Origin of the sequence: Brevundimonas sp. (assembly GCF_024711105.1) — a bacterium.
Taxonomy (GTDB): Bacteria; Pseudomonadota; Alphaproteobacteria; order Caulobacterales; family Caulobacteraceae; genus Brevundimonas.
The window spans coordinates 1-49,093 of the sequence record NZ_JANJTL010000123.1 but is presented as its reverse complement, the minus strand read 5'-3'; the positions used below and the strand labels follow the sequence as shown (position 1 = coordinate 49,093).

The 49,093-nt window shown below is 70.4% G+C and carries 54 protein-coding genes, 1 pseudogene and 1 riboswitch; of the genes and pseudogenes, 31 read left to right on the top strand and 24 right to left on the bottom strand.

What is annotated here, in order from left to right; all coding sequences use genetic code 11:
* Nucleotides 1–106 precede the first annotated feature (106 nt).
* Nucleotides 107–805, top strand: coding sequence for a TIGR02186 family protein (locus Q0M60_RS09230; protein WP_296818523.1), 699 nt, complete (start codon nucleotides 107–109; stop codon nucleotides 803–805).
* Here the strand turns inward: Q0M60_RS09230 and pdeM are convergent.
* Together pdeM and Q0M60_RS09220 are read right to left on the bottom strand one after the other, a co-directional pair.
* Nucleotides 802–1,539 carry a ligase-associated DNA damage response endonuclease PdeM gene (gene pdeM / locus Q0M60_RS09225; RefSeq protein WP_296818519.1) on the bottom strand — a complete coding sequence of 246 codons (738 nt, stop codon included), beginning with the start codon at nucleotides 1,537–1,539 and terminating at the stop codon, nucleotides 802–804. The two genes, Q0M60_RS09230 and pdeM, sit on opposite strands and share 4 nt — an antisense overlap.
* Nucleotides 1,536–3,983 carry a ligase-associated DNA damage response DEXH box helicase gene (locus Q0M60_RS09220; RefSeq protein ID WP_296818517.1) on the bottom strand — a complete coding sequence of 816 codons (2,448 nt, stop codon included), beginning with the start codon at nucleotides 3,981–3,983 and terminating at the stop codon, nucleotides 1,536–1,538. Before Q0M60_RS09220 ends, pdeM begins: the two co-directional genes overlap by 4 nt.
* Before the next feature lie 85 nt (nucleotides 3,984–4,068).
* On the opposite strand from Q0M60_RS09220, the gene Q0M60_RS09215 reads away from it, so the two are divergent.
* The 6 genes from Q0M60_RS09215 to Q0M60_RS09190 all read left to right on the top strand — a co-directional run bounded on the left by Q0M60_RS09215 (nucleotide 4,069) and on the right by Q0M60_RS09190 (nucleotide 9,435).
* Entirely contained in the window at nucleotides 4,069–5,739 is a 1,671-nt protein-coding gene (locus tag Q0M60_RS09215) for a glycosyltransferase family 39 protein (RefSeq protein ID WP_296818514.1), read from the top strand.
* A complete protein-coding gene (locus Q0M60_RS09210; RefSeq protein ID WP_296818511.1) occupies nucleotides 5,736–6,653 on the top strand; it encodes a hydroxymethylglutaryl-CoA lyase in 918 nt (305 codons plus the stop codon). The genes Q0M60_RS09215 and Q0M60_RS09210 overlap by 4 nt, the downstream gene beginning before the upstream one ends.
* Before the next feature lie 63 nt (nucleotides 6,654–6,716).
* Nucleotides 6,717–7,502, top strand: coding sequence for a succinate dehydrogenase iron-sulfur subunit (locus tag Q0M60_RS09205; protein ID WP_296818508.1), 786 nt, complete (start codon nucleotides 6,717–6,719; stop codon nucleotides 7,500–7,502).
* A gap of 53 nt (nucleotides 7,503–7,555) precedes the next feature.
* Nucleotides 7,556–8,086, top strand: coding sequence for a DUF1579 family protein (locus Q0M60_RS09200; protein WP_296818506.1), 531 nt, complete (start codon nucleotides 7,556–7,558; stop codon nucleotides 8,084–8,086).
* Between the two features lie 79 nt (nucleotides 8,087–8,165).
* A complete protein-coding gene (locus tag Q0M60_RS09195; RefSeq protein WP_296818504.1) occupies nucleotides 8,166–9,065 on the top strand; it encodes a hypothetical protein in 900 nt (299 codons plus the stop codon).
* A 49-nt stretch (nucleotides 9,066–9,114) separates the two neighbouring features.
* Nucleotides 9,115–9,435, top strand: coding sequence for a 2Fe-2S iron-sulfur cluster-binding protein (locus Q0M60_RS09190; protein WP_296818502.1), 321 nt, complete (start codon nucleotides 9,115–9,117; stop codon nucleotides 9,433–9,435).
* A 10-nt stretch (nucleotides 9,436–9,445) separates the two neighbouring features.
* On the opposite strand, the gene Q0M60_RS09185 is transcribed toward Q0M60_RS09190, so the two are convergent.
* The 5 genes from Q0M60_RS09185 to ffh all read right to left on the bottom strand — a co-directional run bounded on the left by Q0M60_RS09185 (nucleotide 9,446) and on the right by ffh (nucleotide 15,709).
* Nucleotides 9,446–12,220: a hypothetical protein gene (locus tag Q0M60_RS09185; RefSeq protein WP_296818500.1), complete on the bottom strand. Its 2,775-nt coding sequence runs from the start codon at nucleotides 12,218–12,220 to the stop codon at nucleotides 9,446–9,448.
* 95 nt (nucleotides 12,221–12,315) lie between these two features.
* The gene (locus Q0M60_RS09180; RefSeq protein ID WP_296818498.1) at nucleotides 12,316–12,849 is read right to left on the bottom strand and encodes a hypothetical protein; all 534 of its coding nucleotides are present in this window, start codon (nucleotides 12,847–12,849) and stop codon (nucleotides 12,316–12,318) included.
* Between the two features lie 96 nt (nucleotides 12,850–12,945).
* A complete protein-coding gene (gene rimM, locus Q0M60_RS09175; protein WP_296818496.1) occupies nucleotides 12,946–13,470 on the bottom strand; it encodes a ribosome maturation factor RimM in 525 nt (174 codons plus the stop codon).
* Between the two features lie 72 nt (nucleotides 13,471–13,542).
* The gene (gene rpsP / locus Q0M60_RS09170) at nucleotides 13,543–14,148 is read right to left on the bottom strand and encodes a 30S ribosomal protein S16 (RefSeq protein WP_296818494.1); all 606 of its coding nucleotides are present in this window, start codon (nucleotides 14,146–14,148) and stop codon (nucleotides 13,543–13,545) included.
* Between the two features lie 22 nt (nucleotides 14,149–14,170).
* On the bottom strand, nucleotides 14,171–15,709 hold the full coding sequence (gene ffh / locus Q0M60_RS09165; RefSeq protein ID WP_296818490.1) for a signal recognition particle protein: 1,539 nt from the start codon (nucleotides 15,707–15,709) through the stop codon (nucleotides 14,171–14,173).
* Nucleotides 15,710–15,928: 219 nt separating this feature from the next.
* On the opposite strand from ffh, the gene Q0M60_RS09160 reads away from it, so the two are divergent.
* The 4 genes from Q0M60_RS09160 (at nucleotide 15,929) to Q0M60_RS09145 (ending at nucleotide 18,378) form a co-directional block, all read left to right on the top strand.
* Nucleotides 15,929–16,405, top strand: a complete 477-nt coding sequence (locus Q0M60_RS09160; RefSeq protein WP_296818488.1) for a hypothetical protein — start codon at nucleotides 15,929–15,931, stop codon at nucleotides 16,403–16,405.
* 71 nt (nucleotides 16,406–16,476) lie between these two features.
* Nucleotides 16,477–17,337 (top strand): alpha/beta hydrolase, encoded by an 861-nt coding sequence (locus Q0M60_RS09155; protein ID WP_296818485.1) that lies wholly within the window; start codon nucleotides 16,477–16,479, stop codon nucleotides 17,335–17,337.
* Nucleotides 17,338–17,404: 67 nt separating this feature from the next.
* Nucleotides 17,405–18,148, top strand: coding sequence for a hypothetical protein (locus Q0M60_RS09150; RefSeq protein WP_296818483.1), 744 nt, complete (start codon nucleotides 17,405–17,407; stop codon nucleotides 18,146–18,148).
* A complete protein-coding gene (locus Q0M60_RS09145; protein ID WP_296818482.1) occupies nucleotides 18,073–18,378 on the top strand; it encodes a hypothetical protein in 306 nt (101 codons plus the stop codon). Before Q0M60_RS09150 ends, Q0M60_RS09145 begins: the two co-directional genes overlap by 76 nt.
* Here the strand turns inward: Q0M60_RS09145 and Q0M60_RS09140 are convergent.
* The gene (locus tag Q0M60_RS09140) at nucleotides 18,375–18,881 is read right to left on the bottom strand and encodes a hypothetical protein (RefSeq protein WP_296818480.1); all 507 of its coding nucleotides are present in this window, start codon (nucleotides 18,879–18,881) and stop codon (nucleotides 18,375–18,377) included. The genes Q0M60_RS09145 and Q0M60_RS09140 overlap by 4 nt on opposite strands.
* A gap of 131 nt (nucleotides 18,882–19,012) precedes the next feature.
* Between Q0M60_RS09140 and Q0M60_RS09135 the strand changes: the two genes are divergently transcribed.
* A complete protein-coding gene (locus Q0M60_RS09135) occupies nucleotides 19,013–20,215 on the top strand; it encodes a threonine ammonia-lyase (protein WP_296818479.1) in 1,203 nt (400 codons plus the stop codon).
* Complete coding sequence (locus Q0M60_RS09130) at nucleotides 20,196–20,720, top strand: FKBP-type peptidyl-prolyl cis-trans isomerase (RefSeq protein ID WP_296818477.1); 525 nt, start codon at nucleotides 20,196–20,198, stop codon at nucleotides 20,718–20,720. Before Q0M60_RS09135 ends, Q0M60_RS09130 begins: the two co-directional genes overlap by 20 nt.
* Here Q0M60_RS09130 and Q0M60_RS09125 read toward each other — a convergent pair.
* From Q0M60_RS09125 to Q0M60_RS09110, 4 genes are read right to left on the bottom strand one after another with little or no spacing between them, the layout of a single operon-like run.
* Nucleotides 20,717–21,691: a glycosyltransferase family 2 protein gene (locus Q0M60_RS09125; protein ID WP_296818475.1), complete on the bottom strand. Its 975-nt coding sequence runs from the start codon at nucleotides 21,689–21,691 to the stop codon at nucleotides 20,717–20,719. The two genes, Q0M60_RS09130 and Q0M60_RS09125, sit on opposite strands and share 4 nt — an antisense overlap.
* Nucleotides 21,688–22,752, bottom strand: coding sequence for a tRNA epoxyqueuosine(34) reductase QueG (gene queG / locus Q0M60_RS09120; RefSeq protein ID WP_296818473.1), 1,065 nt, complete (start codon nucleotides 22,750–22,752; stop codon nucleotides 21,688–21,690). Before queG ends, Q0M60_RS09125 begins: the two co-directional genes overlap by 4 nt.
* 28 nt (nucleotides 22,753–22,780) lie before the next feature.
* Nucleotides 22,781–23,467, bottom strand: coding sequence for a glutathione S-transferase family protein (locus tag Q0M60_RS09115; protein ID WP_296818471.1), 687 nt, complete (start codon nucleotides 23,465–23,467; stop codon nucleotides 22,781–22,783).
* A gap of 45 nt (nucleotides 23,468–23,512) precedes the next feature.
* On the bottom strand, nucleotides 23,513–24,487 hold the full coding sequence (locus tag Q0M60_RS09110; protein ID WP_296818469.1) for a cation diffusion facilitator family transporter: 975 nt from the start codon (nucleotides 24,485–24,487) through the stop codon (nucleotides 23,513–23,515).
* Nucleotides 24,488–24,564: 77 nt separating this feature from the next.
* Here Q0M60_RS09110 and Q0M60_RS09105 point away from each other — a divergent pair, with 77 nt between their 5' ends.
* From Q0M60_RS09105 to Q0M60_RS09095, 3 genes are all read left to right on the top strand, one after another.
* Nucleotides 24,565–25,728, top strand: coding sequence for a citrate/2-methylcitrate synthase (locus Q0M60_RS09105; RefSeq protein ID WP_296818468.1), 1,164 nt, complete (start codon nucleotides 24,565–24,567; stop codon nucleotides 25,726–25,728).
* 24 nt (nucleotides 25,729–25,752) lie between these two features.
* A complete protein-coding gene (locus Q0M60_RS09100; RefSeq protein WP_296818467.1) occupies nucleotides 25,753–26,559 on the top strand; it encodes an undecaprenyl-diphosphate phosphatase in 807 nt (268 codons plus the stop codon).
* A 23-nt stretch (nucleotides 26,560–26,582) separates the two neighbouring features.
* A riboswitch (cobalamin riboswitch) is annotated at nucleotides 26,583–26,704 on the top strand.
* Between the two features lie 135 nt (nucleotides 26,705–26,839).
* Nucleotides 26,840–28,669 (top strand): TonB-dependent receptor, encoded by a 1,830-nt coding sequence (locus Q0M60_RS09095; RefSeq protein ID WP_296818465.1) that lies wholly within the window; start codon nucleotides 26,840–26,842, stop codon nucleotides 28,667–28,669.
* Here the strand turns inward: Q0M60_RS09095 and Q0M60_RS09090 are convergent.
* Complete coding sequence (locus tag Q0M60_RS09090; RefSeq protein ID WP_296818463.1) at nucleotides 28,653–29,552, bottom strand: aldo/keto reductase; 900 nt, start codon at nucleotides 29,550–29,552, stop codon at nucleotides 28,653–28,655. The genes Q0M60_RS09095 and Q0M60_RS09090 overlap by 17 nt on opposite strands.
* Nucleotides 29,549–30,637 carry an aminotransferase class III-fold pyridoxal phosphate-dependent enzyme gene (locus tag Q0M60_RS09085; protein WP_296818462.1) on the bottom strand — a complete coding sequence of 363 codons (1,089 nt, stop codon included), beginning with the start codon at nucleotides 30,635–30,637 and terminating at the stop codon, nucleotides 29,549–29,551. Before Q0M60_RS09085 ends, Q0M60_RS09090 begins: the two co-directional genes overlap by 4 nt.
* A 199-nt stretch (nucleotides 30,638–30,836) precedes the next feature.
* Here Q0M60_RS09085 and Q0M60_RS09080 point away from each other — a divergent pair, with 199 nt between their 5' ends.
* A complete protein-coding gene (locus Q0M60_RS09080) occupies nucleotides 30,837–32,957 on the top strand; it encodes a TonB-dependent siderophore receptor (RefSeq protein ID WP_296818461.1) in 2,121 nt (706 codons plus the stop codon).
* A gap of 46 nt (nucleotides 32,958–33,003) precedes the next feature.
* Here Q0M60_RS09080 and maiA read toward each other — a convergent pair whose 3' ends face one another.
* Together maiA and Q0M60_RS09070 are read right to left on the bottom strand one after the other, a co-directional pair.
* Nucleotides 33,004–33,633, bottom strand: a complete 630-nt coding sequence (maiA, locus tag Q0M60_RS09075) for a maleylacetoacetate isomerase (protein ID WP_296818460.1) — start codon at nucleotides 33,631–33,633, stop codon at nucleotides 33,004–33,006.
* 9 nt (nucleotides 33,634–33,642) lie between these two features.
* Complete coding sequence (locus tag Q0M60_RS09070) at nucleotides 33,643–34,329, bottom strand: fumarylacetoacetate hydrolase family protein (RefSeq protein ID WP_296818459.1); 687 nt, start codon at nucleotides 34,327–34,329, stop codon at nucleotides 33,643–33,645.
* A 134-nt stretch (nucleotides 34,330–34,463) separates the two neighbouring features.
* Between Q0M60_RS09070 and Q0M60_RS09065 the strand changes: the two genes are divergently transcribed.
* The 4 genes from Q0M60_RS09065 (at nucleotide 34,464) to Q0M60_RS09050 (ending at nucleotide 36,160) form a co-directional block, all read left to right on the top strand.
* Nucleotides 34,464–34,850 carry a DUF883 domain-containing protein gene (locus Q0M60_RS09065; RefSeq protein WP_296818458.1) on the top strand — a complete coding sequence of 129 codons (387 nt, stop codon included), beginning with the start codon at nucleotides 34,464–34,466 and terminating at the stop codon, nucleotides 34,848–34,850.
* Nucleotides 34,850–35,248, top strand: a complete 399-nt coding sequence (locus Q0M60_RS09060) for a hypothetical protein (RefSeq protein WP_296818457.1) — start codon at nucleotides 34,850–34,852, stop codon at nucleotides 35,246–35,248. Before Q0M60_RS09065 ends, Q0M60_RS09060 begins: the two co-directional genes overlap by 1 nt.
* A gap of 30 nt (nucleotides 35,249–35,278) precedes the next feature.
* Nucleotides 35,279–35,899: a superoxide dismutase gene (locus Q0M60_RS09055; protein ID WP_296818456.1), complete on the top strand. Its 621-nt coding sequence runs from the start codon at nucleotides 35,279–35,281 to the stop codon at nucleotides 35,897–35,899.
* Nucleotides 35,900–35,989: 90 nt separating this feature from the next.
* Nucleotides 35,990–36,160 (top strand): DUF1328 domain-containing protein, encoded by a 171-nt coding sequence (locus Q0M60_RS09050; RefSeq protein ID WP_296818455.1) that lies wholly within the window; start codon nucleotides 35,990–35,992, stop codon nucleotides 36,158–36,160.
* Nucleotides 36,161–36,225: 65 nt separating this feature from the next.
* On the opposite strand, the gene Q0M60_RS09045 is transcribed toward Q0M60_RS09050, so the two are convergent.
* The 3 genes from Q0M60_RS09045 to Q0M60_RS09035 are packed head-to-tail and all read right to left on the bottom strand — an operon-like array spanning nucleotide 36,226 to nucleotide 38,241.
* Nucleotides 36,226–37,017 (bottom strand): metallophosphoesterase, encoded by a 792-nt coding sequence (locus tag Q0M60_RS09045; protein WP_296818454.1) that lies wholly within the window; start codon nucleotides 37,015–37,017, stop codon nucleotides 36,226–36,228.
* Nucleotides 37,014–37,925 (bottom strand): diacylglycerol kinase family protein, encoded by a 912-nt coding sequence (locus Q0M60_RS09040; protein ID WP_296818453.1) that lies wholly within the window; start codon nucleotides 37,923–37,925, stop codon nucleotides 37,014–37,016. The genes Q0M60_RS09045 and Q0M60_RS09040 overlap by 4 nt, the downstream gene beginning before the upstream one ends.
* A gap of 55 nt (nucleotides 37,926–37,980) precedes the next feature.
* A complete protein-coding gene (locus Q0M60_RS09035) occupies nucleotides 37,981–38,241 on the bottom strand; it encodes a hypothetical protein (RefSeq protein WP_296818452.1) in 261 nt (86 codons plus the stop codon).
* A gap of 232 nt (nucleotides 38,242–38,473) precedes the next feature.
* Here Q0M60_RS09035 and Q0M60_RS09030 point away from each other — a divergent pair, with 232 nt between their 5' ends.
* The 3 genes from Q0M60_RS09030 to Q0M60_RS09020 all read left to right on the top strand — a co-directional run bounded on the left by Q0M60_RS09030 (nucleotide 38,474) and on the right by Q0M60_RS09020 (nucleotide 39,864).
* Nucleotides 38,474–38,803, top strand: a complete 330-nt coding sequence (locus Q0M60_RS09030; RefSeq protein ID WP_296818451.1) for a YMGG-like glycine zipper-containing protein — start codon at nucleotides 38,474–38,476, stop codon at nucleotides 38,801–38,803.
* Nucleotides 38,804–38,884: 81 nt separating this feature from the next.
* A complete protein-coding gene (locus tag Q0M60_RS09025) occupies nucleotides 38,885–39,328 on the top strand; it encodes an OmpA family protein (RefSeq protein WP_296818521.1) in 444 nt (147 codons plus the stop codon).
* A gap of 251 nt (nucleotides 39,329–39,579) precedes the next feature.
* Nucleotides 39,580–39,864: a hypothetical protein gene (locus Q0M60_RS09020; protein WP_296818450.1), complete on the top strand. Its 285-nt coding sequence runs from the start codon at nucleotides 39,580–39,582 to the stop codon at nucleotides 39,862–39,864.
* A 68-nt stretch (nucleotides 39,865–39,932) separates the two neighbouring features.
* On the opposite strand, the gene Q0M60_RS09015 is transcribed toward Q0M60_RS09020, so the two are convergent.
* Entirely contained in the window at nucleotides 39,933–40,724 is a 792-nt protein-coding gene (locus Q0M60_RS09015; protein WP_296818449.1) for a response regulator, read from the bottom strand.
* A gap of 254 nt (nucleotides 40,725–40,978) precedes the next feature.
* On the opposite strand from Q0M60_RS09015, the gene Q0M60_RS09010 reads away from it, so the two are divergent.
* The 4 genes from Q0M60_RS09010 to Q0M60_RS08995 are packed head-to-tail and all read left to right on the top strand — an operon-like array spanning nucleotide 40,979 to nucleotide 43,629.
* On the top strand, nucleotides 40,979–41,119 hold the full coding sequence (locus Q0M60_RS09010) for a NepR family anti-sigma factor (RefSeq protein ID WP_296818448.1): 141 nt from the start codon (nucleotides 40,979–40,981) through the stop codon (nucleotides 41,117–41,119).
* Nucleotides 41,116–41,718 carry a sigma-70 family RNA polymerase sigma factor gene (locus tag Q0M60_RS09005; RefSeq protein ID WP_296818447.1) on the top strand — a complete coding sequence of 201 codons (603 nt, stop codon included), beginning with the start codon at nucleotides 41,116–41,118 and terminating at the stop codon, nucleotides 41,716–41,718. Before Q0M60_RS09010 ends, Q0M60_RS09005 begins: the two co-directional genes overlap by 4 nt.
* Before the next feature lie 2 nt (nucleotides 41,719–41,720).
* Entirely contained in the window at nucleotides 41,721–43,445 is a 1,725-nt protein-coding gene (locus Q0M60_RS09000; protein WP_296818446.1) for a sensor histidine kinase, read from the top strand.
* Between the two features lie 46 nt (nucleotides 43,446–43,491).
* Entirely contained in the window at nucleotides 43,492–43,629 is a 138-nt protein-coding gene (locus tag Q0M60_RS08995) for an entericidin A/B family lipoprotein (protein WP_296818445.1), read from the top strand.
* A 171-nt stretch (nucleotides 43,630–43,800) separates the two neighbouring features.
* Here Q0M60_RS08995 and Q0M60_RS14440 read toward each other — a convergent pair whose 3' ends face one another.
* The gene (locus Q0M60_RS14440) at nucleotides 43,801–44,148 is read right to left on the bottom strand and encodes a DUF559 domain-containing protein (RefSeq protein ID WP_366855753.1); all 348 of its coding nucleotides are present in this window, start codon (nucleotides 44,146–44,148) and stop codon (nucleotides 43,801–43,803) included.
* Between the two features lie 208 nt (nucleotides 44,149–44,356).
* On the opposite strand from Q0M60_RS14440, the gene Q0M60_RS08985 reads away from it, so the two are divergent.
* Together Q0M60_RS08985 and Q0M60_RS08980 are read left to right on the top strand one after the other, a co-directional pair.
* Entirely contained in the window at nucleotides 44,357–44,890 is a 534-nt protein-coding gene (locus Q0M60_RS08985; RefSeq protein WP_296818442.1) for a hypothetical protein, read from the top strand.
* 65 nt (nucleotides 44,891–44,955) lie between these two features.
* Nucleotides 44,956–45,093 (top strand): entericidin A/B family lipoprotein, encoded by a 138-nt coding sequence (locus tag Q0M60_RS08980; RefSeq protein ID WP_296818440.1) that lies wholly within the window; start codon nucleotides 44,956–44,958, stop codon nucleotides 45,091–45,093.
* Nucleotides 45,094–45,161: 68 nt separating this feature from the next.
* On the opposite strand, the gene Q0M60_RS08975 is transcribed toward Q0M60_RS08980, so the two are convergent.
* Genes Q0M60_RS08975 through Q0M60_RS08965 form a run of 3 tightly spaced genes read right to left on the bottom strand, consistent with a single transcriptional unit; the run spans nucleotide 45,162 to nucleotide 48,558 of the window.
* Entirely contained in the window at nucleotides 45,162–46,598 is a 1,437-nt protein-coding gene (locus Q0M60_RS08975) for an aldehyde dehydrogenase family protein (RefSeq protein WP_296818438.1), read from the bottom strand.
* Nucleotides 46,595–47,773 carry a class V aminotransferase gene (locus Q0M60_RS08970; protein ID WP_296818436.1) on the bottom strand — a complete coding sequence of 393 codons (1,179 nt, stop codon included), beginning with the start codon at nucleotides 47,771–47,773 and terminating at the stop codon, nucleotides 46,595–46,597. Before Q0M60_RS08970 ends, Q0M60_RS08975 begins: the two co-directional genes overlap by 4 nt.
* The gene (locus tag Q0M60_RS08965) at nucleotides 47,770–48,558 is read right to left on the bottom strand and encodes a tryptophan 2,3-dioxygenase (protein ID WP_296818434.1); all 789 of its coding nucleotides are present in this window, start codon (nucleotides 48,556–48,558) and stop codon (nucleotides 47,770–47,772) included. The genes Q0M60_RS08970 and Q0M60_RS08965 overlap by 4 nt, the downstream gene beginning before the upstream one ends.
* 142 nt (nucleotides 48,559–48,700) lie before the next feature.
* Between Q0M60_RS08965 and Q0M60_RS08960 the strand changes: the two are divergent.
* A pseudogene (locus Q0M60_RS08960) lies at nucleotides 48,701–49,093 on the top strand (hypothetical protein); the annotation flags it as partial.

Here is a 49,093-nt window from a genome sequence, read left to right as displayed (position 1 = left end):
GCCGCCGCCTCCCGAACCGCCGGCCATCGTCGAGCAGGCGCCGGCACGACCGACCGCTGTCGCGCCCGCGGGCCCGTCCGTCTCCGCCGCCCTGACCGAGACCGAGGTGGAGGTGGACGCCGGCTACGCCGGGACTTCGATCGTGCTCTATGGAGCGGTTTTCAATCCCGGCGACAGCCCCGCCGACGTGGTCGTCGTGGTGCGCGGCCCCGAGCAGCCGGTCCGCCTGGTCCGCAAGACCCGCGTCGCCGGCCTGTGGCTGAACAGCCGGCCCGTGCTGTTCGAGGGCGCGCCGGGTTTCTACATGACCGCCTCCACGCGGCCCCTGTCGGACATAGCGGGCTTCGGCGTCTTGCGACGGCTCGGCGTCGGGCTCGACCACCTGCGCATCGACGCGCCGGAGGAGCAGCGGACGGTCAATCTCTACGGCGTGCGCGACGTGGTCATCAGCCGGCTGGGCGAGGACTATCTCGACTGGCGCCGCGCCGTGATCCGCCTGAAGGAAGCTAATGGCCTCTACGCGGTCGATCCCCAGGGCGTCCGCTTCGTCGACCAGGGCCTGTTCCGCGCCGAGATCGTCCTCCCCGCCGAGGCGCCCACGGGCCAGTATCAGACCGAGGTCTGGCTGTTCCAGAACGGCCGCGCCATCTCGGTGCGGCGCGGCTCCATCGAGGTGCGCAAGGTCGGCGTCGAGCGCTTCGTCCACGACTTCGCCCACCAGCAGCCGTGGCTCTACGGCCTGTTGTCGGTGATGGTGGCGCTGGTCACCGGCTGGGCCGCCTCGACCTATTTCCGCCGGAACTAGCGGCCCGGGCTGAGCCGCGCCCAACTGACCGCGTGGACCCGTCCCTCGCCGAGCAGCAGCGCCGTCGGCGGCCGGCCGAACAGGCCCGCGAACGCGCGGTCCACGGCGTTCAGCCCGCCCGCATAGGCCCCGAAGGCCGGCAGGATCATCCGCTCGCCGTCCGTCAGGAAGCAGCGCCGCCGCACCCGCTGGCCATAGCGGGCGACCGTCGCGACCGGATGCAGGTGCCCCGAGATCTCGCCCGGCGCGCGGTCCTCGGCCGGTTCATGCGTGAGGATCAGCCGGCCCAGCCGCACCTCGGCCGCCGCCTCGCCGGGCAGGGACACCGGCGCGTCCTCGTCGTGGTTGCCCGCGATCCAGACCAGCGTCCGACCGGCGGCCAGCGCCTCGATGCGCGCGACGACCTCGGCCGACAGGCGGCTCTCGCCGCCCGCGTCGTGGAAGCTGTCGCCCATCAGGATCACGGTGCGGGCGCCCGTCGCCGCCACCTCGGTCTCGAGTCGCTCTAGCGTCGCCAGGGTGTCGTAAGGCGGCAGCAGCTGGCCGCGCACGCCATAGGCCGAGCCCTTCTCGAAGGGCAGGTCGCCGGCGGCGAGCACGCCATGGGCCGCGATCCACACGGCGCCCGAGGCGCGGGCGGTCACCGCCGCGCCATTGACCTCGACCACGCAGCCGCCACAGGGCGAGCGCCGCATCGCGGGTCCCGGCTCGGGCTGGATCGGTTCGGCGCTCACGTTGTCAACTCCATGGCCTCGGCGATCAGTTCCTCGGCGGCTTCTTCCATGACGGCGTCGGCCCAGGCGCCGCCGGCGACCGGCTCGCGGCCGATCTCCAGCATGACCGGCACGGCGAAGGGCGACACCTTGGCCAGCGGCGCATGGGTGATCCGTCCCCGGATGCGCGCCAGAAGCCCGGCCAGCCGCGCCACGTCCAGCTGACCAGACGCCGCATCCGCCCGCGCGCAGCGCAGCAGCAGGTGGTCCGGCTGGTGCCGCCTCAGCACGTCATAGATGAGATCGGTCGAGAAGGTGACCTGCCGCCCGCTCTTCTCGTGGCCCGGCATGCGGCGCTCGATCAGGCCCGACAGCACCGCGCACTGACGGAAGCCGCGCTTCATCATCACGCTCTCGTCCAGCCAGGATTCCAGGTCGTCGCCGAGCATGTCCTCTTGGAACAGCTCATCGAGGTCGAGGTCGCCTAGCGGCTTCATCGCCCAGATGGCGAGCGCATAGTCGTTGGCCACGAACCCCAGCGGGTTCTTCCCCGCCCGCTCCAGCCGCCGCGCCAAGAGGTGGCACAGGGTCCCGTGGCTGATCCGCCCGTCGAAGGGGTAGCAGACCAGATAGTGCCGCGAGCCGCGCCGGAAGGTCTCGACCAGCATCTCGTCCGGCGACGGGATGACCGAGCGGATCTTCTGGATGTGCAGCCACTCCTGCACGTCGTCGGGCAGGCGGCCCCAGCCGGCCTCGTCGGCGATCATGCGGCGCACGCGTCGGGCCAGGTAGGTCGAGAGCGCGAACTTGGACCCGCCCCAGCTCGGCACCATGGGCTCGGAGCCCGGCGGCGCGGGCGTCACCCAGGCGTCCATCCCCTCGACCGTGTGGAACTGCCAGACCTGGCCCGCAAACAGGAAGGTGTCTCCGGCGGTGAGCTGCTCGATGTAGCTCTCCTCCATCTGGCCGACCTTGCGCCCGCCGCGCTTGCCCGTGCCGATCCGGATGTTGAGCATCGGGATTTCGACGATGGCCCCAACGTTCATCCGGTGGCGCTGGGCCGTCTGTTCGTTGCGCACCTTCCAGCGCCCGTCGCGGCCCTTCACGATCCGCTTGAACCGGTCATAGGTGCGCAGCGCATAGCCGCCGGTCGAGACGAACTCGACGACCTGGTCGAAGTCCTCGCGCGGCAGGTCGGCGTAGGGCGCCGCCGTCCGAACCTCCGCATACAGATCATCGGCCAGGAAGGGCTCAGCGCAGGCGCAGCCCATGACGTGCTGCGCCAGAATGTCCTGCGTGCCCGCGCGCGCCGGATCGGCGTCGAGGTCGTTCTCGGCCACCGCCGCCTTGGCCGCCTCGCACTCCAGCACCTCGAAGCGGTGGGCGGGCACGAGCAGCGCGCGGCTCGGCTCGTCCAGCCGGTGGTTGGCTCGCCCGATGCGCTGGATCAGCCGCGCCGAGCCCTTGGGCGCCGCCAGCTGGATGACCAGGTCCACGTCGCCCCAGTCGATGCCGAGATCGAGCGTCGAGGTGCAGACCACCGCGCGCAGCTGGCCGCGCGCCATGGCCGCTTCGACCTTGCGGCGCTGTTCCGCAGCCAGCGAGCCGTGGTGCAGCGCGATCGGAAGATCGTCCTCGTTCATCTCCCAAAGGGTCTGGAAGGCCATCTCGGCCTGGAACCGCGTGTTGACGAAGATCAGGGCCAGCCGGCTCTGCTTGATGCGCTCATAGACGTCGGCCATGGCGTGCTGGGCGGTCCAGCCGCTCCACGGGATGGTCTTGGCCGTCGCCCCCATCACCTCGACCACGGGCGGCGCTCCGGGATCGCCGAGCACCAGGTCGGCCATGCCGGGATGCGGGCTCAGCCAGCGGCGGATGGCGTCCGGGTCCTGCACCGTCGCCGACAGGCCCACCCGCCGACACATCGGCGCATACTGGCTCAGCCGCGCCAGGCCGAGGTTCAGCAGGTCGCCACGCTTGCTCGACCAGATGGCGTGAACCTCGTCGACGATGACGCAGCGCAGGTCGGAGAACCACTCGCGCCCGCCCTCCCAGGCGCAGAACAGGGCCAGCTGCTCGGGCGTGGTCAGCAGGATGTCCGGGGGGCTGACCTTCTGGCGTTGGCGCTTCGACACCGGCGTGTCCCCGGTGCGGCTCTCGATCCGCACCGGCAGGCCCATCTCGCGCACCGGCGTGAGCAGGTTCCGCTCGACGTCCACCGCCAGGGCCTTCAGCGGCGAGATATAGAGGGTGTGCAGGCCTGGCGGGGTGTTCCGCGGCCCGCGCTCAGATAGTTCAATCAGGCTCGGCAGGAAGCCGCCCAGCGTCTTGCCGCCGCCGGTCGGCGCGATCAGCAGGACGTCGCGGCCCTCGCGGCCCTTGTCGACCATCTCCAGCTGATGCCGCCTCGCCGCCCAACCCTTGGCGGCGAACCAGTCCTGAAAGCGCGGAGGCAGCGGCGACACCCGGAGCCCATAGCATGTTCCCGTTCCGTTTCCATATGTTCGGCGGGATGGACGCCGCGTCCGCGTCATGGGATTGCCTAGCGCGATGAAGCTCGTGATCGACGACCGCTGGTTCGAGGGGTGGCGGGGCCCGGCCATCGCCGCCCTGATCGCGCTGATCGCCGGCCTGCCGACCGTGCTGACGCTCGGTCCGCTGGACCGTGACGAGAGCCGCTTCGCCCAGGCCACGGCCCAGATGCTGGAGACGCGGGACTTCACCAGCATCTCTTTCCAGGACCAGCCGCGTCACAAGAAGCCGGTCGGCATCCACTGGCTACAGGCGGTCTCGGTGTCCCTGCTGTCCGACGTGGAGCATCGGGACATCCGGCCCTACCGCGTGCCGTCCCTGCTGGGGGCAATGCTTGCGGCGGCGGCCTGCGCCTGGGGCGCGGGGCTGGCGTTCGGGGCGCGAACCGGCGTGCTGGCCGGCGCCATCCTGGGGGCCAGCTTCCTGCTGTCGAGCGAGGCGGGGATCGCCAAGACCGACGCCATGCTCTGCGGGGCGGTGACGCTCGCCATGGCGGCCCTGTCGCGGCTCTACATCGCCCAGAGGGACGGACTCGATCCGCCCGGCAGGCGAACCAAGCTGCTCTTCTGGGGCGGCGTGGCGCTGGGGGTCCTGATCAAGGGACCGATCATCGCGCTCGTCGTTGGCCTGACGCTCGTGGCGCTTGGTCTGTGGGACCGGAAGTGGCGCTGGATGAGCCGCCTCGGCTGGCGCTGGGGCCTGGCCCTGGTGCTGCTCGGCATCGGGCCGTGGGCGCTGGCCATCACGGTCAAGACCGACGGCGCCTTCTGGGGCGCGGCGCTGGGCGGTGACCTCTTCCCCAAGATCGTGGGCGGCCACGAGCGGCACGGCGGGTGGCCGGGCTACTATCTGCTGCTCGCGCCGCTGCTTCTGTTCCCGGCGACCCTGCTGATCCCCGCCGGCCTGTCCATGGGCTGGGCGCACCGCAATCAGTCGGCCATCCGCTTCGCCCTTTGCTGGCTGATCCCGACCTGGGTCGCCTTCGAACTCTTCCCGACCAAGCTGTGGCACTACACCCTGCCGACCTTCGGCGCCCTGGCCTGGCTGATGGCCGCCAGCCTGACCCAGCCGCTGGGCACGCTCAGCCGCCGCATCGGCGCGGGGCTGATGGCGTTCGGGGCGCTGATGGTCACGGCCCTGGTGATCTATGGCTTCTCCGAGTACGGCGGCCCCGGCGACCAGAGCTGGGCGGCCGCCACCATCGCCCTGGCCCTGGTCGGGGCGGCGGTGGGCGCCTTCATGCTGCTGAACCGGATGTCGGTCACCGCGCTGGTCGTCAGCCTGGTCTTCGGCGTTCTCGCCCACGCCTCCCTGGTCAAGCTGATCAGCGGCCTGGGCCCCCTTTGGGTCGCGCCCCGGCTGGAGGCGGCGCTCCGCGAAGAGGGCCTGCATCCCATGAGCGGCGAGGCCGGGGCAGCCGTGACCCTGGCCGGCTATTCCGAACCCAGCGCCGTCTTCCTGATCGGCACCGACACCCAGCTTGGCGACGGCGCCGACGCGGCCCGGGCCCTCGCCGCCGGGCGGCCCGCCGTGGTCGATCAGTCCCAGGCCGAGGCCTTCGCCGCCGAGGCCGCCGCGCTCGCCATGACGCCCCGCCCGCGCGCGGTCATCGAGGGGCTGAACTATTCCAACGGCGACCAGCTGCGCCTGTCCATCTACGGCCCCTACCGCGAGGAGGCCGAGCGATGAGCCGCTTCATCGAGATCGTCGAAGTCGGCCCGCGCGACGGCCTGCAGAACGAGAAGGTCCTGATCTCCACCGAGGACAAGGTGGCCTTCATCGCCCGGCTGGAAGCCGCCGGTGCGAAGCGCCTGGAGACCGTCTCCTTCGTCCACCCGGGCCGCGTGCCGCAGATGGCCGACGCCGAGGCCGTCATGGCCGCCCTGCCGCCCGCGTCGGAGGTCACCCGCATCGGCCTGGTGCTGAACCAGCGCGGCTGGGACCGGGCGGTGGCCACGGGCGTGGATCAGGCCAATGTCTCCATCGCCGCCTCGGACGGCTTCGCGCTCAAGAACTCGGGCCTGACCGTGGCCCAGCAAGTCGAGATGCTGGCCGAGATCGTCGGCCGGTCGCACAACATGGGCGGCGGCCCGGGCTCGGGCCCGTCGGTGACGGCCATCATCTCCACCGTCTGGGGCTGTCCCTTCGACGGCGAGGTCTCCGACGATCAGGTCGAGGCCCTGGTCCGCGACGTCGCCGCCCTGGGCGTCAAGGAGATCGGCCTGGCCGACACGATCGGCGTGGGCGACCCCTGGGCCGTGCGCCGCAAGGTCGAGATCGCCAGGAAGGCCGCACCCGACGTGACCCTGCGCCTGCACTTCCACGACACGCGCAACACCGCGCTCGCCAATGTCTTCGCCGGAGTCGAGGCCGGGATCGACTTCATCGACGCCTCGGTCGGCGGCATCGGCGGCTGCCCCTTCGCGCCGGGCGCCACCGGCAATGTCGCGACCGAGGACGTGGTCTACATGCTGCACCGCGCGGGCTTCGAGACCGGCTACGACCTCGACGCCCTGATCGAGACGGCCCGCTGGATCGGCGAGAAGCTGGGGCGGCCGGCGCCCTCGGCCCTGTCGCGCGCCGGAGGGTGGCCGAAGGCCTGACACCCTCTTGCGTCCGCAGGCGCGGAGCGCCATGAACACCTCGTCTCCCCGATAGGTTTTCCGATGGTCCAACTCACCCTTCCGCGCGGATCCAAACCCAAGGCCGGCAAGCGCTGGGCCGCTCGCGAAGGCGCGTCGAAGGTCAAGACCTTCAAGATCTACCGCTACGACCCGTCGACGGATGAGACGCCGCGCTGGGACACCTATGAGGTGGCGACCGAGGACCATGGCCCGATGGTCCTGGACGCCCTGATCCACATCAAGAACACCATCGATCCGACCCTGTCGTTCCGCCGCTCGTGCCGGGAAGGCATCTGCGGCTCCTGCTCGATGAACATCGGCGGCCGCAACACCCTGGCCTGCACCAAGGGCTGGGAGGAGATCGACGGCGACATCACCATCTCGCCCCTGCCCCATATGCCGGTGGTGCGCGACCTGGTCCCGGACCTGACCGGCTTCTACAACCAGTACGCCTCGATCGAGCCCTTCCTGCAGTCGGACGAGCCCGATCCCGAGAAGGAGCGCCTTCAGTCGCCCAAGGACCGCGAGAAGCTCGACGGCCTGTACGAATGCATCCTGTGCGCCTGCTGCTCGACGGGCTGTCCCAGCTCCTGGTGGAATCAGGACAAGTTCCTCGGCCCGGCCGCCCTGCTCCAGGCCTACCGCTGGCTGGCCGACAGCCGCGACGAGGCGACCGACAAGCGGCTCGACAACCTCGAGGACCCGTTCAAGCTCTACCGCTGCCACACGATCATGAACTGCGCCCAGGTGTGCCCGAAGGGCCTGAACCCCGCCAAGGCCATCGCCGAGACCAAGAAGATGCTCGGCGCCCGCGCGGCCGGACGTTGATTTGCGGCCACGCGCCGCTTGAGCCAAGCTGAGCCGTCCCGAGGGAGGCTCCCATGTTTCGATCCGCCGCCGCCCTGGCCGCGCTCGCCCTGACGGCAGGCGCCGCCCATGCCCAGGCGCCCGCCGCTTCGCCGTGCCAGGGGCCGGAGGACCGCCAGATGGATTTCTGGGTCGGCGACTGGGACCTGGAGTTCGACAATCCGAACGGAACCGTCGGCCGGGCGACGAACCGCATCACCCGCGACGAGTTCGGCGACTGTGTGATCGCCGAGCACTTCGAGCAGACCGATATCGGCTATGTCGGCGCGTCCTGGTCGGTCTATGACCCGCAGACCGGCCAGTGGCGTCAGACCTGGGTCGACAACGCCGGCACGCCCTTCTTCCTCGTTGGCGGACCGGTCGAGGGTCAGCCGCACATCTTCGAGCTGCGCACCACCGAGCCGCGCGGCGCCCAGACGCCGGCCATGCGCCGCATGATTTGGGAGCAGGTCACCGAGGACAGCCTAGTCTGGCGCTGGCAGACCGAGCAGGCTGACGGCTCCTGGGCCGACGCCTGGGTGCGGCGCTATCGCCGCCGAGGTTGACGTAAGGTCAGTTTACCAACTTCGCCTAACGTAGTAATCTGATCTGCCCTGAAGGTGGGGCTCGGGTCCGGAGGCCGTCATGGCCAAGCGTCCGCCTTTCCACCGCCGCTCTTTCCTTGCGCGCATCCTAGGCACCACGGCTCTCGGCGGCGCCGCCGGGATCATCACCGGCGGGGCGAGCGCCCGACAGGTCACCGACAGCGACCCGACCGATCCCGCGGGACGCGGGCGTGGCGGCTCGACCGGCATCACCGACAGGGATCCGACGGATCCCATCGGACGCGGGAGGGGCACGTCCGGGCAGGGACAGACCGGCATTACCGACAGCGATCCGACCGATCCGGTCGGGGGAGGCCGTGGGACCGCCGGAGGGCACGGCGACCAGACCGGAGGCCGCACCGGAATTACCGACAGCGACCCGACCGACCGGGTCGGTTACGGCCGCGGGACCCAGGGCGGCGGCCAGTACACCGGGGTCACGGATTCCGACGCGGGCGCGGGCGCGGACCGGGGCGGCTATGGGCGAGGCACGGGCGGCGGCCAGCAAACCGGCCAGTTGCGCGCCTTCCTCGAGTATCCGCGCAGCCCCTTCGTGATCACCAACCAGGAACTGCCGAGCCAGCTGGTCAACATCGTCATCAGCGGCTGGGATCGAAATACCTCGACCCCGGTGCAGGTCGTTCTGCCCAACTCGCTCGACATGTCGGGCAACCATCCAAACGCCCTGCCCTTCAACGGCATCCAGGTGCAGGGGGCGGGCAGTTCCACCACCTACACCTGGGACGAGCCCTTCCGCTGGAGCCTGCTGGTCTTCTCCTGTCCTGGGCAAAGCGGCACGGGGGCCAGTTGTTATGGCGCGCGTGCGACCGTGGTGCCTGGATCATTCCGCATTCCAATCATCGTTCAGCAGGGCAATCAGGTCGTGAACCTGACCCTTATGGGAACGATCGTGGCGCATCCGCCGGTTCGCCGGCGTTAGGGCCTTCACAAGTCTTGCATCCGCCGGGGCGTCGGCTAAGCACCGCCGCATGCCCAAGATCACCTACATCGAGCACGACGGCGAGACCCACGAGGTCGAAGTCAAGACCGGCATGTCGGTGATGGAAGGCGCCATCCGCAACAACGTGCCCGGCATCGACGCGGACTGCGGCGGCGCCTGCGCCTGCGCGACCTGCCACGTCTATGTCGACGAGGATTGGCAGGACGTCACCGGACGCGCCTCGGCCATGGAGGAGTCGATGCTCGACTTCGCCGAGGGCGTTCAGCCCAACTCGCGCCTGTCCTGCCAGATCCGGGTGAGTGACGACCTCGACGGCCTGGTTGTCCGCCTGCCCGAGAACCAGCACTGAACCGCGACGACTAGGCGGCCTCGGCTCGAGGCTCTTCGGTGCGTTCGCGGAAGCGGGCACGCGCCTGCGAAACCCAGCCGGTGAAGGTGTCGACGCTCTGGGCCAGGCGCTCGGCGTCCCTGAGCCCTGAGAAATCCTCGCGCGGCGCCAAGGCCAGCCGCATGGCGGCGGGGCTGCGCGCCTCCTCGATGAAGCGCCCGTACCGCTGGTTCAGGCGCGCCAGCGCCGCAGCCTCTCGCGCCAAGGAATAGCCGATGCCGGCGCGGGTGACCTGGGTCTCCTCGGCGGCGCTGAGCCGGGTCTCATTCTCCCAGCGCGCTCCGAGGCCGGCCTCGTAGAGGGCGGCCGCGCCGGCCCAGTCCTGCTGGCGCCAAAGGATATCGGCGCGAACGGCCTGGGCGGCCGGACTGGCGTCGGATGCGAGCACCTCCAGGGCGTGGTCGTACCGGCCCAGCATCATCAGGGCGCGGGCCTCCAGCGCGCGGCGCTCGGCCTGCAGGGCGGTGGGCAACAGGGTCGAGCGGGAGCCCCAGAGGTTTTCCAGCGCCTTCTGCGGCTCGCGGTTCATCAGACGGATGGCCGCCGCGTCGGTCGCGACACTGGCCTTGGCCACACCGTCGAGCCGGTGCTCGACTTGGTATTCGAGCAGGGCCGCTGCGCGGTCGAGCAGGTCCAGATCAACCAGGCGGCGCGACAGACGGCGCACCATGTCATCCCCCTCGGCGCCGGGAGGCGTGAGCTCACGGAAATCCTCGAACAGGGCCACCGCCTGGATCGGCTGGAGCCCATCGGCGGCCCCCTCGAGGAACAGGGCGCGGAATGCGTTGGACAGATCGGCCTGCAGCTCGGCGGCCTGTGGCAGGTCCGGCATCCGCGTGCCGGCGCCGCGCAGCACCTCCAGCGCCTCGCGATAGCGGCCCTGGGACAGATAGACGCCGCCGAGCGTCCGGATCACCTGCAGCTCGGCTGCGTCACCGCGCCAGCGCCAGCGCAGCGGCTCCATGCGCCGCACGGCCTCGGCCGGCGTCAGACTCCCCGCCGCGAGGCCCAGTCGGGTGGCGTGCAGGCTGGCGGGCACGGCCAGGTCCTCGAAGGGCGCGCGGGCGATGGCCTGATAGACGGCCTGGGCGCGCGCCGCGTCGCCGGACTCCTCCAGCAGGCGGGCCTGGACCAGCCGCACCTCGAGCAGCTGTCGCGGACCGTTGGCATGGTTCAGCGCATAGTCGATGAGCGCGCGGGCGCCGTCCCGGTCACCGACCCCGAGCGCGGCCTCGGCGTGGGCCACTGCGAAGCGGGTGCGCCACTCGGCCGGGAAGCCGTCGACGGCGCGGGCGCCCTCGGAGAAGGCGCGGCGCGCCACCTCCCACTCGCCCTGGCGCGACGCGATATAGCCGCGCCAGACCGCGGCCGAGGTGTCGCCGGTGAGAGGCCCCGAGGCGAAATCGGCCTGGGCCTCGGACAAGCGGCCGATGGCGGCGCGCGCGGCGCCCCTGAGGCCGCGGGCCTCGGCCAGGCCGCCCATGCGTTCGTCGTCCTGGACCAGGGCGTTGATCACCCCGATCGCCTCGTAGTGCAGCCCCGATCCGACCAGGAATCGCGCCAGGGCCAACCGGGCCTCGACAGGCGCGCCGGATCCCTGGGCCATCTCCTCGGCAGCGGACGTCTGGAGCTGACGATAGCGGGCGCCGAAGTCCGCCTGGCCCAGGTCCGCCCATTCGGCGTCGATCAACGCGGGCAGGCGCGCAGCGCGCGGCGCCTCCGGGGCGTGCGCCGCCTGCTGGAGCCCGTCGGTGGGCGCGGACAAATGCAGGCCGCCCGGCCGACCGATCCGAACCAGGTCTCCATCGACCGCGACCCGGAGGTCTTCGGCCGAGGCGATCAGGGCCAGCCCCTGCGCCGTCGGCAGAAGCGTCAGATCGACGAGCCGGCGTGCGTGCTCGAGCCCCTTGGACGGGCCACGCGCGGTCACCACACCGATGCGGTCTCCGATGGTGGGGTCCTGGATCCACAGCACGCGCGTGGCTCCGGGCACGGCCGCGGTCATGCCGGTCGGGCCGCTGTCGTCGTCGCGGGCCAGGGTCACGGCGGCTTCGGGTGCGGCCGGCTCGCCGCCGAGGGTGACGATCCAGCGTCCGCCCTCGCTGCGGGCGACGGGCGCGACGTCCTCGCGCACCGCGATCCGTACCGCGGTGAAGTCGCCGCCGCGCACCCAGCGAATGCCGGAGGCCGGACCCAACCCGTCGGGCGGCGTCTCGAGATCGAGCCGCGCCGAGGCGTCGAACACCACCCAGACGGCGTCGCCGCGCCGGAACACCGCCGCCGGCGTCGGGGTCCGCCAGTCGAAGTCCAGGGTCAGGACCCCGCCGTGGACCTCGGCGCCGACGGCCACGGTCTCGGCGGGCGCGCCCGGCGCCTCGGCCGACTGGCCGGGCGGGAAGATGTTCACATAGGCCGCGCCGTCGGCCTGGCCGAAGCGGGCGTCGGCGCCGTCAGCCAGGGTGAGGACGATTTCCGTGGCGGACTGGACCGCGCGGGTCTCGACCGAGGCCACGCCGCGCGGCGGGTTGACCCTGAGCAGGGCGACATCCGGCGCGGCGGTGGAGCCGACCCGGACGACGACGGTGTTTCCCTCGCGGCGAATACGCGCGCGCGACCCGATGGGGCCCGCGAACTCCACGCGCGCAAAGCGCTCGTTGACCCCAAGTCGAATGTCGATGGGATCGCCGGGCGCCGCCAGAGCCAGGCCATCCAGGGGCGCAGCCGCCACCGCGCCGGCGGTGAGCACCGCGGCGGTCGTGCGCGCGATGCGCCGCCTCGACTGTCGGGCTGCCCCGGCCATCCGGGACAAGGTGAAGGGACGCGGTTAGGGCCGGGTTAAAACTAGCCCTCGGCGGCCACCGGCTGAATCGTCGGAATTTCGACGGCGACAGGCGCGGGCGGTTCGGGGAGTTCGGGGACCACGACCACCGGCTCGGGTTCGGCCGGTTCGGCCTCCGAAAGGGAGGCGGGCTGGAGCCGAACCTCCGCTTCGGCGGGCTCGCTGGGCGCCCCCGCTTCAACAGTTTCCGCGGGCTCCGAAACCTCGGGCCGGGTGATCGCCACGGGCTGAACCTCGGCCCGGGGCTCCTCCGCCTCGCGCTCGGAAGGCTCGGAGGCGGCGGCCGGGGTCACCTCGACCCGGCGCTCCACCGGCTCGGCGACGGGCACGGCCGCGTCGGCCGCCTCGATGCCGCCGCCCGTTTCCAGAAACCTGAGATCGGAGGTCCGCACCAGCGACAGGCCGAACATCAACAGCGCGCCCCCGGCGACCCCCAGCACGGCCAGCTTTGGCGGCCGCAAGGCCCGGCGCGGCGGCAACGGTCGCTCCAGGCCGCTTGCCGGTTGGACATAGGATTGGGCGCGCATGTCATTCATGGCCTCGCTCCTGAACGCTTCCCCTGTCCCGGGGGAGAACACCTATGGAGTCCGAGGGTTCAGCTTGGCCGCGAAAGAAAGTGGTGGACGGAGCGATCAGTCCGCTTCGCGCTCGCCGATCTCTTCGGGCCGCACGGCCAGCAGCCAGCCGTCGGCGATGTGCAGTTCGGGCACGGCCTCGCGGGTGAAGGGCAGATACCAGGTCTGGCCCCCGCCGGTCGGGGCCACCTCGAGGATGTCGCCGGCGCCGAAGTTCGGGACCGACCGCACCCGGCCGAGCACCGCGCCCGACGCGTCGCGGATCTCCAGTCCGATAAGGTCGGTGAGGTAGAACTCGTCCTCCTCCGGCTCAGGCAGGCGGTCGCGCGGCACGTGGAGCTTGAGGCCCCGCATGGCGTCAGCGTCCTCCTTGGTGGCAATCTCCTTCGCCCGCGCCACCACGCCCTTCTTGTCAGGCCGCCCCCCCGTCAGCGTCAGGGCGACCGAGCCGTCAGCCTTCAGCAGCGGCCCATAGGTCAGCAGCGCCATGGGCTCGGCGGTGAAGCTGGTGATCCGGACCTCGCCGCGCACGCCGAAGGCGCCGCCGACCTGGCCCACGAGGATAAGGGTGTCCGTGCTCATGGCGCCCAGATAGCAGAACGGCGGCGCCCACGTGGAGCGCCGCCGTTCGACTTCGTCAGAAAGACGGAGGGATCAGCCCTCGGTCTTCTCTTCCTCGGCGGCGCCTTCAGCCGGAGCCTCTTCGACGGCGGTCTCGGCGGAGCCTTCGGCTTCCGGAGCAGCCTCTTCAGCGGCCGGGGCCTCTTCGGCGGCGGCTTCGGCCGGAGCGGCTTCCTCGGCGGCCGGGGCGGCCTCTTCAGCGGCGGGGGCTTCCTCGGCGACCGGCTCTTCGGCCGGCGGCGGGGCGGCTTCGGCCTCGGCCTTGGCGGCGGCTTCAGCCTCGGCGCGGTCGGCTTCGCGCTGGGCGCGCTCGGCGGCGCGTTCCTCGGCCTTCTTGCCCGGCTTGGCCTTATTCGGGTTGTTGCCGGCCTGCCACTTCACGGTCTGGCCCAAGGTCTCGTCCTGCGACAGGAAGCGGGCGACGCGGTCGGTCGGCTGAGCGCCCTTGGACAGCCAGTACTGCAGGCGCTCGACATTCAGGTTGACGCGCTTCTGCTCGCCGTCGCGCGGCAGCATCGGGTTGTAGGAGCCGACCTTCTCGAGGAACTTGCCGTCGCGGGGCGCGCGGCTGTCGGCGATGACGATCGAGTAGTAGGGGCGCTTCTTGGCGCCGCCACGGGCGAGACGGATCTTCAGCATTTCAGGCAGTCCTTAGGGGTGATTACTTCTTGGGAGGAAATCCGGGCAGGCCGGGAAGACCGCCAGGGAGGGTGGGTTGGCCGGGCGCGCCCAGGCCCTGCAGGCGGCTCATGGCCTCCTGGAGTTTCGCTTCGTCGATCTCGGAGGCCGCCGGGTCGAGCTTGCCGCCGCCCAGCGCCTTGAGGCGAGCCAGGTCCGCCCCGCCGGGGCCGCCCATGCCGCCGAGCATCCGGGCCATCTGGCCGAAGCCCTTGCCGCCGTTCTTGCTCATCGCCTTGACCGCGTCGGCCATCTGGCGGTGCTGTTTCAGCAGGCGGTTGATGTCGGCTACGTCGACGCCCGAGCCGGCGGCGATGCGGCGCTTGCGCGAGGCGTTCAGCAGGTCGGGCTTCCTGCGCTCGGCCTTGGTCATGGAGGACAGGATGGCCTCCTGGCGGGCGATCATCCGGTCGTCGACGCCCGATGCCGCCATCTGGGACTTCATCTTGGCCACGCCGGGCAGCAGGCCCATGATGCCCTGCAGGCCGCCCATCCGCTTCATCTGCTGGAGCTGGGCGGCGAGATCGTCGAGATCGAACTGGCCCTTGGCCAGCTTGCGGGCGGCTTTTTCAGCTTTCGCCTGATCGAGTTCCTGGGCTGCCTTTTCGACCAGGGCGACGATGTCTCCCTGGCCCAGGATGCGGCCGGCCACGCGGCGCGCGTCGAAGGCGTCGAGCGCCTCGACCGTCTCGCCGGAGCCGAGATACTTGATCGGCAGGCCGGTGACGGCGCGCATCGACAGGATGGCCCCGCCGCGCCCGTCGCCGTCGGCGCGGGTCAGGATCAGGCCGGTCAGCGGCAGGCGTTCGTTAAAGGCGGTCGCGGTGCGCACCGCGTCCTGGCCGGTCAGGCTGTCGGCGACCAGCAGGGTCTCGGTCGGCTTCGAGATCTGGGCGATCTCGGCCGCCTCGGCCATCAGGGCCTCGTCGAGCGTGGTGCGGCCGGCGGTGTCGAGGATCAGGACGTCGAAGCCCTGCAGCTTGGCGGCGGACAGGGCGCGGCGCGCGATGTCGGGGGCCGACTGGCCCTGGACGATCGGCAGGGTGGTGACCCCGACCTGCTCGCCCAGCTTGGCCAGCTGCTCCATGGCGGCCGGACGGCGGGTGTCCAGCGAGGCCATCATAACCTTCTTGCGGTCGACCTTGGTCAGCCGCAGCGCCAGCTTGGCCGAGGTCGTCGTCTTGCCCGACCCCTGCAGGCCGGCCATCAGGATGACCACCGGCGGATTGGCGTTCAGGTTCAGCGGTTCGGGCTCGTCGCCGCCGAGCGTCTCGATCAGGCCGTCGTGGACGATCTTGATGACCTGGTCGGCCGGCTTGACCGAGCGGATGACCTCCTCGCCCGTCGCGCGCTCGCGCGCCTTGGCGATGAAGTCCTTGACGACCGGCAGGGCGACGTCGGCCTCGAGCAGGGCCACGCGCACCTCGCGCATCGCCGCATCGACGTCGCCTTCGGTCAGCACGCCGCGGCCGGTGATCCGGTCGAAGACGCCTGACAGCCGCTCGTTCAGAGCCTCGAACATGCCTACTCCTGTTGGCCCAAACGCCCTCAGCCCCCGTGGACGTTCGCGTCGACGGGGGTCCTCTCCAACCTCAGCCATCCGAAGATGGGGTCGTGTTGGAGGAGGCGCGAGGGTTCACTTGCGCCGGAAGCGGCGGCTTATGCGCCCGAACCCCGGCGAAATCAAGTTCTCGACCCCGGCGCGGGCCGCTAAGCTGGCGGCCGGGAAGGAGACGCCTTGATGATCAGCCGCTTGACCGTCGCAGGACTGGGCCTGGCCGTCCTGGCGCTGACCGGCTGCGACCTCGGCGGCCGTGGCGCCACGGAATCCGGCCGACCGGAGGAGCCGCAGCGCGGGCCGGGGGCAGCCGACGATCTCGTCGCCCGCATGGTCGAGCGCGGCCGGCTTCCGCAGCTGGAATACGACTGCGTCCTCGCCGGCGGAGATCAGGACGAGCGGCCCTATGGCCGGCTGGGGGTGGTCAACGACCGCTACACCCTCATTCTCAAGGGCGGGGGCCGTCAGGAGGGCTCCATGACCCTGGCCGAAGACCGCACGGTGCAGTGGGACGGCGATCTCGGCGGCGTGGACGACGCGCCGAACCGCGTCGGCGGGGCGCGGGTGAACACCGATGGCGCCGTCGTGGAACTCGTCTTCGAGGTCTCGCCTGCCGACGACACCGGCCATGACAGCGTCGTCTGCCGCGCGGGCGTCTGAGTGAACAAGACTGCGGCCGATGGGTTGTCGGGGTCGTATCTGCACCGTCCATCGGAAGAGCCGCCTTGCCCATGAGCCGTAGATCGCTGCTGTCCCTCGCCGCAGGCGCCGTCGCGCCGCTGGCGGCCGCCTGTTCGCCGCTGGCCCTGATGGAGACCCTGTCGCCGAGGGACCGCGGCGCGCGGCGCATCGCGGCCAACATCGCCTATGGCGCTCACGAACGGCAGAAGCTCGATCTCTACGCCCCGGTCGTAGACGGGACCTGGCCGGTCGTCGTCTTTTTCTACGGCGGTGGCTGGAACTCGGGGTCCAAGGACAACTACGGCTGGGCGGCCCAGGCCTTGGCCGCGAAGGGCTTCTTGGTCGCCCTGCCCGACTACCGGCTGGTGCCGGCGGTCCGCTTTCCGCACTTCATCGAGGACGCCGCGGCCGCCACCGCTCATGTGCAGGAGATCGCAGGCGCTCACGGCGGACGGCCCGACCGGCTGGCGGTCGGAGGCCACTCCGCCGGCGCCCACCTGGCGATGATGATCGCGCTCGACCCCCGCTATCTCGGAGCGGCCGGGGCGCCGGATGCGATCCGCGCGGCCTTCGGCATCTCGGGCCCGTACGAGTTTCTCCCCTTCGACGTGGCGTCCAGCATCAACGCCTTCGGCCAGGCCCCCGACCCGCTCCAGACCCAGCCGATCACCTTCGCCTCGGCCGACGCGCCGCCGCTCTGGCTCGGCCACGGCACGGGAGACGAGACGGTGCACGCCGAAGACGCCGAACTGCTCGCTGAGGCGGTCAATGCGGCCGGCGGCCGGGCCGAGCTGGAGCTCTATCCAGGCGTCGACCACGCCACGACGATCGCGGCCTTCTCGCCGCTGTTCCGATCACGCGTCTCCACGCTGGCGGACGTGACGGCCTTCTTGCGCCGGACGCTGGGCTGATCGTCGATTTCCGTCAGTAGGCGGCCCTCGCCGTGGCAACATAGGCTGCTCCGGAATGGAGACGCCGATGCGCCGACTGTCCTTGCTGATGCTGTACGCCCTTCTGGCCGGATGCGGCGCGGAGGCCCAGTCCAAGTCGGAAACGTCCTCAGCCGCTGTCGCCGGCGCGCTGGACTGCGCCGAGGCCGATCACGCGGTCGAGCGGCAGATCTGCGCCGACTCCACGCTGCGCGCCCTGGATCGCCAGGTGGCGGAGCTGTGGCCGCAAGTCAGCGCCCGCGCGGGGCGGCCCACCACCCTGCGGCATCAGCACGGGCAGTGGCTACGCGACCGTCTCGCCGGCGAGTGGGACTGGCAGGACGGCGGCGAAACGCGGCGGCCGCGCGACGCGGAGGAGCTGCGCCAGTTCCACGAAGATTACATCGAAGCCCTGCAGGAGGAGGTCCGCCTAGCCGAGGGCATGCCGGAGAGCGTTGCGGTATCGAGCCTGGCGGACGCCTGCGTCGGGGTCGGGTTGAACCAGTGCTCCGTGCCCGTCGCCGGCTTCCTGAACCTCGATCGCGAGCGTCGGCTGGCCTGGCAGGTCCAGGACGGGGTGACCGAGGCGAACGGCCTGTCGGCGGGCTTCGTCCTCTTCGAGGTCGAGGGGCGCCAGATGCGGCCAGTCGGCTGGGCCTACGAAGGCGTCACCTACGAGGCGCCGAGCCTGTTCGAGACCGACCAGGGGACTTGGTCGTGGTCCCCGGCCGCCACGGAGGCACTGGCGATCACAATGCAGACGTTCTTTACCGGGTCGACGCCGAGGGCCTGACCGAGATCGAGCTCACCGGCTGGTGGGCCACGCTGGATCCGCAGCTGCCCGATGGCCTCGGGGTCTGGAAGGGCGTCGACTACCGCTGGCGGGACCTGACCGCCCAGACGCACCTGTGGCGAGACGGCGACGGCAACTGCTGCCCCAGCGGCGGCGAGGCGCGACTCGACTTTCGGATAGAAGGGACCTCGCTGGTGTTGGCCGGCGTGGAGATCGAGGCTGCCGACTAGTCCAGCGTCACCATCGTGACGCGGCCGCCCCGGGTCTCGACCCGGCGCATCAGCACCACCGGTTCGGCGCCGTCGGACGTCACCGGCGCGATCACGAACCAGGCGCCGTCGGGCAGACCTTCGAAGCTGAACCGGCCCGAGCGGTCGCAGGTCGTATTGCGCACGAAGGCCCGATAGTCGTCCGTGGCCTCCGACACCGTCCGCGCACGGACGACCGCCGCAGGCAGGGCGGCCCGCTCGCTGGAGCCATAGAGGGTCTGGAACCGCTGGCGGGTCCAGGCGGTCTCGGGCGTCAGGCCGACCGAGCCGGCGCAGGTCCATTCCCGGGCCCCGCCGAAATAGCTGACCTGACCCTCGATCTCGTTGGTCCCGGCCATGGTCGACCAGGCGAAGTCGGTCGCGTTGAAGACCGCGATCATCGGGTTCGGCGGCGGCGGCCCGCCGCAGGCCGACAGGGCGAGGGCGGAACCGAGGGCGAGGGCGGATAGAGCGAGCTTCTTCATGACGGGATCCCTTTTAGCCCAAGACTGCGAAGGTTTCGACTCAACGGGCGGATACGGCCAAGGTTGCGGTCTCGGACCGGGCTCCAGACAGTCGTTGCGCGCTGGCGGCGCCCTGCTAGGTTCCGCCCGCCATGAGCGTGACCTTCGCAGACATCCAGGCCGCCGCCGAACGCATCCGCGGTCACGTCGACCGCACTCCGACCCGCTATTCGCGCAAGCTGTCCGAACTGACGGGGGCGGAGGTCTGGCTCAAGTTCGAAAACCTCCACTACACGTCCTCCTTCAAGGAGCGCGGCGCCTGCAACCGGCTGTCGCAGATGACCGCCGACGAGCGCAAACGCGGCGTCGTCGCCGCCTCGGCCGGCAACCACGCCTCGGCCTTGGCCTATCACGGCTCACGTCTGGGCATCCCGGTCACCATCGTGATGCCGGAGGGCACGCCCTTCGTGAAGATCGAGAAGACCGAGCGCTACGGCGGCAAGGTCGTCATCCACGGCCTGGACTTCACCGAGGCGACGAACCACGCCAAAGCCTTGCAGGCCGAGCATGACTACATCTTCGTCTCGGCCTTCGACGACGAGGGCATCGTTACCGGCCAGGGCACCTGCGGGCTGGAGTTCCTTGAGGATGCGCCGGAGCTGGACGCCCTGATCATCCCGATTGGCGGCGGCGGCCTGATCGCCGGCTCGGCAATCGCGGCCAAGGCGCTGAAGCCCGACATCCGCATCTTCGGGGTCGAGGCGGCCATGTATCCGTCCTTCACGGCCCGCCGGGCCGGCCAGCCGCCGAAGTGCGGCGGCCAGACCATCGCCGAGGGCATCGCCATCAAGGCGGTCGGGGAGATCCCCTTCGCGCTTGGCGATCCGCTGATCGAGGACGTGATGGTCGTCGACGAGCCGGACTTTGAACAGGCCGTGGCCTTCTATGCGACGATCGAAAAGACGGTCGTCGAAGGCGCGGGCGCGGGCGGGCTTGCGGCCCTGCTGCGCTATCCCGAGCGCTTCAGGGGCATGAAGGTCGGACTTGTGGTCTGCGGCGGCAACATCGATCCGCGCATCCTGGCCGTGGTCCTGAACCGCGAGCTCGTGCGCGAGCACCGGCTGGTCACCTTCCGCATCATCGGCGACGACCGCCCCGGCATGATGGCGGGAATGACCGCCGTCATCGGCCGCCGCGGCGGCAACATCATCGACATCCATCACAACCGGCTGGCGCTCGACGTGCCGGTCAAAGGCGCGGAATACGACATCCAGGTCGAGACGCGCGACGACGAGCACGCCCAGCAGATCGCGCGGGCCTTGGAGGAAAAAGGCTATGTTCTCAAGCGCGACTAGGGCGCTGCTCGCCGCCGGCCTGTCGGCCCTGGCGCTTTCGGCGTGCAACGGCGCCGCGGCGCCCGACGAGACCTCCGAGGCCGAGCGCGCCGCGGCCTTCTTCATGGAGAGCAACGCCCGCGCCGAGGGCGTCCACGTCCTGGAGTCGGGCGTCCAGTACAAAGTCGTCCGTTCGGGCGATCCGTCCGGGCCCCAGCCGGACTCCAACGATCTGGTGCGCGTGAACTACGAGGGCGCCCTCACCGACGGGACGGTGTTCGATTCCAGCTATCGCCGCGGCGTGCCGGCGGCCATGCCGCTGGACCGCTTGATCCCGGCCTGGCAGGAGGCCATCCCGCACATGCACGTCGGCGACGAGTGGCTCATCTACGTCCCGCCCGAGCAGGGCTACGGGGCCGAGGGCTCCCCGCCCGAGATCCCGCCGCACAGCGTGCTGGTCTTCCGCGTCGAACTGCTCGGCGTGGCCGAGGTCCCCGGCGGCGAGGCGGCCAGCGCCCGCGCCTAGCTCGGGCGGATATCCAGCGCCCGCCGTATCGTCTTCAGCGGACTCCAGGTCATGGCTCCGAGCGTCTCCAGCGCGTGGCCGCGCCTGCCCCTCTGCTCACGCCGCATCCGCCAGACCTCCGGCAGGGCGGCCGCGACGCCGCGCAGCGCCGGCCGCGCCTGACCTCGCGCGACGTAGCCGGCCAGCAGCAGCAGGGTCGCGACCAGATGCGCCACCGCCATGAAGGGCAGCACCAGCCCCGGAGTGTTCCTGGCGAAGCACCAGATGCGATTTCGGAAGCCGTGAAACACCGCGAAGTCCGACCGCGCCCCCAGCGTTGATGAGCCCACGTGATGGACCACCGCATCGGGGACCAGCCGCGTGCGCCCGCCGGCCAGCCTGAGGCGATAGCCGAGGTCGACATCCTCGCAATAGCTGAAGAACCGAGCTTCGAACCCGCCGAGCTCCAGGAAGGTCTCCCGTTCGATCAGCATGGCCGCGCCGCAGGGGCTGAACACCTCGCCTTCGGCGATATGATCCGGCCGTGGTTTCCGCCAACCCATCCGATAAGGCAGGCCGGTGCTCGTCATGGTGTCCCCGGCCCCGTCCAGCACCGCCGGATCGTCGGCCGCCAACTGCAGCGAGGTGAAGCACTTCACCTCCGGATGCCGCCGCGTCGCCGCCATCAGCCGCTCCAGCCAGTCGGGCTCGGCGAAGGCGTCCGGATTGAGCAGCGCCAGCCATCGCCCGCCCGCGATCCGCGCCGCCCGGTTGTTGCCCTCGGCGAAGCCCAGGTTCGCGCCGTTCTCCAGCAGGATCAGGCTCGGGTCCGCGCGCGCCGCCGCCTTGGCCGCCCCGTCGGTCGAACCGTTGTCGGACAGGATCACCTCGAAGTCGCGAAAGGTCTGGGCCCGCAGTTGCGCCAGGCACCGGCTCAGCACCGGCGCGCTCTCATAGGTCACCACGATGACCGAGACTTCCGGCGCGCTCACGCGGCCTCCAGCCGCTGCAGCGCCCACAGCGCGGCGTCGCGGACCACCGGATCGGCGTCCTGCGCGCGGGCCAGCGCGACGGGCTTCAGGCTCGCGTCGCCCGAGTTGCCGACGGCGTAGAGCACGTTGCGAACGAAGCGATCCCGGCCGATGCGCTTGACCGGGCTCTTGCGGAACAGCTCGCGAAAGGCCGCATCGTCCAGCGCCGCCAGCTCCGCCAGGCGTGGCGCCTTCAGCTCGGGCCGGGCCTGCAGCCGCATCTCCCGCGCCTCGGCGGCGAACTTGTTCCATGGACAAGCCGCCAGGCAGTCGTCGCAGCCGTAGATGCGGTTGCCCGCGGCCACCCGGAACTCCTCCGGCCACGGGCCCGCGTGTTCGATCGTGAGGTAGGACAGGCAACGGCGCGCATCGAGCTGGTACGGCGCCGGGAAGGCCGCCGTCGGGCAGGCGTCCAGGCAGGCCCGGCACGAGCCGCAGTGATCGGCCTCAGCCGAGTCCGGCGCGATTTCCGCCGCCGACAGGATGACGCCCAGGAACAGCCACGAGCCATGCTCGCGCGACACCAGATTGGTGTGCTTGCCCTGCCAGCCGAGCCCGGCCCGCTGGGCCAGCGGCTTTTCCATCAGGGGCGCGGTGTCGACGAAGACCTTCACCTCCGCGCCCGTCTCGCGCGCGACGATGCCGGCCAGGTCCTTCAGCCGGCCCTTGATCAGCTCGTGATAGTCGTCGCCCCACGCATAGCAGGAGATGACGCCCGCGCTCCGGTCCTCCAGCGCCGCGCGCGGATCCTCGTCGGGCCCATAGTTCATGCCCAGCACGATCGCCGTCCGCGCGTCGGACCACATGGCGCGCGGATGCGACCGGCGCTCCAGCGTCGTCTCCATCCAGCCCATCGTCCCGTGCCGGCCCTCGCCCACGAATTCCGCCAGCCGCGCGCCCTCCACCCACGGCTCGCCCGCCGAGGCGAACCGGCAGGCGGCGAACCCCAGCGCCTCTGCGCGCGCGCGCAGGACGGGACGGATGTCCGACGTGCGGTCTTGAAGGGCGGGGGCGGCGTACACTCGCGCCTTATACGGCCTGAACTGAGCTTCAGAAATCCAGGTCGGCGTAGTGATCGACCGGTGGCACGCCGGATAGTCTGTCCTGGAGGAGCGGCCGGAAGCTCGGGCGGCTCTTGATGCGCATGTACCAGGTCTTTAGCGCCGGCCAGTTGGCCCAGGAGACCTCACCGAAATAGTCGAGCACCGACAGGTGCGAGGCCGCAGCCAGGTCGCCCTGGCTTAGATCGCGGCCCGCCAGCCAGTCGCGCCGCGCCAGCAGGCCCTCGAGATAGGCCAGATGCTCCTTGAGCGCGGCCCGCCCCTGCCTCAGCGGCTCGGCCTCCGGCGGGCCCAGGCGCTGGAGTCGCTTTTCCATCCGCTCGTAGAGGATCAGGGCGTCGACCTCGACCTCGAAGCGGCGGTCGAACCAGCTGCGCAGCCGCAGCGCCTCCGCGCGCTCGGCCACATCGGCGGACAGCAGGACGGGGCGACCGCCGAAGGTCTCGGCCCAGTCCATCACCGCCAGCAGCTCGCACACCACCACCCGCCCCTGCGGTCCTTCGATCTCCAGCACCGGCGTCCGACCGGTCGGGGACAGGGCGTGGAAGACCGGATCGTGTTCCCAGTAGCGAACGGGCCGTTCGCTGAAGGCCAGCTTCTTTTCGCCCAGCGCCAGCCGGACCTGGCGCGAGGCCGGGTCGAGGGGGAAGTGATGCAGGACGAGGGTCTGGGTCATGGCGTCGGCACTGCCTTGCCGTGCGAAGGCTTAAGGTCCCGTTCACTACGTCCGAGGGGGCGCCTCTGTTTCGTCGGCCGTGCCTTCGCCGAAGGCCCCGCCGTGCGGCTCGGCCCGGCCCTTGGGGTCAGGGTGGATGATGATGTCCGCCAGGGGATGCGCGGCCAGGATGCGCCGTTCGGCGCCCACCACGATCTCGTGCGCGGCCTCCAGTGTCAGGTACGGGTCGAGATCCACGTGCATCTGGATCAGCCAGACCGTGCCGGACGCGCGCGTCCTCAGCTGGTGCGCTCCGTGAATGCGCGGGTCCTCCAGCACCAGTTCCAGGATCCTGGCCTGATCGGCCGCCGGCAGGGCCCGGTCGAGCAGATGCAGGGCCGCCTCCTTGAGCACGCTGGTCGCGCCCCAGAAGAGCCAGACGGCGACGATGAGACCCGCCGCGGCGTCCAGCGGCGCGGCGCCGAGCAGGGCGGCGGAGCCGACCCCGACCAGGGCCACCACGTTCGAGCCGAGATCCGCCGCATAATGCGCCCGGTCCCCCTTGACCGCGATCGAGCCGGTCTTGCGGATGGCGCGCGTCTGCACGGCCACCAGAACCAGCGTCAGCAGGATGGAGACGATCATCACCGCCACGGCCCAGCCGCCATTGGCCACCTCACGCGGCTCGACGATGCGGTCCACCGCCTCCCATCCCACGAACAGCGACGAGGCGAACACCAGCCCGGCCTGCAACAGGCCGGCGAAGGCCACGGCCTTGCCGCGTCCATACCGGTGGCCCTCGTCCGGGGGCGCCGCGGCCCAGCGCACGGCGTAGAAGGTGGCCAACGACGCGACGAGGTCGAGGCTCGAGTCGACCAGCGAGGCCAGCAGGGCCACCGAGCCCGAGGCCGCCCAGGCGAACACCTTCAATCCGATCAGGACGACCGCGACGGCCACCGACAGGCTGGTGGCGCCGTGGGTCAGGCGCGCGGCCTCGGCGGGAGCAGTGGGGCTCGGGGAGGCGGGCTGGGCGTCGGACATCCGCGCCCCTTGTGACCAAAGGCCGCGCGCAAGGCAATGTCCGCATTTTGTCAACATTGACGCGCCATCATGCGTCCATGACCGGACACGAGCGGACCTGGATCGGGCGCGGCGACGCCGAACGCCTGCTCGGCGTGAAGAGCCAGACGCTCTACGCCTACGTCAGCCGAGGCCACATCACCGCGCGGCCGGATCCCGAGAATCCCCGCCGCAGCCTCTACGACGCGCGAGATGTCCAGCGGCTGGCGGACCGCTCCGGCGTGCGCGCCGCCCCGTCGGCCGGCCGCGGCGCGCGCCACGAGATTTTGATCGAAAGCGCCCTCACCCAAGTCGGCGAGGACACCCTCACCTATCGCGGCGAGGACGCCATCGCCCTGTCCGAGCACGCCACGCTCGAGCAGACCGCGCGCCTGTTCTGGGGCGGCGTGGAAGACCCGTTCGCCGAGCAGCGGCCGCGCATCGACGTCCTGTTTCCCGGCGGCCCGCGCGCGCGGGCCTTCGCCTGCCTGTCCCGGCGCGCAGACGAGGACGGAGCCTCATCGGGCCGGTCGCCCGCTTCGCTGCGCCGCGAGGCGGCCTCGCTGGTCAATGAGCTCGTCGATTCGATCGCCGGACCGGGACCGCGCCTGCATCTCCATCAACGCCTGGCGCGCGCCTGGAAGGCGCCCGAGCAGGGCGCCCATCTGATCCGCCGGGCGCTGGTCCTCGCCTGCGATCACGAAGCGGACGCCGCGACCCTGGCGGTCCGCGTCGCCGCCGGCGCGGGGGCCTCGCTTTCCGCCTGCGCTCTGGCCGGACTGGCTGCCCTTTCAGGCCCCGAGCTGGGCGGCCGTCTCGCCCAGGTGACCGGCTTCGTCCTGGAGGCCCGGAAGGCCGACGCCCGAACCGCCGCCCGCAATCGCCTGTCGCAGGGACTCGATCTTCCCGGCTTCGGCCTGGAGGCGCACCCCGAGGGCGACCCGCGCGCCCGCGCGCTGATCGAGGCGGCCGGACTGCCGGCGCCCCTCGCAGACATCGCGCGGGTCGGCGAATCCTTGACCGGGCGAGCGCCCTGTTTCGACCTGGCTCTGGCGCTGGTCGCCCAGCGGCTGGACCTGCCTCGCGAGGCCCCCTTCGCCCTTCTCACGATCGGCCGCACGGTCGGCTGGCTGGGTCACGCGATGGAACAGGCGGTATCGGGCTCGCCTCCTCGGGCCCGCCTGCGCTATGTCGGGCCAGGTCCTGCCGGCGGCGCGGCCTGATTCCTGGTATTCGAAGGCGCGTTCATGGCGGACTGGCTCGCGGCCATCATTCTCGGTCTTGTCGAGGGACTGACCGAGTTCATTCCGGTCTCCTCCACTGGCCATCTCCTGATCACCAAGGAGATGCTGGGCCTCGCGGACGAGCGCTGGGATCCGTTCATCTACATGATCCAGCTGGGCGCCATTCTGGCCGTGGTCGTCCTCTATTTCGTGCGCCTGTGGAAAGTGCTGCTCGGCCTGTTCGGGACGGATCCGTCGGCTCGCCGCTTCGCCATCGCGGTGCTCATCGCCTTCCTGCCCTCGGCCGTCGTCGGTCTGCTGCTCAAGGACGTGCTCTTCGCGGTCCTGTTCAACTCGCTGTTCGTCTTCATCAGCCTGATTGTCGGCGGCGTCGCCCTGCTGCTGGTTGAGCGCCATGCGCCCGCCCCGCGCGAGCATGACGCCATGGCCCTGACCTTCCGCTCGGCGGCGCTGATCGGCCTCTACCAGTGCCTCTCGATCATCCCGGGCGTGTCGCGCTCCGGCGCGACCATCGTCGGCGGCCTGCTGTCGGGCGTCGACAAGCGGGCGGCGGCGGAGTTCTCCTTCTTCCTGGCCATCCCGACCATGGTGGGGGCCTTCGCGCTCAGCCTGTGGGAGACGCGCGATGTCCTGACCGCCGACTTCCTGCAGGTCGTCGCCATCGGCTTCGTCGTCTCCTTCATCAGCGGCGCCTTCGTGGTGAGGACCATGCTGGACTTCGTCAGCCGCCACGGCTTCGCCCCCTTCGCCTGGTGGCGGATCGTCGTCGGCGTGCTCGGCCTCGGCGCGATGGGCCTGGGCTGGTTCTAGGCCGCTTGCCGCTCGACCGCGGCGTTGCGATACTGAGTACGAACGGCACGGGGGAAGGCGGTCCAAATCCGCCACTGTGCCCGCAGCGGTAGGCGGCTCGACTGAGCCGCAAGTCCGAATGCCTGTCCGTTCACGTCGCTCGCCCTGGTCCGGGACCAGATAGGGGCGCGGACCTTCCGTCGCAGCGACGCGATCGGCCGCCGTCCGGACTCCCGGACGATCGCTGTCGCTGAACGGGTCCCACGCGCGGCTCCGCGGGACCAGCGACGGAGCACTGCGCATGAGACGCGCCATCCTTCTGGCCACGGCGGCGAGCGCCCTGGCCTTTGCCGCCCACGCCGAGGACGACCCGACCGAGGTCGGAGAGGTCATCGTCACCGCCACCCGCCTGGAGGCGCCCCAGCCGGAGGTGGCCGGCGCCTACGTCATCGAGGCCGAGCGGATCGAGGAGAGCGGCGCGGTCCTGGCCGCCGACATCCTGGGCGAGATTCCCGGCGTCAGCCTCTACAGCCAGGGCGCCTTCGGCGGCGTCACCTCGGTGCGTCTGCGCGGCGCCGGCCAGGACAAGACCCTGGTCCTGCTCGACGGCGTGCCTCTGAATGATCCGAGCCAGCCGGCCGGCGGCTACGACTTCGCCTCGCTGGAGCTTGGCGATATCGAGCGGATCGAGGTGCTCAGCGGACCACAGGGCTCGCTGTGGGGCTCGGACGCCATCGGGGGCGTGATCGCCTTCACCAGCCGCGAGCTCGACGGCGGGCGCCTGGATGCGGAGGCCGGATCGCTCGGAACCCTGCGCGGCTCCGCGTCCGTCGGGACGCGCTCGGACCGCTTCGCCTTCAGCCTGTTCGCCTCGGCCTATGAGACCGATGGCGTGTCACGCGCCGACGTCCGCGACGGGAACACCGAGGCCGACGGCTTCGAGAACCGGACGCTCGGCGCCAGCGGCCGCATCAACCTTGGCCCCGTCAGCCTCGACGGCCGCGTCCGCTGGAACGACGCGGTCGCCGAACTCGACGGCTATCCCCCGCCGACCTACGCCTTCGGCGACACGGACGAGGTGTCGGACACCGAGAGCACCTCCGGGTTCCTGCGCGGCCGCTTCGACGCGCTCGGCTTCGAGCATGCCCTGACCTGGGCCCGCTCGGACATCGACCGGTCGATCAGCGGCGGCGCTTTCCCCTCGCGCTACACCGGCGCGCGCGAGGCCCTACGCTGGCAGGCGGAACGGCCTCTCTTCTACAACACCGTCGACCTGATCGTCGGACTGGAGCGCGAGGATACCGAGGGCGACCTCTCGATCGGAACCGCCGCCGAACTCGGCGCCACATCGGCCTTCGGCGTGGCGCGCGTGCAGGCGACCGAGCAGCTGTCGGCCTCGCTCAGCGTCCGGTGGGACGACCCGGACGAATACGACGCCGAGACGACCCTCCGGGCGTCGGCCGCCTATGAGCTGGCGCCGGGCCTGACGCTCAGCGGCGCCTATGGCCAGGGCTTCAAGACCCCGACCATCAGCCAGACCGTCTGCGACTTCTGCTTCTCGCTTTCGCCCTATCCGGTGCTCCGGCCCGAGCGGGCGGAAGGTGTCGATCTCGGCCTGTCGTGGCGCTCCTCTGGCGGCGGACGCTCGCTGCGCGCCACCGCCTTCTGGCTGGAGGTGACCGACGAGATCACCTTCCTGTTCGATCCGCTGACGTTCGAGTCCGTCTATGTGAACCTCGCGCGCACCCGTTCGACCGGAGTGGAGCTGGAGGGAGAATGGGCCATCACGCCCTCGTGGGAGATCCGCGCCGCCTACGCCTTCACCGATGCGGAGGACCAGGACGGCGACCGCCTGCTGCGCGTGCCCGAGCATTCCGGCTCGGCGACCGTCAGCTGGACCGGCGGGCCGTGGCGGGCGGCCCTGACGGTGCGCGGCGAGAGCGACCAGGCTGACGCCGGCGGGACGCGCGAGGGCTTCGTCATCGGCCGTTTCGCCGGTGGCTACGCCCTGTCGGACCAGGCCGAGCTGACCCTGCGGGTCGAGAACCTGACGGACGCGGCCTATCAGGAGACGCTCTTCTACGGAGAGGCCGGACGCGCCGTCTATGCGGGGGTCAGGCTGCGCTACTGACGGAGGCAGCCGCCCAGGTCCGGGGATCCAGGGCGGCCGTGTCGTCGAGCGACAGGGCCGTCCAGTCCAGCCTTGGGCTCGGCTGATGCGAGGCGGCGATGATGGCGCGCAGTTCCGCCGCCGAGGTCACCCCCACGATCGCCGCCGAGGCCTCCGGCCGATCGAGCGCGAAGGCCAGCGCCGCCTGCAGCGGATCGGCGCCGGCTTCCGCCAGCGCCCGGCGGATGCGCGACAGCCGCGGTCCGGCCCCGCTCAGGGCCGCCGGCAGGTTCTCACGGTCCAGGAACAGCAGCCCCTGCAGGAAGACCGAGCGCAGGTGCACCTCGACGCCCTGGCTGGCCAGCCGGTCGAGCGTCCCGTCGCGCACCAGCCGCTGGTCCAGCAGGCTGCACGGAACCTGCACGACATCGGCGTTGTAGCGCCGCGCCAGGGTGGCCGGGTCGTCCTCGGCATAGGCGGAAAAGCCGATCTGCTGGAACAGGCCCTCGCCCTTCAGCTTCTCCAGCCGGGCCCACAGGGCGCGCCCCTCGGCGCCGTGCAGGTCCTCGGCCGAATGCACCAGCAACGCCTGCGCCCGCGCCACGCCCAGCCGCTCCAGCGAGCGGCGCGCGCGGTGTTCGATGCGATCCAGCCCCTCGGACAGGCGCAGGGTCTTGGTCACCACCTGGAACGGGCTCGGGAACGGCCAGCTGCGGCCCAGCGCCCGCTCGGCGTCGCCATAGGCCGCCGCCGTGTCGACCAGCGTCACTCCGTTGATGGCGGCGGTGTCGAGAATGTTCAGGACCTCGGTCTCGCCGACCCGGCCGCGCGTGTTCGACACGCCGTAGTCGAGGCCGAACTGGGCCGTGCCCAGCCCGAGGCGGGCGCGATGCGGTTCGGTCATCCGGCGCGCAGCCCCGACCAGCGGGCGCGCTCGACCGCGCGGGGCAGGGCGCGGTCATAGGCCGCTAGCAGATAGGCCACCTCCGAGGGGCCGCAGGCCGCCGACGGCGTGTGGGCGCCGAAGCTCAGCACCCCTTCCTGGGCGAGCGCGTCCGACAGCGCGGCCTCAAAGGCGGGATCGCCCGCCACGACGCTCCAGCTCGGGTCGCCGTAGACCCCCGCGAAGGCGTCCGCGCCGGTTCGGACCAGACGCTGCTCCAGCTCGGCGGCGATCTCGGCGCCGATGATCTGCAGGCGGTGGGCCAGGTCCTCGCGCTCGGCCCTGTCCAGCACCGCGAGCGCCGCCCCGACGGCGGCCGGATCGGGCGCGGGACCCTGACGGCTGATCGCCGACATCAGTTCGATCCGGCCGGTGACGGCCGCAAGCTCCCGGCCGTTGGCCAGGGACGGGCCGAAGACCACGGCGTCGGCGGTGACGCCGGACAGGCCCTGGGCTCCGCCGCGATGCACCCGCAGCGCGCTGCGGCTCTCCTCGAACACCAGCACCACCCCGTGCCGGTCGGACAGCCGCCGGACGGCCTTCAGGAAGGCGGGAGAGGCGTCCAGCGGACGGATGACCAGTGCGGCCATTTCGCCGCCGCGCCGGTCCAGCGTCTCGGCCAGTCCCTCTAGGTCGCCCGAGGCCGAAACCGCCTCGTCGCAGAAATAGGCGCCGTCCCGGCCCGTGGTCGTCTTGGCGGCCAGCAGCACCGCCGCCATGGCCGAGGCGACCGTCGCCTCGAAGGCCACGGCGTCCGCGCCCGGGGTCATCTCCGAAAGCCGCCCGGCCAGCCGGCCGTGCAGCCCGGCCGCCGCCTCGGCCGCCGCCGCCTCGATGTGCGGGTCGTTCCAGCCGATGACCACCCTCCCGGCGGCGTTGCACAGGTCCAGCCGGCGCCGGCCGTCCCGGCCGATCGTCCAGGCCCCGTCGCGCACGGGCGAGAGCTTCAGCGCCGAGGCGTAGTCGGCGGGCGCGGCATGGTCGTTCGCGGGCCGACGGTTGATCCGTCTTTCCCCGTTCGCCGTGACCGAACCCAGGCGCGTCATCGCGCATCCTCCAGGCGGGAAGCCTCGGTAAGGATGATGATCCGGAAACCTTAAGGGACGCTGAGCGGAACCCTTATGGGAGCTTAACCTCCCGCAGGCCCGCCCGACCGCGGCCAAGTTGACAGCGCCACACGCGTCCCCTATCCGCTTTTGCGAACGCTTCGCACTTTCGTTCGCAATCAAGTCGGGTTCTTTGAATATGCATTTCGCTTCGTACCGCCGCCTGCTGCTCGTTTCCGCGGCGGGAATCGCCGTCTCGGGTCCCGTCCTTGCTCACGAGGCTGGGGACATCGAGGACGGCCAGCCCACAACGGTCGCCGAGGTCGCCGTCTATGGCCGCGCGCGCGCCGAGGGCTATGCAGTCGAGAGCACCGCGACGGCCACCCGCACCGACACCGAACTGGAAGACACGCCGCAGTCCATCGCCATCGTCACGCGCCAGGCCATCGAGGACCAGGCCATGGACAGCATGGCTGACGTCGTCCGCTACGTGCCCGGCGTGACCATGGGCCAGGGCGAGGGTCACCGCGACGCGCCGACCATCCGCGGCCAGGCGACCACGGCGGACTTCTTCACCGACGGCGTGCGCGACGACGTCCAGTATTTCCGCGACCTCTACAACCTGGAGCGCGTCGAAGTCCTGCGCGGGCCGAACGCCATGATCTTTGGCCGTGGCGGCGGCGGCGGGATCATCAACCGCGTGACCAAGACGCCCTTCTCGTCGGTCGAACGCGGCCTGTCGCTTGAGCTTGGCTCCTTCGACCATCGCCGCGCGACGCTGGACCTGAACCAGCCGCTGGGCCCGATGGCGTCGGGACGCCTCAACCTCATGTTCGAGGATTCAGAGAGCTATCGCGACTTCGTCGGGCTGGAGCGCTGGGGCGTCAATCCGACGGTGGCCTTCATCCCGAACGACCAGCTGTCGCTCGTGGTGTCCTATGAGCATTTCGAGGACGACCGCACCGTCGACCGGGGCGTGCCGTCCTTCATGGGCCGCCCGCTCGAAACCGATGTCTCGACCTTCTTCGGCGATCCGGACCAGAGCTATTCGACGGCAGAGGTCGACTGGCTGAGCGCGGGCGTCCAGTGGGTCGGATGGAACGGACTGATCATCCGCAACCGGACGGTCTTCGCCGACTATGAGAAATTCTACCAGAACGTCTTCCCGGGCGCCGTCGGCGGCGGCGGTACGACCGTGTCGATCTCGGCCTACAACAACCTGACCGAACGGCAGAACCTCTTCACCCAGACCGACTTCATCTACGAGACGCGCACCGGATCGATCGGCCATCGCCTGCTCGCCGGCTTCGAGCTGGGCCGGCAGGACAGCCACAACTTCCGCGAGACGGGCTATTTCGGCGGGACCGCCACCTCAATCACCGTGCCGGTCGCCTCTCCGACCCTGTTCGGGACCCCGATCACCTTCCAGCAGAGCGTCTCGGACGCCGACAATGACGGTGAGGCGACGGTCTTCGCCGTTTACGTTCAAGACCAGATCGAGTTGACGCCGCAGTGGCAGGTCGTGGCCGGCCTGCGCTTCGACTCCTTCGGTCTCGACCTGACCAACAATCGCACGGGCGCCGTATTCGAGCGCACCGACGAGATGGTCTCGCCACGCCTGGGCCTGATCTATCAGCCGACCGAGGCGCTCAGCTTCTACGCCAGCTATGCGCGATCCTTCTTGCCTGCGTCCGGAGACCAGTTCGCCTCCCTCTCCGCCTCGACCCTGACGCTGGAGCCCGAGGAGTTCACCAACCAGGAGATCGGCGCGCGCTGGGAGCCCGTCGAGGGGCTGATGCTGTCGGCCGCCCTCTACCGCCTAGAGCGCACCAACACGACGGCGAACGATCCGTCCAACCCGGGAGTGATCGTCCAGACCGGCGAGCAGCGCACCGAGGGGCTCGAACTGGGGATCAGCGGCCGGGTCACCGACCGCTGGGAGATCATGGGCGGCTACGCCTGGCAGGACGCCGAAATCACGAGCGCGACGACCGCTGCGCCGGCCGGCCGGACCGTGCCGCTGGTCCCCGAGCACAGCGCATCGCTGTGGAACCGGTACCAGTTCGATGAACGTTGGGCCGCGGGCCTCGGCGTGATCCACCAAGGCGAAGTCTTCACCGGCATCGATAACGCCGTGACCCTTCCCGGCTTCACGCGGGTGGACGCGGCCGTCTTCTATGACGTCTCGCCGCGCGTGCGGGTCCAGATGAACGTCGAGAACCTGTTCGACGCGACCTACTGGTCGACCGCCCACAGCAACAACAACATCACCCCCGGCTCCCCGCGGGCCTTCCGGGTGTCGCTGACCACGACCTTCTGAGGAGGACAGGCGCGGCGGGCCGACCGCCGCGCCCGGGACTTGGGGCTCAGGCCCCGTCCGCGTCCGGCTGGACATCCGGGTGGGCGTCCTGGAAGGCGGGATGCTGCTGCGCCCTCGCGTCGACCGCCGAGATCAGGGGCCAGGCCGACACATCGACGTTGAACCGCCGTGCTGAATAGACCTGCGGGATCAGGCAGCAGTCGGCGATGGTCGGCGCCTCACCCCAGCTCCAGCCGCCGCCGCGTTGTTCGATCAGCCGCTCAAGCGCGTCGAACCCGGGCCGGATCCACTGCTCGGCCCAGGCGTCGGTGTCGCCGCCCAGGCCCTTCACCGCCTTGAGCACCCTCAGGTTGTTCAGAGGATGGATGTCGCACGCGACCAGGGTCGCCATGGCGCGCACCTCGGCCCGGTCCTCCGGACTGGTTCGCGGCAGCAGCGGCGGCTCGGGGAACCGCTCGTCCAGCCAGCCGAGGATCGCCAGACTCTGGGTCACCACCCAGCCCTGGTGCTCGAGCGCGGGAACCAGTCCCTGCGGATTGAGCGCCAGATAGGTCTCGGATTTTTGCTCGCCCTGGCGCAGGTCGTGGGTCCGCTGCTCATAGGCCACGCCCTTGAGGTTCAGCGCGATGCGCGTCCGGTAGGACGTCCCCGAGCGCCAATAGCCGTGCAGGATCATCTTCGCGCCTCAGACCACCGTGAAGGACAGGGCGGGCAGGCCATCGATCTCGGCGCGCACCTCGTCGCCGCGGACCAGCGGCCCGACGCCCTCGGGCGTGCCGGTGAAGATCAGGTCGCCGGGCATGAGCCGCCACAGGCGCGAGGCCTGGGCGACGACCTCGAAGGGGCTCCAGATCATGTCCGACAGGTCGCCCGCCTGACGCGTCTCGCCGTTGACCGACAGCCGGATCGCGCCGTGCGCCTCGGGCAGGTCGCGCTTCAGGACCACCTCGCCGATGGGCGCCGAGAAGTCGAAGCCCTTGGCGGCGTCCCAGGGCCGGCCGTCCTTCTTGGCCTGGGCCTGGATGTCGCGCCGGGTCAGGTCGACCCCGACGGCCCAGCCGGCGATCATGGACCGCGCCTCGTCGGGCGTGACATCGGTCCCCCCATGACCCAGGGCGACCACCAGTTCGACCTCGTGATGCAGGTCCCGCGTCTCGCTCGGGTAGGGCACCTGGCCGCCGAGCGGCACGAGGGCGTCGGCCGGCTTGGAGAAGAAGAACGGCGGCCGCCGCTCCGGATCGCCCCCCATCTCGCGCGCGTGCGCGGCGTAGTTCTGGCCGACGCACAGGATGCGCCGCACCGGCAGCCGGGCGCTGGCTCCGCGGATCGGCAGGGTGACCGGCTCGGCCGGCGGGAACAGAAAGTCGATCATGCGGTTCTCATAGGCGCCGGAGGGGTCCCGCGCCAGCGACCGTCGCCGGCGCGCACCGGAACTCTGCCTAACCTCTAGCGTTCAGAACGAGATGCGCCCATATGGCGTGGACAAGCTTAGCCGGAGACAATGACATGGCCCGTGCCCCCGCCGCGACCGCCGCGACCGCCGATGGCGAGCCCCGCAGCCGCGCCCGCGACAACGTCAAGCGCGACCTCAAGAACCTGAAGAACGACGTCGAGGCCGTTGGCCGCGAGGAGGCCGAGCGCCTGCGCGGCCTTGCCGCCCAGGCCGACGAGAGCGTCCGGGCCCGCACCGCCGAGCTGCGCGACCGCGCCCGCCGGTACTACGACGAGGCCCAGGTCCGTGGCCGCGAGTACTACGATGAAGCCTCCGAGCGCTTCGACGAATATCAGCGCTACCTGTCCGAGCGCGTTCAGGAGCGTCCCCTGCAATCGACCGGCATCGCGCTGGGCGTCGGCGTCATCATCGGCCTGCTGCTGGCGGGCGGTCGGCGCTGATGATTGGCCGGGGGCTGGTCGTCAAGGCGGCGTCGACCGCCGCCATGACGGCCTCGGTCGGCGTGGCCGTGGTCGCGCTCGGCTTCGCCATCTACTACGGCCTCGCCATCGTCCTGATCCCGGCCGCGGCGGCGGCCCTGACCGCGCTGATCTTCGCGATCGCAGCGGGCGTGTGCGCCCTTGTCCTCAAGGGCAAGGCCGCCCCGGACCAAGCCGAGGAGGACGAGCCCGAAGGCCTCACCGATCGCGCCATCCAGCTGTTCCGCACCCGGCCCATCCTGGGCACGGTAGCGGGCCTGGCGGCCGGGTGGATCTTCCTGAGGAATCCTGCGCTCGCCACCATGGTGGCGGCGGCTTTCACCGAGAAGTCGAGGGGAACACGGCGGCCCCGGCGCTGATTTCGAGTCAAGCGCCGAAGGAGTAAGCCCGTGTTCGTTCTGTCCGACCTCCCCTATCCGCACGCCTCGCTGGAGCCGGTCCTGTCCCGGACCACGCTCGAAACTCACCACGGCAAGCACCACAAGAAGTACGTCGACACCCTCAACGATCTGCTTGCGAAGGAAGGCCGCCGGCCTGCCTCGCTTGAGGAGGTCATCCGCGACGCCGGGCCGGGCAAGCTGTTCAACAACGCCGCCCAGACCTGGAACCACGGCTTCTTCTGGGAGTGCATGGCGCCGGACCATGAGGCGCCTTCGGGCGACCTGGCCGGCCTGATCGAGGCCTACGGCGGACTGGACAAGCTGCGCGAGGACTTCGTCACCGAAGGCGCTGGCCACTTCGCCTCAGGCTGGGTGTGGATCACGCTCAAGGATGGCGCGCTCGCGGTCCCCTCGACCCACGACGCCATGAACACCCTGTCCGAGGACGAGGGCTTTCCCCTTCTCGTCTGCGATGTCTGGGAGCACGCCTACTACCTGGACCACAAGCAGGACCGGAAAGGCTTTCTGGAGGCCTGGTTCGACCGTCTGGCCAACTGGCGCTTCGCCGCCTCGCAGCTCTCCGCGGCCCAGTCCGCAGCCCCCGGCTGGACCTATCCGGCGCCCCGCTAAACTTCAGCTTGGCGGGAACAGCCCTGCCGTATCGACGTTCCCCTCCCGGATGCCGCGACGCGGCGTTTCCGAAACTGGAGGAGAAAAGAAATGCTGCGTTGGGCCGTCATTTTTCTGGTCATCGCCCTCATCGCCCTGGCTCTCGGCTTCGGCGGAGTGGCGGGTCTGTCGATGGACATCGCGTGGATCCTGTTCATCATCTTCATTGTGTTGTTCGTGATCTCGCTGGTCGCCGGCAGGTTCCGGGGACCGCGCGTCTAGCGACTGACCAGACACGCTGAAATACAGGCCGCGGCCGGTCAGGGCCGCGGCCTTTTTCTTTGGGACTAGTCGACCCGCCGATCGAGATTCCAGGTCCGCTGCGCCTCGAACCGAGAGCCGGTCCAGGCCAGCGCCGTCACGCAAATCTCGGCTTCGCTCCAGGTGATGCAGTTGAAGCTCGGGGCCATGCCACGCTCCCGCACCGACAGCGTTCCGCACCCGACCGCATAGCAGCGGTGGTCGCCGACACCGATCGGCAGGGCGAATGGCACGTGGACGTGCCCGCTGGCGATGATGTCGACGCCGGCCCCGGCGAAAATCTCGGCCGCCGCCCGCCCCCGCTTCACCTCGCCGGTCATGGGCGCGCCGATCATCTCGATGAGCGGATGATGGCAGGCCAGGATGCGTAGGTGGTCCCGCGGGGTGGCGGCGAGAGCCTCCGCCGCGCGGCGGGTCTGATCCAGATCGATCACGCCCTTGGACCAGTTCAGCCGGGCCTGCCAGCCGCGGGCGGTGGTCACGCCCCGCACCATCAGCTTATCGGTCTCGAACTGATGGTCGTGGGCCGGGTGGCCGGTCGAGGTCTCGAACCGCTTCCATGGCTGGAACAGCCGGTCATAGGCGTTCCAGTAGGGGACGTCGTGATTGCCGACCGTGACGAAGACCGGTTCCGGCATCGCCTTGATCCAGCGCGCCGCTGCCTCGAACTCATCCCTGAATCCCTGCTGGGTGATGTCCCCGGTGATCAGCACCAGGTCAGGCGGCGTCTCGTGACAGTGGGCGAGCGCGGCCTCCACCGCAGCCTTGTTCTCGACCCCGAAATGGATGTCCGAAAGCTGGTAGATGCGTCCGATCAAACTGTCGGCTCCGGTGGCGGTGCGAGCGCGCGGAAGGCGACAGGCTCGAAGGTCACTTCGGCGAAATCGTCCAGACGAATGGTCTCGCCGTCAAGGATGGCCGGAATTCGAGACCCCGCCCAGGCGTGTACGCGCCGGGCCACCTGGGTCGCCACGGCCGGATCGCTGCGCCAGTCCGCGAACAGCGCACGGGCGGCCATGCGGAACGCCTCGCCGGCCCGCGCCGGCGTCATGACGGCGGCCTCGAGGCCATCGGCTTTCTCCACGGCCGTCGAGATCAGGGGAGTGATCAGGACGAGCGCTTCGGCGCGGCGGAGCGGTCCGCGGTCCAGCCGGAATCGCACCCGCCCCGAGAAGGCCCGCTTCAGGGCGCGGCGCCCGTAGAGCCAGGCCAGGCGCGCCTTGCCTTCCCGGATGGCTTCGCGCGCCGGCGCCCAGAGCGCGGGCGAGCCGAGAATAGCCGCACAGTAGAAGGGCTCCTCGCCGACGCGGCCGCCGGGAATGGGCTGCTCGCATCCCCTAGACAACGCCTTGCCCAGCGCCTCCTTCCAGTCCGTCACGCCGTAGACCGCCTTGGGCAGCATGTTCATGGTGCCGCCAGGCAAGGGCGCGATCAGCGGACCCGTCGGTCCAGCGCGGGCCGCGACGGCCCGCACGGTCCCGTCGCCCGCCAGCACGATGACCAGATCCGGCTCAGCGCCGAAAACCTGATCGAGCAGGGACGTAAGACGGCCGCCCTCGAAGATGTGGATGTTGGCCTTCAGACCGAGCTCGTCGAGGACGGCCGCAAGCTCCTCGGCCGCGGTCGCGGAGACGCTGCCCGACTTCGGGTTGACGATGACCTCGATCCGGTCGAGCCGCGCATGAGGGGTCAGCGCCCGAGGCTCGGACGTTGGGCTGAGGTCCATGTCGCCCGAACGAATGGCGAAGCCTGAGGTTCCGGCGGCTCAGGCCGACAGGGGCCTAGTCGCGAGCGAGGTTTTCGGCGGCCTCGTCGGCGGCGCCTTCCACGGCTTGGCCAGCCTGCTGGACAGCCTCGCCGGATTCCTCGACCACCTCCTCGGCCGCCGCGGCAGCTTCCTCGTCTACGTCGTCAGCCGCGCCGGTGACCGTGTTCCACGCAGTGGAAATCCAGCCGTCGATCCGATCACCCGCCGCGCCGACCGAGCGCTCGGCGATCCCGAGACCCGCCGTCAGGGCACCGAACAGCGCCAGCAGGGTCACAATCAGCCCAACCAGAGGATTACCGCCGCTTCTGCGCCGGCCGCGTTCCCACGCGGGACGTCCCCCGTGTTCTCCGTCGTCAGCCATACTCAAGCCCCCTTGAACTCACCCGCCACGCCCACGCAGGCGAGGCCGCCGAAAAGGTTAACGCAACCTTGGCCGGAGTGATAGTCAGGGAACCGTGGCCGCAATCCAGCGTTCTCGCCTGGGGAGCGAATAGGGAGACGATCTCATGAAGAAGGTTTTTGTGGCCGTCGCGGGCGCCGCTCTTGTGGCCGGCGCCTGTACCTCGACGGGTAATGTTGAGCGTAACGCCGCCGGCGGCGCCGCCCTCGGGGCCCTCGCGGGCGCCGTGATCGGCAATAACGTCGGCGACGGCAACGCCGGACGCGGGGCCGCCATCGGCGCCGTCGTCGGCGGCATCGCCGGGGCCGTCCGCGGTTCGCAACAGGACCGCGAAGCCCGCAACCTGTCTCGCCAGTGGGACAGCCGCTATGGCCGGTACTACTACTGCTACCCGGAAGGCGACTGCTACTGGGAAGACGGGACGCGGCGGAACTAGGGCCGGAAGGCTCGGAGGAAGGGCGGTTCGTCGCGAGGCGGGCCGCCCTTTGTCTTGCTTGGAGGGCTGGACGTGAGGGTGATGGTGGGAGCTGCGCTGGTCGCGGCGATGGGGCTGGCCGGGTGCGACACGACCCGGAGCCTGTTTCGGGACAGAAGCGAACTGGTGGCCGAGCCGGCGGTCTGCGTGGCGACGACGCTGCCGGTCTATTTCGATGAAGGGAATGCGAGCCTTACGGGGCCGGCGCGCGAGCTGATCGCCACGACGGCGCAGAGGCTTAGCGGCTGCGAGATCCGGCGGGTCCAGGTCGTGGGCCTGGCGAGCGCCTCGGGCGGGGCGACGAGGAACCTGACGCTGTCGGAGCGGCGCGCGATGGCGGTGACCGAGGCCCTGGCGGCCGAGGGCTGGCCCGCGCCGGTGTTCGAGGTGATGGCGGCCGGCGAGGACGGCGCGGTCCAGGGCGGCGTGGCCGAGCCGGTGCGCCGCCGGGTGGAGCTGCTGATCGAGGCGGCGCCCGGCGCCTGACGGGCAAAAAAGAAGGGCCCCGCAAGGGGCCCGTCAGTTCATCGAGAAATAGAGCGCGGAGGCGGCAGGCTGAAACTAATCAGCCTCAAGTCGGGGGGGCGTCGCCGCCTCCGCAAGCTTAGAAACGGCGTTCCCGAAGTTCGGTTCCGGGCAGGTCCAACTTTTTTTCGCGCGTCCGCGGAATTCGGAACGGCGGCGGATTTCCGGGCGTTGGTAGGGCCTGACGCAAAGCTGATGACCGCAGGCGCTCCATGACCCACGACCCCATGAACGACACTCCCGCCGAGCCGCGCGTGGTCTCGGAAGACCGCGCCAAGCAGGGGCGCAGGGGCCTGCCCGTCCTGGCGGTGCTGGTGGTGGCCGTCGTCCTGTCCGGACTGGCGATGGCGGTGGTCTATCTGTTCAACCACCAGAACGTCGAACAGCACAATGCACGCCAGGCGACCGACGCCGAGCCGTTCGACATGCCGGAAGGCGATTATGCGCGGCAGTCGCCGCCCGGTCAGCAACCGCCCGAAGAGCCGGGCACGCCCTGACGAGACCCAAGGCAAGAAAAAGGGCGGCTCGAACGAGCCGCCCTCTTCGTTTGCGATCCCTGCCTGGCCTAGGCCGCGACGCGCTCGCGCGCCGGATGGAAGAACAGGGCCTGGCCGATCGCCGCCTTAACATTGTCGGGCTGGAACGGCTTGGTGATGAGGAAGGTCGGCTCGGGCCGCTCGCCGGTCAGGAGGCGCTCGGGGAAGGCGGTGATGAAGATCACCGGCACGTCGTAGCGCTTGAGGATGTCCTTGACCGCATCGATGCCCGAGGACCCGTCGGCCAGCTGGATGTCAGCGAGGATCAGACCCGGCCGCTCCTCGGCGACGGCGTCCACGGCCTCCGTGCGGGTGGTGGTGACGGCCACGACCCGATGGCCGAGTTCGCGCACCAGCGCCTCGATGTCGGCGGAGATGACGGCCTCATCCTCGATGATGAGGACGTCGGTAGCCAGTTCGGCGTCGATCTCGGCCTGCGCCTCGGCGATCAGCTGTTCGACCTCGGACACTTCGCCGCCGAGAATCTGGGCGGATTCGCTGGGCGTGAATCCTTCCAGCGCGGTCAGCAGGAAGGCTTGGCGCGAGCGCGGCGGAATGCGCAGCAGCCGGCGGCTGGGATCGTCGCCGGCGTTGGCCGCCTCCATCTCGAGCTGGGCCCCGGTGGTGCCCCAGATGGCGTGGAAGACCTGATACAGCGCCACGCGCGGCGTGACCGATTCCTTCAGCTGAACTTCGCCGGCCGCGACGGCTTCGAGCGCGGCGCGGACATAATTGTCACCCGAGGCCTGGTCCCCCGTGAGCGCCCGCGCATAGCGGCGGACGTAGGGCAGGTGCGGAGCCAGCTTGGCCACAAGACTCATATGAAATCCCCGACAGCAGTGTGCAGGCCCGCGCGGGACCCGATCGTCTCGTGAAACGGCTATGGTCGCGACCGGTTCCCTCGACACGCGGCCAAGCTGCACATTAAATCGCAGCAATCCCGGAACCCCGGCAACCCCCCGGCGTTTCTCGGTCAGTTGCGGCGGGGCAAAACGGGGCGTCTGTGTTTGATATGAACGAAAAACGTGGCTCCGGCCGGAGACCAGCGGACGTGCAATCCCGACGTGAGCCCGACATGGCGGAAGCCCGCCTCCGTCAGCAGGCGATCGGCGTGCGCCTTCGGACCCTGTTCGACGAGGTCGTGAGCGAGCCGGTCCCCGACGAATTTCTCGCGATCCTGCAGAAGGCCGACGAGCGCAAGAAGGGCGGCGCATGAGCGAGGCCCGGACCCGACCGGAGCGCTCAGAGGATGAAGATACGGCTTTCAAGAAAGAGCTGGTCACCCTCATTCCGCATCTGCGCGCCTTCGCCCGGACCCTGACCGGTGACGCCACCGCCGCCGACGATCTGGCGCAGGACGCCATGATGAAGGCGTGGGATGCGCGGGCCAGCTTCCAGATGGGCACCAACATGAAGGCCTGGACCTTCATGATCCTGCGCAACCAGTTCTATTCCGAGAAGCGCCGGTCCTGGCGGCAGTCCCAGCTGGACCAGGAGGCCGCCGAGCGGACGCTGGTGGCCGTGGACGACCCGTCCGCGCCGCTTGCCCTGGACGAGTTGCGCCGCGCGCTTCAGGAGCTGCCGCCGGAACAGCGGGAAGCCCTGGTGCTCGTTGGCGCCGGCGGCTTCGCCTATGAAGAGGCCGCCGAAATCTGCCACTGCGCCGTCGGCACGGTGAAGAGCCGCGTCAGCCGTGCACGCCGCGCGCTGCAGGCGACGCTGGAAGGCGGGCAATACCGTCAGGACGGCCGCGCCGCCGGAGACGCCATGGGGGCCATCCTCGCAGAGGCGGATCGGCTAAGCGGACCGCGCTGACCGTGCTCGCCTGGCGCAAGCTCAGGCTCGGCGCCGGGGTTCAGGGCATCCGCTTCCGGCTCGGCGTGGCCCTTGGCCTGGCGCTGGCCCCCATCCTGGTGCTGAGCGCCCTTCAATCCCGCACGGCCTATGACAACGAGGTGGAGCGGACCCGCACGGAGCTGGTGCGCGCCGCGCGCGCCAGCGCCGCCGACGCCCAGATGCGGATCGACGGCGCGGTGATCATGCTGCGCACCCTGAGGCCCGAGACCATCGGCCTCTACTGCGTGCCGCGCCTGAGGCAGCTGGTTCAGGATCTGGAGGCCTACGACGCCCTGGTCCATCTGGGACGCAACGGACGGGTCACCTGCGCCTCCGGCGACGTGAGGGCCGCCGACGCCCTGATCAACCAGCCGTGGTTCCAGCGGATCCGGAACGGCGAGAGTCTGGTCATCTCGCGCGCGCCCGACGGAGTCTTCTCCGAGAACCCCGCCCTGCTGGCGGCCATCCGTTCGGAACGGCCGATGGGCGCGTTCGACGGCGTCTTCCTGGCCGTGATGCCGCTGGAGGACGTGACTCCCCAGCGTCCCGTGGGCGTGACCCTGGAAGACTCCCAGGTGGCCCTCGTCGACGCCAACGGGATCATCCTCACGGCGACCGATCGGCAGGCCTTTCCCGAAGGGCGCGTGCCGCAAACGAGCCTGAGGTCGGAGCTGACCGACATCGTCGACGCGCGCGGCGACCGCCGCATCGTCACGGCCTCACCGTTCGCCGACGGGGACGTCCAGGTGGTGCTGTCGATCCCGAGCCAGGGCCTGGTCGCCTGGGCTGTCGGTAACGCAGCCGGGGTCTTCTATCTGCCGCTGCTGACCTGGTGCCTGGCGCTGCTGTTCGTCCTGGTGGTGACCGAGCGGGTGGTGGTGCGCTGGCTGCTCTATCTGGAGCGGATCGCGGCCATCTACGCCAAGGGACGATTCAACGTGCGTCCGGTCCAGGCCCGGCACGGCCCAGCGGAGATCCGCAGCCTGGGCCGCACCCTGGATCACATGGTCGACACCATCGTCGCCCGAGACGCCTCGCTTCGCGAGTCGCTCGACGAGAAGGACCGGCTGATGCGCGAGATCCATCACCGGGTGAAGAACAACCTGCAGGTCATCACGTCCTTGCTCAACATGCAGCAGCGGGCGCTGAAGGACCCCGCCGCCCGCCTGGCCATGAATGACACCCGCCAGAGGATCACCGCGCTCGCGCTGATCTATCGGGCGCTCTACCAGTCCGAGAACCTCAAGCGGGTGGACGTCGGCCAGTTTCTGGAAGACCTGGTCGGCCAGCTGATCGCCCAGGACAGCGGCCGGGGCCCCGCGGTGGAGACCCGCGTCGAAGCCGACGCCCTCGTCGTGGATCCCGACAAGCTGGCGCCGATCGCCCTGTGGGCGGTCGAGGCCATCTCCAACGCCCAGAAGCACGCCTTCGCCGGCCGCGGCGGCCTGCTCCAGGTGAGGTTCCGCCGGGGCGAGGAGGACAGCGTGCTGGAGGTCGAGGACGACGGCCCCGGCCCCGTCGACGGTCAAGGCGGCGTGGGCCAGACCCTGATGACCGCCTTCGCGCGCCAGTTAAGGGGGCGCGCCGAGATTCTGTCCGGCGAGGCGGGCGGCGTGCTGGCCCGCCTCACCTTCCCCTCCCCGGAGATCGAAGCCCCCGAGCCGACGGCCGGGGCGGAGGCGGACCGGAACCAAGGCGCCGCCTAGGCATTTCCTGAGACGCAGACCTCCCCAAACTGCAAAGGATCGACCGATGCGCAAAGCGTTTGTTTTCATGGCCGCCGCTGCCGCCCTGGCCGTGGCCGCCTGCAACACCGTCGCCGGCGCCGGCCGCGACGTCCAAGCCGCCGGCGAGGCGGTCGAGGAAACCGCCCAGGACGCGGCCAACTAGGGCTTCGTCAGGACACAGATCAGGCCCCGCCTTTCGGCGGGGCCTTTTTCGTTTGGGGCCGCTGGCGCGGTGGCTTGGCGAGGTCGCACCACGCCCTCATCTTCCGCGCAGACCTTCGCTGCGCTCCGGTGCGCGGAGCCTTCTTCTCCCCTGACGGGGAGAAGAGTTCGCTTAATGGTCGAGACGTTTGCAGGCCGCGAGCACCGTGCGGCAGACGGCGTCGAGATCCTCCATGATCTCGTAGTTCCAGAAGCGGATGACGTGCAGGCCGCGGGCATGAAGGTCCGCGGTGCGGCGTGCGTCCCGGAGGGTATCTGCCGAGTGTTGTCCGCCGTCTACCTCGATGACTAGACCGATCTGAGGAGAGAGGAAGTCGACGTAGTACGGCGGAATGGGGACCTGCCGCTTCCAGCGGTACCCGCCAAGGCCACGGTCGCGAAGGCAGGACCAAAGCCTGCGCTCGGCCGCCGTTTGCTCCCGTCGAAGCTCGCGAGCCCGACTGATCCGTCCCCCCACCATACGGTGACGCTAACCTTCTCCCCGTCAGGGGAGAAGAGGGCCCCGCGCGCCGGAGGCGAAGCCGCAGGCCTGCGCGGGAGATGAGGGCGTGGTCAGACATTGGGGCGACACGCGCCGGATTCCCCTCCTGCGCGGCGCCTTAACCCTGCTTCTCTCCAGGCGTTAAGCCTTGGGTAACCAATGGCCCGCGTTCGCGTTATGAAGCGCCATGAGCGCTCGCGATTTCGCCCGGACCTTCGCCGCCTTCTTCGCCGCCACCGTGGTGCTGACCGGCTGTGACCGGGCCGAGGACACGCCCGAAGCGCCGCCCGCCCCGGAGACTCCCGCCGCGCCCGAGGCGCCCCATCTGCGCTGGGAGCCGATCGCGAGCGGCGAGGGTTCGGCCCTGATGCTGCTGGATCAGGCCGACAACCAGGTGTTCCACATGGCGTGCCTGTCGGCGCCGGCGCGGATGACCGTGAACGTGCCCGGCTTCACCGTGATCGGCAGCGAGGAGCGGCTGACGCTGGGCGTCGACAACGAGGCCTTCGGCCTGGTCGCGGACACCCTGGCCGAGGGACTGGGCGTGCGCGCGGAAGCCGCCATCGATCCCATGCTGCTGGACCGGCTGCCGCGGACGGAGGACATCTCGGCGCTCTACGGGACGCAGCAGGCCGGCCCCTATGAGGCGCCGGACGCCGAGACCCTGGCGAACTTCGTCACGGCCTGCCGCGACATCGCCGCGGGCGGGCAGGGCGCCTGACGCTTCTCCGGGACCGGAACCGCGGCTAAGCTTGGCCGTTATTCCAGCCTTACGGAGGACATCCCATGCGCAAGATCCTGGTTCTCGCCGCCGCCGCGTCGGCGTTACTGGTCTCGGCCTGCAACACCGTCGCCGGCATCGGCCGCGACGTCGAGGCCGCAGGCGAGGCGGTCGCCGAGACGGCGGAGGATGTGCGGAACTAGGGCTTAGGGCTTAGCGAAGCGCCGCACAGCGGCCGGCCCCCCAAGCCCTACCATCCAAGCCCTACGCCCTAGGCCGACACATAGGCCGTCTTGATCTTCGTATAGAACTCGCGCGCGTAGGGGCCCTGCTCGCGCGGGCCGAAGCTTGAGCCCTTGGTGCCGCCGAAGGGGGCGTTGAGGTCGACGCCGGCGGTCGGCAGATTGACCATGACCATGCCCGCCTGCAGCTCGCGCTTGAAGCGCTCAGCCTGCTTCAGCGAGGTGGTGAAGACGCCGGCCGACAGGCCGAACTCGGTGTCGTTGGCGAGCTGGAGCGCGTGGTCGGGATTGTCCGCCGCGATGGCCACCGCGACCGGTCCGAAGATTTCCTCGCGGGCGATCCGCATGTCGTTGGAGGCGTCGGCGAAGAGGGCGGGCGACAGGTAGTAGCCGTCCTTGTCCAGGTTCAGCCGTTCGCCGCCGGCGACGAGGCGGGCCCCCTCGCGGCAGCCGATATCGACATAGTCGAGGTCCTGCTTCAGCTGGCTGTCGGAGACGACCGGGCCGATGTTCGTGGCCGGGTCGAGCGCGTGGCCGACCTTCAGGCCCTTCATGCGCGCGGCGACCTTGTCGACGAACGGGGCGTAGATCGCCTTTTCGACGATGAGGCGCGACGAGGCCGTGCAGCGCTGTCCGGTGGCGAAGAAGGCGCCGTTGACCGCGGCCTCCACGGCGGCGTCGAGGTCGGCGTCAGCGAGGACCACCAGAGGGTTCTTGCCGCCCATCTCGAGCTGGAAGCGCTTGAGGCCGGACGCGCAGGCCTGGGCCACGCGGCCGCCGACGCCCTGGCTGCCGGTGAAGCTGATGGCGTCGATCCCCGGATGGGTGAGCAGGGCCTCGCCGACCCTGGAGCCCCGGCCCATGACCAGGTTGAACACCCCGGCGGGCGCGCCGGCCTCGTGGAGGATCCGAGCGAGCGCCCAGGCCGAGGCCGGGACGAGGTCGGCGGGCTTCATCACCACCGTGTTGCCGTAGGCCAGCGCCGGGGCCGCCTTCCAGGCCGGGATGGCGATGGGGAAGTTCCAGGGGGTGATCAGGCCGACCACGCCGACGGGCTCGCGCCGGGCCTCGACCGCGACGCCGGGACGGGCGCCGGGGATGAGCTCGCCGCCCGAGCGCAGGGGCTCCCCGGCGAAGAATTTGAAGATGCGCGCGGCGCGTTCGACCTCGCCCTTGCCCTCGGCCAGGGTCTTGCCCTCCTCGCGGGCCAGGAGTTCGCCGAGCTCGTCCCGGGCGGCCATCAACCGGTCACCGACGCGGTCGAGCACGTCGCCGCGCGCTTGCGGATCGCGCGACCAGGCCGGAAGCGCCGCGCGGGCGGACTGGACGGCGCGGTCGACGTCCTCGGCCGAGCCCTGCGCGTAGAGGCCGATGACGTCAGACAGGTCCGACGGGCTGCAGTTCTCGGACCAGTCGCCGGCCTCGACCCACTCGCCGCCGATGAGGTTGGCGTGGCGTTCGGTCATCGGGGATCTCCTTGAGTGAGGACGCGCCGGCAGGCGGCGGTCAGGGCGGCTACGTCGGCCGCGTCCTGATAGAGGCCGAAGCCGAAGCGGATGACGTCGTCGCGCACGTCGGTGACCACGCCGTGGGCCAGCAGCGTCTTCTTCCAGCCCTGCGCCTGCGGATGGCGCAGCGCCAGGAAGCGGGCGTGGGGCCCGGGGCCGGTGGGATTGAGAATCTCGGCGTCCGCCAGCGGCCCGGCCTCGCCTGAGCGGACCGCCTGCTCGAAGCGGGCCATCAGGCCATCGGCGTGGGCCGAGACGGCGGCGGTGGTCAGGCCCTCGGCGTCCAGCATCCGGCGCACGGCGTTGAAGCGATAGAGGCCGGAGGGATCGAAGGTCGCGCCCCAGAACCTGCCGCCGTCGGTGGTGTAGCCGACGCCGCCGGGCGGGCCCTGGAGGTCGCCGAACTCGGCGAACCAGCCGGTCAGGACGGGCCGCTCGCCGAAGCCGCGCGGCGCGCGCAGGAAGGCCGCGCCCTCGCCGGCCATGGCGTATTTGTAGCCGCCGCCGACGTAGAAGAGCCGGTCGGCCGCCGGGCTGAGGTCGGTCTCGACCGCCATGAAGCCGTGGTAGCCGTCGAGTAGCACCCAGGGGCCCTCGGGCCGGGCCAGGGCGGCGAGCTCGGCGACGCGCTCGAAGATCAGGCCGGCTCGGAAGAAGACGTGGCTGACGACGATCAGGTCGTGACCGCCCTTCCCGGCCTCGGCCAGGAAGCGGTCGGCGAGCGTGTCGCGCGGCTCAAGCGGAACGCGGGTGACGACGGCGTCACCGGCCTCCTCCCAGCGCGCGGCCTGGCGGCGCAGGGAGTGGAACTCCCCGTCGGTGGTCAGCACGCGCACGGGCCGCCCCGGCAAGGCGGACAGGAGGCGGATCAGGAAGTCGTGGGTGTTCGACGAGAAGACGATTTCCGCAGGGTTCGGCAGGCCGAGCTCGCGGCAGACGTGGCCTTGCGCCTCCGGGATGACCTCGGAGAAGACCTTGTCCCACTTGGTGTCAGCCAGCTCGATCCCGTCGGTCCAGGCCTGCATGTGGCCGTCGAAGCTGGCGTCGGGCCACAGGTGATGGCTGTGGGCGGCGAAATGCAGCCGGCCCGGCGCAGCGGCGAGCGCCTTCGAGAACAGTCGCTTGAAGCTCAAAGCGCCGTCCTCAGGGACCAGAGCTCGGGGAAGCAGCGGCGCTCGAGCGTCTTGGCCAGATAGGCCACGCCCGGAGTGCCGCCGGTGCCCGTCTTCATGCCGATGATACGCTCGACGGTCAGGACGTGCTTGTGCCGCCAGGTGATCAGGGCGTCGTCGAGGTCCACCAGCTTTTCGGCCAGCTGGTACAGGTCCCAGTGGCGTGTGGTGTCGCGATAGACGGTAAGCCAGGCGGCCTCGACGCCTGGGTGCGGCTGGTAGCGTTCGGTCACATCGCGGTTCAGCACGTCGGGCGGCACCTCCACGCCGTGGGCGGCGAGCTGATGCAGCGCGTCGTCATAGAGGCTGGGCTGCTCGAGCGCCTCGACCAGGCCGGCGTGGGCGGCGGGGCGGTCCTCGTGATGGCGCAGGAAGGCGCGGTCCTTGAGCCCCAGCAGGTATTCCAGCTTGCGGAACTGGTCGCTCTGGAAACCCGAGGAGGCGCCCAGCCGGTCGCGGAACTTGAGATAGTCCGCCGGTGTCATCGTCGACAGGATGTCCCAGCTCTGGGTCATCACCGCTTGGATCCGGCTCACCCGCGCCAGGGACTTGTAGGCCGGGACCAGGTCGCCTCGGCGGATCAGCCGCTTGGCCAGGCCGATCTCGTGCAGGATCTGCTTGAGCCACAGCTCCTTGGTCTGGTGGATGATGACGAACAGCATCTCGTCATGCTGGTCGCTCAGCGGATTCTGCGCCGTCAGCACCTGATCCAGCGTCAGGTAGCGGGCGTAGGTCATGTCGCTCATGCCGCTCGTTTAGGCGAAATGGCGCAGCCTGCACACACCCTGTGTGGACGGCCCCAACGCTTGACCTAAGGTCCCTGCGGGTGCGGGAGGCGCAGGCATGAATGCGGAAAGCGGACGGTCTAACGGAGCATGGCGGCTGCTCTTGGCGTTCGCCGTGCTTTCGCTGGCGACGGTGGGACTGGGGGCGCTGATCTGCGCGGGCAGCGGCGTGCCGGCGGGATTGTGGGGCCGGAACCTCGCGGCCTGGGCGGTCGGCGGGGCGCTGGCGGCGGGCCTGGCGATGTTCACGCCGCCGAGAGCCGCACTCATCGCCCTGCCGGTGGCGCTCCTGGGGGTCGGGGCCACACTGTTCGTGACGGGACAGGACGGCGTGCACCGCTGGGTCGCGGTGGGACCGGTCTACGTCAACATGGCGATGCTGCTGTTGCCCGCGGCGGCGGTGGGCTTCGCCTCGGAGACGCGTGGCCGGGGGTGGCCGTGGGCGGTGGCGGTCGCGCTCCTGGCCCTGCTGGGCTGGCAGCCGGATGCGTCCCAG

Coding starts and splice junctions, on each gene's coding strand:
- Q0M60_RS09200 (WP_296818506.1), top strand. CDS start 7,556: ATGTTTCGATCCGCCGCCGCCCTGGCCGCGCTCGCCCTGACGGCAGGC.
- Q0M60_RS09095 (WP_296818465.1), top strand. CDS start 26,840: ATGAGACGCGCCATCCTTCTGGCCACGGCGGCGAGCGCCCTGGCCTTT.
- Q0M60_RS09150 (WP_296818483.1), top strand. CDS start 17,405: ATGCGCCGACTGTCCTTGCTGATGCTGTACGCCCTTCTGGCCGGATGC.
- Q0M60_RS09140 (WP_296818480.1), bottom strand. CDS start 18,881: ATGAAGAAGCTCGCTCTATCCGCCCTCGCCCTCGGTTCCGCCCTCGCC.
- Q0M60_RS09060 (WP_296818457.1), top strand. CDS start 34,850: ATGATTGGCCGGGGGCTGGTCGTCAAGGCGGCGTCGACCGCCGCCATG.
- Q0M60_RS09040 (WP_296818453.1), bottom strand. CDS start 37,925: ATGGACCTCAGCCCAACGTCCGAGCCTCGGGCGCTGACCCCTCATGCG.
- Q0M60_RS08965 (WP_296818434.1), bottom strand. CDS start 48,558: ATGAGCGACATGACCTACGCCCGCTACCTGACGCTGGATCAGGTGCTG.
- Q0M60_RS09105 (WP_296818468.1), top strand. CDS start 24,565: ATGACCGGACACGAGCGGACCTGGATCGGGCGCGGCGACGCCGAACGC.
- Q0M60_RS09205 (WP_296818508.1), top strand. CDS start 6,717: ATGGTCCAACTCACCCTTCCGCGCGGATCCAAACCCAAGGCCGGCAAG.
- Q0M60_RS09100 (WP_296818467.1), top strand. CDS start 25,753: ATGGCGGACTGGCTCGCGGCCATCATTCTCGGTCTTGTCGAGGGACTG.
- Q0M60_RS09085 (WP_296818462.1), bottom strand. CDS start 30,637: ATGACGCGCCTGGGTTCGGTCACGGCGAACGGGGAAAGACGGATCAAC.
- Q0M60_RS09130 (WP_296818477.1), top strand. CDS start 20,196: ATGTTCTCAAGCGCGACTAGGGCGCTGCTCGCCGCCGGCCTGTCGGCC.
- rpsP (WP_296818494.1), bottom strand. CDS start 14,148: ATGCTGAAGATCCGTCTCGCCCGTGGCGGCGCCAAGAAGCGCCCCTAC.
- ffh (WP_296818490.1), bottom strand. CDS start 15,709: ATGTTCGAGGCTCTGAACGAGCGGCTGTCAGGCGTCTTCGACCGGATC.
- Q0M60_RS09005 (WP_296818447.1), top strand. CDS start 41,116: ATGAGCGAGGCCCGGACCCGACCGGAGCGCTCAGAGGATGAAGATACG.
- Q0M60_RS08980 (WP_296818440.1), top strand. CDS start 44,956: ATGCGCAAGATCCTGGTTCTCGCCGCCGCCGCGTCGGCGTTACTGGTC.
- Q0M60_RS09210 (WP_296818511.1), top strand. CDS start 5,736: ATGAGCCGCTTCATCGAGATCGTCGAAGTCGGCCCGCGCGACGGCCTG.
- Q0M60_RS09090 (WP_296818463.1), bottom strand. CDS start 29,552: ATGACCGAACCGCATCGCGCCCGCCTCGGGCTGGGCACGGCCCAGTTC.
- Q0M60_RS09215 (WP_296818514.1), top strand. CDS start 4,069: ATGAAGCTCGTGATCGACGACCGCTGGTTCGAGGGGTGGCGGGGCCCG.
- Q0M60_RS09195 (WP_296818504.1), top strand. CDS start 8,166: ATGGCCAAGCGTCCGCCTTTCCACCGCCGCTCTTTCCTTGCGCGCATC.
- Q0M60_RS09135 (WP_296818479.1), top strand. CDS start 19,013: ATGAGCGTGACCTTCGCAGACATCCAGGCCGCCGCCGAACGCATCCGC.
- Q0M60_RS09115 (WP_296818471.1), bottom strand. CDS start 23,467: ATGACCCAGACCCTCGTCCTGCATCACTTCCCCCTCGACCCGGCCTCG.
- Q0M60_RS09030 (WP_296818451.1), top strand. CDS start 38,474: ATGAAGAAGGTTTTTGTGGCCGTCGCGGGCGCCGCTCTTGTGGCCGGC.
- Q0M60_RS09190 (WP_296818502.1), top strand. CDS start 9,115: ATGCCCAAGATCACCTACATCGAGCACGACGGCGAGACCCACGAGGTC.
- Q0M60_RS08995 (WP_296818445.1), top strand. CDS start 43,492: ATGCGCAAAGCGTTTGTTTTCATGGCCGCCGCTGCCGCCCTGGCCGTG.
- rimM (WP_296818496.1), bottom strand. CDS start 13,470: ATGAGCACGGACACCCTTATCCTCGTGGGCCAGGTCGGCGGCGCCTTC.
- Q0M60_RS09025 (WP_296818521.1), top strand. CDS start 38,885: ATGGTGGGAGCTGCGCTGGTCGCGGCGATGGGGCTGGCCGGGTGCGAC.
- Q0M60_RS08985 (WP_296818442.1), top strand. CDS start 44,357: ATGAGCGCTCGCGATTTCGCCCGGACCTTCGCCGCCTTCTTCGCCGCC.
- Q0M60_RS09070 (WP_296818459.1), bottom strand. CDS start 34,329: ATGATCGACTTTCTGTTCCCGCCGGCCGAGCCGGTCACCCTGCCGATC.
- Q0M60_RS09160 (WP_296818488.1), top strand. CDS start 15,929: ATGATCAGCCGCTTGACCGTCGCAGGACTGGGCCTGGCCGTCCTGGCG.
- maiA (WP_296818460.1), bottom strand. CDS start 33,633: ATGATCCTGCACGGCTATTGGCGCTCGGGGACGTCCTACCGGACGCGC.
- Q0M60_RS09020 (WP_296818450.1), top strand. CDS start 39,580: ATGACCCACGACCCCATGAACGACACTCCCGCCGAGCCGCGCGTGGTC.
- Q0M60_RS09155 (WP_296818485.1), top strand. CDS start 16,477: ATGAGCCGTAGATCGCTGCTGTCCCTCGCCGCAGGCGCCGTCGCGCCG.
- Q0M60_RS14440 (WP_366855753.1), bottom strand. CDS start 44,148: ATGGTGGGGGGACGGATCAGTCGGGCTCGCGAGCTTCGACGGGAGCAA.
- Q0M60_RS09010 (WP_296818448.1), top strand. CDS start 40,979: ATGGCGGAAGCCCGCCTCCGTCAGCAGGCGATCGGCGTGCGCCTTCGG.
- Q0M60_RS09015 (WP_296818449.1), bottom strand. CDS start 40,724: ATGAGTCTTGTGGCCAAGCTGGCTCCGCACCTGCCCTACGTCCGCCGC.
- Q0M60_RS08975 (WP_296818438.1), bottom strand. CDS start 46,598: ATGACCGAACGCCACGCCAACCTCATCGGCGGCGAGTGGGTCGAGGCC.
- Q0M60_RS09180 (WP_296818498.1), bottom strand. CDS start 12,849: ATGAATGACATGCGCGCCCAATCCTATGTCCAACCGGCAAGCGGCCTG.
- Q0M60_RS09065 (WP_296818458.1), top strand. CDS start 34,464: ATGGCCCGTGCCCCCGCCGCGACCGCCGCGACCGCCGATGGCGAGCCC.
- Q0M60_RS09080 (WP_296818461.1), top strand. CDS start 30,837: ATGCATTTCGCTTCGTACCGCCGCCTGCTGCTCGTTTCCGCGGCGGGA.
- Q0M60_RS09050 (WP_296818455.1), top strand. CDS start 35,990: ATGCTGCGTTGGGCCGTCATTTTTCTGGTCATCGCCCTCATCGCCCTG.
- Q0M60_RS09110 (WP_296818469.1), bottom strand. CDS start 24,487: ATGTCCGACGCCCAGCCCGCCTCCCCGAGCCCCACTGCTCCCGCCGAG.